General features: G+C 67.8%; 49 protein-coding genes (2 of these 49 cut by a window edge). 34 read left to right on the top strand and 15 right to left on the bottom strand.

Annotated elements, in window-relative coordinates; all coding sequences use genetic code 11:
- Positions 1-1,104, bottom strand: the 5' portion of a protein-coding gene (locus tag EL337_RS28230) for a serine hydrolase domain-containing protein (protein WP_083443017.1). It extends 405 nt beyond the left edge of the window; 1,104 of the gene's 1,509 nt are visible here — the first part of the coding sequence; the start codon lies at positions 1,102-1,104; its stop codon lies beyond the left edge, outside the window.
- A gap of 167 nt (positions 1,105-1,271) precedes the next feature.
- On the opposite strand from EL337_RS28230, the gene EL337_RS28225 reads away from it, so the two are divergent.
- Entirely contained in the window at positions 1,272-1,592 is a 321-nt protein-coding gene (locus EL337_RS28225) for an EthD family reductase (protein WP_048631461.1), read from the top strand.
- Positions 1,593-1,755: 163 nt separating this feature from the next.
- Positions 1,756-3,144: an oxygenase MpaB family protein gene (locus EL337_RS28220; RefSeq protein WP_048631460.1), complete on the top strand. Its 1,389-nt coding sequence runs from the start codon at positions 1,756-1,758 to the stop codon at positions 3,142-3,144.
- Between the two features lie 35 nt (positions 3,145-3,179).
- On the opposite strand, the gene EL337_RS28215 is transcribed toward EL337_RS28220, so the two are convergent.
- The 6 genes from EL337_RS28215 to EL337_RS28190 all read right to left on the bottom strand — a co-directional run bounded on the left by EL337_RS28215 (position 3,180) and on the right by EL337_RS28190 (position 11,893).
- Entirely contained in the window at positions 3,180-5,318 is a 2,139-nt protein-coding gene (locus EL337_RS28215; protein ID WP_048631579.1) for a DNA gyrase subunit A, read from the bottom strand.
- An 11-nt stretch (positions 5,319-5,329) separates the two neighbouring features.
- The gene (locus tag EL337_RS28210) at positions 5,330-7,363 is read right to left on the bottom strand and encodes a toprim domain-containing protein (protein ID WP_048631459.1); all 2,034 of its coding nucleotides are present in this window, start codon (positions 7,361-7,363) and stop codon (positions 5,330-5,332) included.
- Between the two features lie 152 nt (positions 7,364-7,515).
- Positions 7,516-8,499, bottom strand: coding sequence for a cation transporter (locus EL337_RS28205; protein WP_048631458.1), 984 nt, complete (start codon positions 8,497-8,499; stop codon positions 7,516-7,518).
- Between the two features lie 102 nt (positions 8,500-8,601).
- Positions 8,602-9,522, bottom strand: a complete 921-nt coding sequence (locus EL337_RS28200) for a serine hydrolase (protein WP_048631457.1) — start codon at positions 9,520-9,522, stop codon at positions 8,602-8,604.
- A 74-nt stretch (positions 9,523-9,596) separates the two neighbouring features.
- Positions 9,597-10,667, bottom strand: a complete 1,071-nt coding sequence (locus EL337_RS28195; RefSeq protein WP_048631456.1) for a tartrate dehydrogenase — start codon at positions 10,665-10,667, stop codon at positions 9,597-9,599.
- A complete protein-coding gene (locus tag EL337_RS28190) occupies positions 10,664-11,893 on the bottom strand; it encodes a lycopene cyclase family protein (RefSeq protein ID WP_048631455.1) in 1,230 nt (409 codons plus the stop codon). The genes EL337_RS28195 and EL337_RS28190 overlap by 4 nt, the downstream gene beginning before the upstream one ends.
- 182 nt (positions 11,894-12,075) lie before the next feature.
- On the opposite strand from EL337_RS28190, the gene EL337_RS28185 reads away from it, so the two are divergent.
- Genes EL337_RS28185 through fbaA form a run of 7 tightly spaced genes read left to right on the top strand, consistent with a single transcriptional unit; the run spans position 12,076 to position 18,454 of the window.
- A complete protein-coding gene (locus EL337_RS28185; protein WP_048631454.1) occupies positions 12,076-13,077 on the top strand; it encodes a substrate-binding domain-containing protein in 1,002 nt (333 codons plus the stop codon).
- Between the two features lie 8 nt (positions 13,078-13,085).
- Positions 13,086-14,081 (top strand): ABC transporter permease, encoded by a 996-nt coding sequence (locus EL337_RS28180; protein WP_048631453.1) that lies wholly within the window; start codon positions 13,086-13,088, stop codon positions 14,079-14,081.
- Entirely contained in the window at positions 14,078-14,872 is a 795-nt protein-coding gene (locus EL337_RS28175; RefSeq protein ID WP_048631452.1) for an ATP-binding cassette domain-containing protein, read from the top strand. The genes EL337_RS28180 and EL337_RS28175 overlap by 4 nt, the downstream gene beginning before the upstream one ends.
- A complete protein-coding gene (locus EL337_RS28170; RefSeq protein WP_048631451.1) occupies positions 14,850-15,770 on the top strand; it encodes a PfkB family carbohydrate kinase in 921 nt (306 codons plus the stop codon). The genes EL337_RS28175 and EL337_RS28170 overlap by 23 nt, the downstream gene beginning before the upstream one ends.
- On the top strand, positions 15,767-16,417 hold the full coding sequence (locus tag EL337_RS28165; protein WP_048631450.1) for a nucleoside/nucleotide kinase family protein: 651 nt from the start codon (positions 15,767-15,769) through the stop codon (positions 16,415-16,417). Before EL337_RS28170 ends, EL337_RS28165 begins: the two co-directional genes overlap by 4 nt.
- 5 nt (positions 16,418-16,422) lie before the next feature.
- Complete coding sequence (locus EL337_RS28160; protein WP_232786752.1) at positions 16,423-17,424, top strand: LacI family DNA-binding transcriptional regulator; 1,002 nt, start codon at positions 16,423-16,425, stop codon at positions 17,422-17,424.
- 7 nt (positions 17,425-17,431) lie between these two features.
- Positions 17,432-18,454 (top strand): class II fructose-bisphosphate aldolase, encoded by a 1,023-nt coding sequence (gene fbaA / locus EL337_RS28155; protein ID WP_048631448.1) that lies wholly within the window; start codon positions 17,432-17,434, stop codon positions 18,452-18,454.
- Here the strand turns inward: fbaA and EL337_RS28150 are convergent.
- Positions 18,451-19,116, bottom strand: coding sequence for an NADPH-dependent F420 reductase (locus EL337_RS28150; protein WP_048631447.1), 666 nt, complete (start codon positions 19,114-19,116; stop codon positions 18,451-18,453). The genes fbaA and EL337_RS28150 overlap by 4 nt on opposite strands.
- 111 nt (positions 19,117-19,227) lie before the next feature.
- On the opposite strand from EL337_RS28150, the gene EL337_RS28145 reads away from it, so the two are divergent.
- Positions 19,228-19,851 (top strand): flavin reductase family protein, encoded by a 624-nt coding sequence (locus EL337_RS28145; protein ID WP_048631446.1) that lies wholly within the window; start codon positions 19,228-19,230, stop codon positions 19,849-19,851.
- 121 nt (positions 19,852-19,972) lie between these two features.
- Positions 19,973-20,407: a hypothetical protein gene (locus tag EL337_RS28140; RefSeq protein WP_048631445.1), complete on the top strand. Its 435-nt coding sequence runs from the start codon at positions 19,973-19,975 to the stop codon at positions 20,405-20,407.
- A gap of 76 nt (positions 20,408-20,483) precedes the next feature.
- Here EL337_RS28140 and EL337_RS28135 read toward each other — a convergent pair whose 3' ends face one another.
- Positions 20,484-21,875, bottom strand: coding sequence for a PucR family transcriptional regulator (locus tag EL337_RS28135; RefSeq protein WP_197724158.1), 1,392 nt, complete (start codon positions 21,873-21,875; stop codon positions 20,484-20,486).
- Positions 21,876-22,045: 170 nt separating this feature from the next.
- On the opposite strand from EL337_RS28135, the gene EL337_RS28130 reads away from it, so the two are divergent.
- From EL337_RS28130 to EL337_RS28090, 9 genes are all read left to right on the top strand, one after another.
- The gene (locus EL337_RS28130; RefSeq protein WP_048631444.1) at positions 22,046-23,512 is read left to right on the top strand and encodes an APC family permease; all 1,467 of its coding nucleotides are present in this window, start codon (positions 22,046-22,048) and stop codon (positions 23,510-23,512) included.
- A complete protein-coding gene (locus EL337_RS28125) occupies positions 23,509-24,207 on the top strand; it encodes an SDR family NAD(P)-dependent oxidoreductase (RefSeq protein WP_048631443.1) in 699 nt (232 codons plus the stop codon). The genes EL337_RS28130 and EL337_RS28125 overlap by 4 nt, the downstream gene beginning before the upstream one ends.
- Positions 24,204-24,968, top strand: a complete 765-nt coding sequence (locus tag EL337_RS28120; RefSeq protein WP_048631442.1) for an SDR family NAD(P)-dependent oxidoreductase — start codon at positions 24,204-24,206, stop codon at positions 24,966-24,968. Before EL337_RS28125 ends, EL337_RS28120 begins: the two co-directional genes overlap by 4 nt.
- A gap of 17 nt (positions 24,969-24,985) precedes the next feature.
- Positions 24,986-25,954 (top strand): agmatinase, encoded by a 969-nt coding sequence (gene speB, locus EL337_RS28115; protein ID WP_048631441.1) that lies wholly within the window; start codon positions 24,986-24,988, stop codon positions 25,952-25,954.
- Positions 25,951-26,826, top strand: coding sequence for a polysaccharide deacetylase family protein (locus EL337_RS28110; protein ID WP_048631440.1), 876 nt, complete (start codon positions 25,951-25,953; stop codon positions 26,824-26,826). The genes speB and EL337_RS28110 overlap by 4 nt, the downstream gene beginning before the upstream one ends.
- A 201-nt stretch (positions 26,827-27,027) precedes the next feature.
- Positions 27,028-29,679 carry a two-component system response regulator gene (locus tag EL337_RS28105; RefSeq protein WP_232786751.1) on the top strand — a complete coding sequence of 884 codons (2,652 nt, stop codon included), beginning with the start codon at positions 27,028-27,030 and terminating at the stop codon, positions 29,677-29,679.
- Positions 29,680-29,685: 6 nt separating this feature from the next.
- The gene (locus tag EL337_RS28100; protein ID WP_048631439.1) at positions 29,686-33,189 is read left to right on the top strand and encodes a response regulator; all 3,504 of its coding nucleotides are present in this window, start codon (positions 29,686-29,688) and stop codon (positions 33,187-33,189) included.
- Positions 33,189-34,049, top strand: a complete 861-nt coding sequence (locus EL337_RS28095; protein ID WP_048631438.1) for a CheR family methyltransferase — start codon at positions 33,189-33,191, stop codon at positions 34,047-34,049. The genes EL337_RS28100 and EL337_RS28095 overlap by 1 nt, the downstream gene beginning before the upstream one ends.
- Positions 34,036-34,665, top strand: a complete 630-nt coding sequence (locus tag EL337_RS28090; RefSeq protein WP_048631437.1) for a chemotaxis protein CheB — start codon at positions 34,036-34,038, stop codon at positions 34,663-34,665. Before EL337_RS28095 ends, EL337_RS28090 begins: the two co-directional genes overlap by 14 nt.
- A gap of 9 nt (positions 34,666-34,674) precedes the next feature.
- Here the strand turns inward: EL337_RS28090 and EL337_RS28085 are convergent, their stop codons facing one another.
- From EL337_RS28085 to EL337_RS28070, 4 genes are all read right to left on the bottom strand, one after another.
- Positions 34,675-35,706, bottom strand: coding sequence for a fused (3R)-hydroxyacyl-ACP dehydratase subunits HadA/HadB (locus EL337_RS28085; RefSeq protein ID WP_048631436.1), 1,032 nt, complete (start codon positions 35,704-35,706; stop codon positions 34,675-34,677).
- Between the two features lie 70 nt (positions 35,707-35,776).
- Entirely contained in the window at positions 35,777-36,199 is a 423-nt protein-coding gene (locus EL337_RS28080) for a nitroreductase family deazaflavin-dependent oxidoreductase (protein WP_306316160.1), read from the bottom strand.
- A 122-nt stretch (positions 36,200-36,321) separates the two neighbouring features.
- On the bottom strand, positions 36,322-37,524 hold the full coding sequence (locus EL337_RS28075; RefSeq protein ID WP_048631434.1) for an FAD-dependent monooxygenase: 1,203 nt from the start codon (positions 37,522-37,524) through the stop codon (positions 36,322-36,324).
- Between the two features lie 65 nt (positions 37,525-37,589).
- Positions 37,590-38,276, bottom strand: a complete 687-nt coding sequence (locus EL337_RS28070) for a TetR/AcrR family transcriptional regulator (protein ID WP_048631433.1) — start codon at positions 38,274-38,276, stop codon at positions 37,590-37,592.
- Positions 38,277-38,400: 124 nt separating this feature from the next.
- On the opposite strand from EL337_RS28070, the gene EL337_RS28065 reads away from it, so the two are divergent.
- Complete coding sequence (locus EL337_RS28065) at positions 38,401-39,348, top strand: AraC family transcriptional regulator (RefSeq protein ID WP_048631432.1); 948 nt, start codon at positions 38,401-38,403, stop codon at positions 39,346-39,348.
- A gap of 12 nt (positions 39,349-39,360) precedes the next feature.
- Here the strand turns inward: EL337_RS28065 and EL337_RS28060 are convergent, their stop codons facing one another.
- Positions 39,361-40,239, bottom strand: a complete 879-nt coding sequence (locus EL337_RS28060; protein ID WP_048631576.1) for an alpha/beta fold hydrolase — start codon at positions 40,237-40,239, stop codon at positions 39,361-39,363.
- Positions 40,240-40,411: 172 nt separating this feature from the next.
- Between EL337_RS28060 and EL337_RS28055 the strand changes: the two genes are divergently transcribed.
- The 13 genes from EL337_RS28055 to EL337_RS27995 all read left to right on the top strand — a co-directional run bounded on the left by EL337_RS28055 (position 40,412) and on the right by EL337_RS27995 (position 57,463).
- Positions 40,412-41,047 carry a pyridoxamine 5'-phosphate oxidase family protein gene (locus tag EL337_RS28055; protein ID WP_048631431.1) on the top strand — a complete coding sequence of 212 codons (636 nt, stop codon included), beginning with the start codon at positions 40,412-40,414 and terminating at the stop codon, positions 41,045-41,047.
- Positions 41,048-41,105: 58 nt separating this feature from the next.
- On the top strand, positions 41,106-42,704 hold the full coding sequence (locus EL337_RS28050) for a threonine/serine exporter family protein (protein ID WP_048631430.1): 1,599 nt from the start codon (positions 41,106-41,108) through the stop codon (positions 42,702-42,704).
- A 197-nt stretch (positions 42,705-42,901) separates the two neighbouring features.
- Positions 42,902-44,278, top strand: a complete 1,377-nt coding sequence (locus EL337_RS28045) for an MFS transporter (RefSeq protein ID WP_048631575.1) — start codon at positions 42,902-42,904, stop codon at positions 44,276-44,278.
- Positions 44,279-44,368: 90 nt separating this feature from the next.
- Positions 44,369-45,361: a glycoside hydrolase family 6 protein gene (locus EL337_RS28040; protein ID WP_048631429.1), complete on the top strand. Its 993-nt coding sequence runs from the start codon at positions 44,369-44,371 to the stop codon at positions 45,359-45,361.
- A 50-nt stretch (positions 45,362-45,411) separates the two neighbouring features.
- Positions 45,412-47,076: an ABC-F family ATP-binding cassette domain-containing protein gene (locus EL337_RS28035; RefSeq protein ID WP_048631428.1), complete on the top strand. Its 1,665-nt coding sequence runs from the start codon at positions 45,412-45,414 to the stop codon at positions 47,074-47,076.
- A 25-nt stretch (positions 47,077-47,101) separates the two neighbouring features.
- The gene (locus tag EL337_RS28030) at positions 47,102-48,859 is read left to right on the top strand and encodes an MOSC and FAD-binding oxidoreductase domain-containing protein (protein WP_048631574.1); all 1,758 of its coding nucleotides are present in this window, start codon (positions 47,102-47,104) and stop codon (positions 48,857-48,859) included.
- Positions 48,856-50,409: a phospholipase D-like domain-containing protein gene (locus EL337_RS28025; RefSeq protein ID WP_048631427.1), complete on the top strand. Its 1,554-nt coding sequence runs from the start codon at positions 48,856-48,858 to the stop codon at positions 50,407-50,409. Before EL337_RS28030 ends, EL337_RS28025 begins: the two co-directional genes overlap by 4 nt.
- A gap of 109 nt (positions 50,410-50,518) precedes the next feature.
- The gene (locus EL337_RS28020) at positions 50,519-51,736 is read left to right on the top strand and encodes a glycosyltransferase (RefSeq protein ID WP_048631573.1); all 1,218 of its coding nucleotides are present in this window, start codon (positions 50,519-50,521) and stop codon (positions 51,734-51,736) included.
- Between the two features lie 82 nt (positions 51,737-51,818).
- Complete coding sequence (locus EL337_RS28015) at positions 51,819-53,948, top strand: MMPL family transporter (RefSeq protein ID WP_232786750.1); 2,130 nt, start codon at positions 51,819-51,821, stop codon at positions 53,946-53,948.
- 9 nt (positions 53,949-53,957) lie between these two features.
- Positions 53,958-54,164, top strand: a complete 207-nt coding sequence (locus tag EL337_RS28010; protein ID WP_048631426.1) for a zinc-ribbon domain-containing protein — start codon at positions 53,958-53,960, stop codon at positions 54,162-54,164.
- 90 nt (positions 54,165-54,254) lie between these two features.
- On the top strand, positions 54,255-55,202 hold the full coding sequence (locus EL337_RS28005; protein ID WP_048631425.1) for an alpha/beta hydrolase: 948 nt from the start codon (positions 54,255-54,257) through the stop codon (positions 55,200-55,202).
- A complete protein-coding gene (locus EL337_RS28000) occupies positions 55,199-55,942 on the top strand; it encodes an SDR family oxidoreductase (protein WP_048631424.1) in 744 nt (247 codons plus the stop codon). Before EL337_RS28005 ends, EL337_RS28000 begins: the two co-directional genes overlap by 4 nt.
- 12 nt (positions 55,943-55,954) lie before the next feature.
- Positions 55,955-57,463 carry an ATP-binding protein gene (locus tag EL337_RS27995; protein ID WP_048631423.1) on the top strand — a complete coding sequence of 503 codons (1,509 nt, stop codon included), beginning with the start codon at positions 55,955-55,957 and terminating at the stop codon, positions 57,461-57,463.
- On the opposite strand, the gene EL337_RS27990 is transcribed toward EL337_RS27995, so the two are convergent.
- Positions 57,460-57,671 carry the end of a TetR/AcrR family transcriptional regulator gene (locus tag EL337_RS27990; RefSeq protein WP_048631422.1) on the bottom strand. It continues 370 nt past the right edge of the window, so the window shows 212 of its 582 coding nt (coding positions 371-582); its start codon lies beyond the right edge, outside the window; its stop codon occupies positions 57,460-57,462. The two genes, EL337_RS27995 and EL337_RS27990, sit on opposite strands and share 4 nt — an antisense overlap.

Below are 57,671 nucleotides of genomic sequence, written 5' to 3'. Positions count from 1 at the left end.
GCTGGGCCGGTTGGCAAGACGATCGAGAAGAGCCTGCGCGAAAAGCCCCATGTCGTGCACGGTGGTGAACACCCCTGCGCTGCCGGCCACCCCACCCATGCGGCGAGCCGTGGGATCGTGCACGGTGCCACGCAGCGGGTGGCCGAAGTCGGGGTTGAGGCCCGGCGTGTCCTCGTCGAGAGCCGTCGGGGCGATGCGCTCCAGTAGATCGGTGCTCCACGAGCCCGCTGGGCAGGTGCCGGTCGTTGGGCTCTGAGGATCGAGGGCTATCGCGGTTCCCCGAATCGTGTGTGGACCACAGGCTTTGACGGCCGGAAGGTAGCGAGTGTCCGACATCCCCAGTGGCGCAAACACGGTGCGCTGTACGTACACGTCTTCGGGCTCGCCCGTGAGCTTCTCCAGCAGCGCGCCGAGGATGATGAAGTTGATGTCGGAGTAGTGAAACCCTTGTCCGGGAGGGAACACCACCCACGCGGCCAATGCCCGGTGGATGCCCTCGGGTTTGTCGGCCCTGTCCAACCCCCAGGGACCGTCCAGGCTCAGATCTCCCGCGATGCCCGAGGTGTGGGTGAGCAGCATGCGCACAGTTACCTCTGCGCGGCGCGGATCGTCGGCCGGGTTGAAGTCGGGCAGGTAAGTCTGCACCGGTTCGTCGATGCGTAGCCTGCCTTGTTCGACGAGTGCCATGACGGCGGTCGCGGTCGCCAGGCTCTTCGTCAGCGAGGCCACGTCGAAGATGGTGTCCTCGGTCATCGGCTCCGCCGGTGCGGGTGCGCCGTCCAGTCCCGGCTCGCCGGCAAGCTTGCGTGACCCGAAGGCCTGGCGGAAGACGACCTTGCCGGCGTGGCCGACCTGGACCACGGCGCCGGGAAGCCGGCGCGCCGCGACGGCGTCGTCGACGAGCCGGGCGACCGGGGAGAAGTCACCGGTCGGCGTCACCGGCACGACGACGGGCGCCGGTGAGGGGGCAGCAGTCGTGGCCGAGGTCGTGGTGGCCGGCGGCGGCGGAGGCACGGGATGCCCGCAGGCGGTTGCCGCGGTGAGGGCGCACACGATGGTGCCGACGGCATACAGCCGGGCACGGCGCGCACGTGACACGGTCACCACATCGACGGTAGCCGGGCACGGTACCGGTCGGATGACAACGCCCGGTCGTGCCGTTCCCACAACTCACCGAACCGCCGGCCGCGTGCCACAATCACAGCAACTTCGGTGGGGAACCAGCGCACCGCCGGCGTCACCGGGGACGACGACCGACATGAGGAGACCCAGTGTCCGAAACGAAGATCACCGTCATCTACGACAATCCCGCGAGCCCCGAGGAGTTCGAATCGAACTACGCGGAGCAGCAGCTGGAGGCCGCCAAGTCCATCCCCGGCCACATCAGGGTCGAAGCATCGAAGGTCTGGCCGAAGGAAGACGGCAGCGCCACCCCCGCCTACCGGATGATCGATCTGTACTACCCCGACTACGCCACCGCCAGTGAGGCGGTGACGACCCCAGAGGCGCAGCGCTTCTTCGAGGCAATGGCGCGGCTTGCCACCGGCGGCGTGCGCGTCCTGTTCTCGGACATCGAGGTGCCGCAGCAGTGACGCCAGGCCGCCACCGCTGAGCCTCCAGTCCGAGTAATCGAACGGTACTTTCATGGCTCTCACCTGTGAGGCGTCGACGTCAAGACCGAGAACCGCCATTCACTTCAGCAAGGTTGTGCGATAGCCTCGCACCAACCACGCACTTCGACGATCGGGTTGCTGCATGACCGTGACCGGCCAGCGTCCAGAGGTCCTCCTCGAGGACGTCGACTTCAACCGACGCAACCATCCCGATCGACCGCTGCGGCCCATCCCGCCCGGCCGTGACCACTTCGCCGACCAATGGCGTCACATGCGTGAGTTCATGTTCGGTGAGTGGATCGACATCGACAAAGAGGTCGAACCCAACGACATCACGCGCATGCGCGACGACTACTTCTGGCAGGCCGACGAACACATGATCGGCGCGGTCGATGCGTTCGAGCGCCTCGGCTATGAGCAGGGTCGAGCCCTGTTCGAGCAGGCTCTGACCAAAGGCGTTGACACGCTGGCGGATCCGCCGCAAGAGTTCGTCGACCTCTTCGAGCATCTGGACAATCTGCCGGGCCAGTTCGATCTCGCGGCCGCCGAACGCGGCCGCATGCTGGCCGTGTCGAGCACCAAGGCGGCCACCACGATCATCCAGGGATGGGCGTTCTACGAGACGGCGATGACCGGCGACATCTCGGCGGCCACCGGCGCCACCGGTCGTTTCGCGGATGACGGCCCGCGCCGCTTCATCGAGACTGCGCGGGTGTTCGCGGAGTTCACGTTGCCGGACATCTTCGATCGGCGCTCGGAAGCGTTCCAGGACGTGGTGCGGGTGCGGTTAATGCACGCGCTGGCCAGTCGGGGGTTACGGCGCACATGGGGCGACGACGTCTATCTCAAGTTCGGTGAGCCGATTCCGGTGACGTCGCTGCTCGGTTTCGGCAGCGGGATGCTGCTCGGACGTCTGGTCGACCATGCGTTCGGCCGCAAGCTGACCCCGCAGCAGCTCGAGGATCTGGCTGAATACTCGTCGTACTCAGGACGGTTGTGGGGTGCACCCGAGAGCCTGCACTCCGCCGGCGGTGTCGAGTTGATCAAATCGTTGAACTTCGTGCTGGCCAGGGGTGGCAACCCGTCGCCGTGGCGGGCCGAGCTCGTCAACGCCATCGCCGGTCCCGCCCATATCGAAACCCTGACGGAGACTCTTCCCGGCTGGGCCAGGACGTTGGTGGCCCGCTACGCCAACCAGATCACGGCAAGCATTGCGCTCGCCCCGGCCGGGGTGGTGTTCGGGTACAGGCAGATCGAAGCCATGGTCGCAGGCACGCTCTTCGAGCCGCTGGCCTACAACTTCGAGCGTCGGGTGTGGGTGGTCGAGCAGCTCACCAGGCTGAACGTCGCTGTCGCCAGGGTGGCGGACATGTTGCCGTGGTCCAATCCTGTTCGGGAGAGCCGGAATTCCAGCGGCGCACCCGCCCGCGAGCGGATCGCGATGCTGAACAAGATCGCCCGCGGCCGCAAGATCGCGCTCAACTACGACCACCACGACCGGTCCACGTCGGGCGAGGGTTTCACCGGCTAGACAGCGACACGGGGCCTGTCCGCTCGACGAATCACCTATCCAGCCGGTGTCACGTCACTCCCGGAGCCCTTGATGGACGACTTCGCGCGCTTCTCGGCCCGCACAGTCTTTCCCCCGCGCACGAACCCGGCCGCCGAGACCGCCGCGGCCAGCAGCGCGGCCTCGCCGCCCACGAACGGATGGAAGCCGACGCCGGCGCCGCCGCGGCCCTTCACCGGGATGTCGGCGACTTCGGTTACCTTCCAACCCTTTTCAGAGACGGACAGAATCGCCTCACCGTTCCCACACGTGAGCGGCAAGGCGGCGATCACCTCGTCGTCGTCACCCGCGAGCTTCACCCCGGCGACACCGTTGCCCGCCGCGCCCTGCGGGTTCACGGCTGCGGGATCGATGCGCAGAACCTTTCCGCGCCGCGTCACCAGAGCCAGGTGGGAGCCGGGCGCCAGCACACCGGACTGCAGCAATCCGGTGATGTCAGGGGCCACCGGGACGTCCCTGATCTTGTAGGGCAGACCGGCGCCGTGGGTGAACTTGACGCGGCCATCGGTCCACACCGCCCACCCCAGACCGGCGCTGAGCAGCTCACCACGACTGTCGGAGAGCACGCCGCGGTCGTCCAGGCGCCAGGAGGTGTTGACCTTTCGCTCGCGTGGACCGTCGTCATCGGCGCCGCCGGTAACGGGGGTGGCGTCGAAGTCCAGCACCGTGCGGCGGTCGAATTCGGCGTCCTTGAACAGCTTCGCGGTCTCGACCAGCTCCTTGTCGATCACCGTCCGGCGCGCATCAGGATTGGACACCAATTCGGTGAGCGCCAGGAACTCGGCATCCAGCTTCTCCGCTTCGGCCTGCAACTCGATGACGTCGAGCTTGGTCAGCCGGCGCAGCTGCAGGGCCAGAACATAATCGGCTTGTTCGGTGTCGATCCCGAACCGCTCCTGCAGGCCCTGGCGGGCGTCGTCGACGGTGTCGGAGCCCCGGATCACCGCGACGGCAGCATCGATGTCGAGGTGGATCGTCATCAGGCCGGCCACCAGGTGGCGCCGCGCGGCCACCTTCTCCAGCCGGTATTCGCTGCGGCGCAACACCACCGAGTCACGCAGGTGCAGGAACGCGGCGATCAGTTCCCGCACCGTCCACCAGCGCGGCACCCGGTCTTCGTCGAGGGCGACCAGGCTGGCGGCGAAGGTCGACTCCAGCGGTGTCAAGGCGAGCAGCTGGTCGCGGATGGTCTCGGCGCTGTGGCCGCGCTTGGCGGTCACCACGATACGCAGCCCGTTGCGGCGGTCGGTCAGATCGGACATGTCGGCCACACCGGACATCTCCCCGGACTCGACCAGTGCCCGGATCCGTTCCTGCACAGTGTTACTCGCCACTCCGGGTGGCAGTTCGGTGACGATGACGTTCTTGCCGTCGACCGACACCGTGCCGCGTACCGTCAGCTGCCCCCGTCCGGTGGTGATGTACTCCCGCAGCCCGGCCGTGCCCACCACGGTGGCGCCGCAGCCCCAGTCGGGACCGGGAATGAGTTTGAGCAACCTGTCGTCGGTCATGTTCGGGGTCTTCAGCAGCGCCCGGCAGGCGGCCATGATCTCGCGCGGATTGTGGGCGGGCACCTTGGTGGCCCATCCCTCGGCGATGCCGACCGCGCCGTTGCACAACAACACCGGCCACTGGGCGGGCAGCACCGTCGGTTCGATCCACTCCCCGTCGAATGTCGACACCATGGGCACGGCGTGATCGTTGAGTTCGGCGGTCAGCGCCGCACCGGGCGCCGACAGCCGCATCTCGGTGTAACGGTCGGCGGCGGGAATGTCACCTTGGATGCGTGGGAAAGCGCCTTGTCCGTCAATGACTTTCACGCGCTGGAACTCGGCGGCCATCAATGCTGCCGCGCCGTACATCGACGCGCCGCCGTGCGGGTGCAGGTTGCCGGTGACGGCCGAGCACACCTTCGAGGATTTCTGCGGCTTGTTGCCCGGCAGCAATCTGGAGTCGTGCATCTGATAGAGCAGTCGGCGCTGTCCGGGCTTGAGACCGTCGAACGCGGACGGGATGGCGCGGTCGCTGACGCTGTAGAGAGCGAAGGTCAGCTGGTAGTGGTTCCAGTAGTCGTCGGCGCTCTGGTCGAGCACCAGGTCGGGGTTCTGCTCAGGAACGTCCAGAGTGGCGGTCACAGTCATTCTCCCTAGGTGAGGTCGAGGGCGGCGGTGTCGACGCGGGCGGCCACGTCAGCCATCCACGTGCGCCGTCCCTCCGGCGGCCCGCCGAACAGCGTGTGGTGCAACTTCGGATCGCCGTCATCGAGGTGCACCCGAATGACGGTGCGCCGCTGCGGATCCAACACGGTGTTCCAGAAATCGTCGGCATCCATCTCGCCAAGACCCTTGTTGCGCTGCACCTCCACCTTGCGCTTGGAGGTGGCTTTGAGCTGGGCCACCGCGGCGTCACGCTCGGACTCGTCCTGGCAGTAGATGCGCTCCTGGCCGTCTTTGACCACGAATAGCGGTGGCAAGGTCACGTAGACCATGCCGGCCTTGACGAGGGGCCGGTAGAAATCGAGGAACATCGAGATCAGGCTCGAGTTGATGTTGCCACCGTCGGGATCGGCGTCGGAGGCGAACAGGATCCGGTCGTAGCGACAGGACTCCGGATCGCAGTTGTCGCGGACCCCGCAGCCCAGGATGCGTTCGATCGAATCGAACTCGTCCTTGATTCGGGCCTTGCTCACGGTGAAGCCGTAGACGTTGGGCGGCTTGCCTTTCAGCGGAAACGCGGCCTGGAACGTGGCGTCGCGCGCCGCTTTGATGGTGCCCAGCGCTGAATCGCCCTCGCACAGGAACAGCTCGGCGCCCGACCCGCGTCCGGTCTCCCGGCTGGGGAGCAACTTCGGCGGCAGCGACAGATTGGTCCCCAGACCCTTGGCCTTCGACGCGGCCCGGGACCGGGCTTTGGCGCCCTCGGCGCTGCGCCGCGCCCGCGCCGACTCCAAGGCCAACTTGGTCCACTGGGTGACGGCGTCCGCGTTGCCGGGGTTGGCCGCCCAGATGGTGACGCTGCGTGCCACGTCCGGGGCCATCGCCACGTTCAGCGACCGGGAGGACACCGCGGTCTTGGCCTGGGAATCCCACGACACATCGGGTGCCCGGGTGTCGACGGCCAGCGCGGTCACCGCGGCGAAATCCTGTGCCTCCGGGCCGTCTTCGCCTTTGGCCAGGCCCAGGTCGCGGATGCGCGAGGCGCGGTCGGCCAGGGCCTCGGACAGCCCCTTGACGGCAGCGGTGAGGTGAGATCCGCCACCGGGCGTGCGCACGGTGTTGCAGAACGCGGCCACGGTGGCCGGCTCGGCCGGGCCTGCGGTCAGCGACCAGCGGAACGGGGTTGGGCCGCGACCGGTGGTGTACTCGCCGCGTCCGTCGACCACGGCGCGCACTCCGGGTACGGGAGCGTCGGCAGCAACGCACATGAGATCCAGCAGGGTTTCCGTGCCCCAGGGACCGCCGAACGGCTCGAGCAGCTCGGGCCGGACCTCGTCGCCGGGCCAGCCTTCGTCGACGACGGTGAGGTGCACACCCGGGGACATCCGCGACGCGGCGTGTGCGCGGAGCAGCACCTCGTTGATGTCGACGCTTGAGTCCGGTACCACGGCGGGGTCGAACAGGATCCGCACCGTGGTGCCGTGTGCGTCCGGCTTGCGGTTGCCGACGCCGCGCAGCTTCTGCGTATCGGCGCGGGTGAACGGGGCGTCCGGGTCGAAATCCTTACCGTCGAACACCCCGGGGTAGCCGCCGCCGAAACTCTGCAGGTAGGTCTTCCCGGCCCGACGCACGGTCACGTCGGTCCGTGCGGAGATGAACACCGCGGCCGCGGCCCCGATGCCGTTCAGTCCGGCGCCAGTGCTCGCGGCGTCGGAATGCGCGGAGAACTTGCCACCCGCGCGTGCGGTACCCAGGGTCTTGACGATGCCGTTCTTGCCGTTCACCGGGTCGGAGTCGACGGGCAGGCCGCGGCCGTCGTCGGCGACGCTGACAGACCCGTCGGCGTGCAGGGTGATGGTCACGCGTGACCCGCCGTGGCTCGGCTCGGCGACCTCTTCGATCGCGTTGTCGACGATCTCGCGCAGCGCGGTGTTGAGCACGTCCAGGCCGAGGTTCACCGCCGGCCGCAGGCGTGTGTGCTGGACATCGTCGAGCTCGGTGATGTCGGCGGCGGTGTAACTCACTGCTCATCCTTTCGAGGCCAGGTACGGAGAGGAGAAACGCGACGGCCCTGGCGCGACCCACTCGGCAACTACACGTGTGTCGCAGGAATGGTAGACGGCCGATGGGACATCTTCGTGCAGCCGTGGCGGTGGGAGAGGCGCCCGGCGACCGTTCAGAGGGTCGGTGTCGCGTGAATGGGCAGTGCGCTGAACACCACTGTGAGGCGCAGGGGGCCGATCCGGTCACGGAGCTCGGCGTAGGTGTGCGCGCGCAGGTTGTCCTGCTCGGAGACCGACATCACGCCGTCGTAGGAGACCCGCAGGTCGACCTCGGTGGTCTTGCCCCGGCTGATGGCCAAGGAATCGATCAGGGTCAGTTGGTGGTCGAGTTCGTCGGCGTGCTCGGCGTTCACCGCGGCGATGGCGTCCCTGACGGCGGCGTCGAGAGCCGGGTCGGCCCGCCGTCCGGACAACCGCCCGAACTCCAGGCGGATCTGGCGGATCGGCTCGCCGACGAGCAGCACGCACAGGACGATCACGATGAGACTGTCGGCGATGTCCTTGATGTCGAAATCGGGCGAGGTGATGACGGTGCCCTCCGGGATCACCGTCACCAACACCAGCGACGCGCAGATGCCGCCGCTGATGATGGCTTCCATCTTCGCCGCGGTGGCTTCGACCCGCAGCAGCGCCGACGCCCCACCGACCGAACGGTTGTTGCGTTCGTGATTCCACTTGAGCGCCAGGCAGACCAGGACGCACACCGCGGTGTACACCGCAGCCACACCGAACTCCGGTTCACTGCCCTCGCCGGTGATGAGGTACTCCGCCACCTTGACGATGTTGATCACCAGGCCGACGATCACCACTCCGAGGATCATGAGCGAACGAAAGAGGGCGTAGAGATTCTCCAGGGCCAGGCGGCCGTACGGGTTGTCTTCGTCGGCAGGCTGTGACGCGGTGACCGCGAGGCGGGCGGCGATGAACGCGGCTGCCGCGTTGATCAGTGAGATCACGCCGTCGAGCTGGGTGGCCGACACGCGCGTGATGGCGTAGATCGCGAAGCCGAGGACCGCGAGGCCCAGCATCGTGACCATGTAGGTGCGCAGGCTGCGGCGCTCGGCCCGAAGCACCATCGACTCGGTCGCCAACGCCATGAGATCCCCCTGTGACGCATTCGGAAGGCGGGCGCCGGGCCCAAATATTGTGACCGTTAATTTAACCGGCCGAGGGGGAGAATGCGTCGCGGACCGGCTGTGTCAGATCTTGCCGCCCGGGAACATCGTCTTGACGGCCTGGGTCAGGTTGTCGCGGGCGGCGGCGGCGCCGGTGGGGTCCAGGGACCCGATCGCCATCACGTAGCGGCGGTCGGGTCCGATCACGCCCGTGGTCACGTGCAGTTGATTGCCACCGTTCCAGCAGCAGAACCAGCCCTGCTTGACGGCCACCGGCTCGGCGTACAGCCCGTCGGGAATCCCGAACCGCTGCGGGTACCCGTCGGTTCCCGTCGGGGTGGATTGTGCGAGGTCGCCGATGATGACGTTGGCCTGCTCAGGTGGCAGCCCTCCCGTACCGTCCAGCAGCATGTCGTAGTAGCGGACGAGATCGCTTGCGGTGCTTGTGGTCACGTCCCAGTGCCCGTTGGACGGTGCCGTCGTGCCCGCCAATCCGTACCGCGCCTTCACACGCGCGATGACGGCATTTCCGCCGCTCCGGTCCCAGAAGTTCTGCGCCGCGCTGTCATCGGAGGACCGCAGCATGGCATCGAGTGACCTACGGTCGGCCGCGGAGAGTTGCGTCTTGCCTTCTGACTCCTGCAGCAGCAGGTCGTCGGCGATGAACAGCTTCACCACGGAGGCGATCGGGAAGGGGTTGTCGCCGCCACCGGACACGGTCTGGCCGGTGTCGCGGTCCAGGACGACGGTCTCGATGTCGGCACCGGTGGCTGCTGCGTCGGCGGTGGCTTGCCGCACGCGGGCATCCAGTCCTGCGAAGGGCGCCTCCGGCGGAGCCGGCGGGGCTGCGGGTGGCGGGGCCTGCGGGGCGGCGACGGTGGCCTCCGGGATGTTCCCGGCGTCCGGCGGCGCACCGCTGACCTGGGCCTCGCAACCGTTCACCAGCAGGGCGACACAGACCACCGAGATCGTCGTCATCGCCCGTTTCGGCAGCCGCCAATGCATAAGTCTCCTCGACTCGGATTCGGTACCAGGGGAGCGGGTTGCCGCCGTGCTCACCGGCCACTCCAGCGTAACCGTCATGGCGCGCCGAGGGCGTCGACGACGGCGGCGCCCAGGGTCGCGGTGGTGGCGGTGCCGCCCATATCCGGGGTCAGCGCCTCGCCGCGCTCCAGCACGGTCTCGATGGCGGTGAGCACCGCTGCGGCAGCCTCGGTTTCACCGAGATGCTCGAGCATCATGGACCCGCACCAGATCTGTCCGATCGGGTTGGCGATGCCGCGGCCGGCGATGTCGGGCGCCGAACCGTGGACGGGCTCGAACAGGCTGGGGAACGTCCGCTCGGGGTTGATGTTGGCGCTGGGCGCTATCCCGATGGTGCCCGTGCAGGCGGGGCCCAGGTCGGACAGGATGTCGCCGAACAGGTTCGAGGCGACGACGACGTCGAACCAGTCCGGGTGCATGACGAAGTTCGCCGCGAGGATGTCGATGTGGTACTTGTCCACGTCCACCTCGGGATAGTGCGCGGCCATCGCCTGCACGCGTTCGTCCCAGTAGGGCATCGAGATGGAGATGCCGTTGCTCTTGGTCGCCGAGGTGAGGTGCCTCTTGGGACGAGACCGGGCAAGGTCGAAGGCGTACTTGAGAATTCGGTCGACACCGATCCGCGTCATGACCGTCTCCTGCATCACCACCTCGCGGTCGGTGCCTTCGAAGATCTTGCCGCCGACACTGGAGTACTCACCCTCGGTGTTCTCCCGCACGACGTAGAAGTCGACGTCGCCGGGCCGGCGACCCGCAAGCGGGCTGGGCACGCCCGGCATCAACCGGACCGGGCGCAGGTTCACGTACTGGTCGAAAGCGCGCCGGAACTGCAGCAGACTGCCCCACAACGACACGTGATCGGGCACCACCTCGGGCCACCCCACGGCACCGAAGAAGATCGCATCGAAGCCACGGAGCTCGTCGAACCAGTTGTCGGGCAGCATCTTTGCGTGCCTGCGGTAGTACTCGGCGCTGGAGTGGTCGAAATGCTCGACCTCGAGCCGGAAGTCGAACGCGGCCGCCGCGGCCTCCAACACGCGCAGTCCTTCGGGGACGACTTCGGTGCCGATGCCGTCGCCCGGGATGACGGCGATGCGGTGGGTCATTGCGAGACCTTTCGGTAGCGGCGCTGGCCCTCGGCTGAGACCGGTTCTTCGTTGGTACCCACCGGGGGAAGGACGGTGGGGGTGACGAGGCGGCGACGTAGCCGACCGTCGGCCCCGAGGAAGAGGCGGCCGAGTACGGCGGTCATCCCACGCAGATCGTCGCGCCCGGTGAGGTAGGTCCAGCGGTGGGACTCCGGTAGCGCGAAGAACTCTTCGAAGAAGCCCGGAACTTCCGTAGGCGGCATCCGCAGCAGCGCCTCCAAGCCGATCCGCCGGAGGCGGTGAACCACCTTCGCCTCGAAGGGCCATACGGTGCGGCGGGCCGCGGTCAGGGCGGTGCCCGGGTCGCCCGGTAGATGCGCGGCGAGGGCAGCGGCCACCTGCGGGGCCAGCGCCAGGGATGTGGCCAGGCTGAACCCCGTCGCCGGGTGAATGAACGGGGCGGCCGCGCCGAACCCGAGCACGCCGGGCCCGCGGTGGCGCCGGTGGTCGATCCGGAACGAGACCTTCTCGGACGCAGCATCTTTGGGAGGTTCGATGCCGTGGCGGGCCAGCCGGGCGGCCAGCCGCCGGCGCAGCGTGGCCAGTGGCAGCCCCGGGCGGCGCGCCAGGGAGGTCTCCTCCACCAGCACCTGCCCGCCGCCGAGCGGAACGACGTAGAGAAACGTCGGCCAGCCGGCCTCGCCGTGGTCGGCGCGCCAGTCCATGAACATCGCGTCGCCGGGGGCGATCAGCGGCGCGGCCGTCTCCTGATCGACGATCAATCCGTAGGCGGTCTGGGCAGCAGGCACCCGGCGTGAGGTGGTCGGGTCCAGTGGCCGTGCCTGGCCGCCGGCGTCGATGACCACCGAGGCCCGCAGGTGTGATCCATCCGCCAACGCCACGACGCCGACCTCCGGCGATCCGACGGCGCGCCCGGCGTGGATCTGCACCCCGGTCAGCCCGTCGGCGAGGTGTGCACGGAGCGCAGGCACGTCGAGGACGGCGTAGTCCCAGCCCAGCCGATGTTCCGTCAGCGCGATCGCCCGGCCCGCGGCACGAGCCGCGACGAGCGACGCCGGGAGATCAGCCGGAAGTTCCCGGCTCCACATCCCGTAGGTCGCCGTCCACGGCTTGTCGGGGGCGGAGTCCAGCAACCCGGTGGTCAGTCCCAGCCGGGTGCACGCCCCTGCCAGCGCCATTCCCGCGGGGCCGCCGCCCACCACCAGAACGTCCACACGTCCCATCGTGCCCGCTGCCGCTGATCCCCGTCGTATGGAGGGTGCGCGCGCAAGGATGACGACATAAACGGACATCGACGACAGCCGGGAATTTTTCGCGAAAGCGCATGCGCAAGCGCTTGCCTAGCCTCTAGGCTCCTGCAGAACACGGGGCGCGATCGGCGTCGCATCGGGACAAAGGAGTCCACATGTTCGGAAAGCGCAACAGGAGCACGCTCGCGGTCGGCGCGGTTCTCACGGCCGGCTCCCTCGTTCTCGGACTGACCGGCTGCAGCGGCGGGTCCGGTTCGGACGGCATCAAGATCGGGCTGATCACCAAGACCGATTCCAACCCGTTCTTCGTGAAGCTGCGGGAGGCTGCCCAGGCGCAGGCCGACAAGGACGGCGCCGAACTGGTGGCGCTTGCAGGAGCTTTTGACGGCGACAACGAGGGACAGGTGGCCGCCATCGAGAACATGGTCGGCCAGGGCGTCAAGGGCATCCTGATCACCCCGAACTCCTCCACCGGCGTGCTCGACGCGATCAAGAAGGCCCGCGACGCGGGTGTCGTCGTCATCGCCCTCGACACCGCCACCGATCCCGAAGACGCCGTCGACGCCACCTTCGCCACCGACAATCTGGCCGCGGGTGTCAGCCAGGGCAAATGGGTCAAAGCCGCGCTCGGCAACGTGCCGCCCCAGATCGTGATGCTGGACGGCACCCCGGGCGGCACCGTCGACACCTTCCGCCACGACGGATTCCTGCAGGGCTTCGGTATCTCCGAGGGTTCCCCGGAGATCGTCGGCCAGGAGAACACCAACGGCGACCAGACCAAGGCGCAGACGGCGATGGAGAACATCCTGCAGCGCGCCCCGGGTATCAACGCGCTCTACACCATCAACGAGCCGGCGGCCGCCGGTGCCTACCAGGCCATCCAGTCCGCCGGCCGGGCCGACCAGATCACCATCGGCTCGATCGACGGGAGCTGTACCGGCGTCGCGGACGTGAAGTCCGGAAAGATCGGCGCCACCGTCATGCAGTTCCCGGCCAAGATGGCCGAACAGGGTGTGCAGGCCGTGGTCAAGTTCGCCCAGGACGGCACCAAGCCCAGCGGATTCAACGACACCGGCTCCGAGCTCATCACCGACAAGCCGGTTCCCGGGCTCCCCTCCAAGGACACCGCCTGGGGCGAGCAGAACTGCTGGGGCTGAACCGTCCCATGAGCACCGACGCTCCGACCACAGCGAAGCCATCGGTATCGAGCCGGTTCAATGTGGACAGCATCCTGCGTGAACCGTTGCTCGGTCCGCTGGTGGCGCTCGTCCTCGCCATCATCATCTTCAGCTCGATCTCGAACTCGTTCCTCAACCCGCAGAACGTCTCGTTGATCCTGCAGCAATCGGTGGTCATCGGCATTCTGGCCGTAGGCCAGACCCTGATCATCCTCACCGCCGGTATCGACCTTTCGATCGGTGCGATCGCCGTCTTCGGCAGCATCGTGCTGGCCCAGAGTGCCGGTGCGAACGGTCCTTTCGTGGCGCTGGGGTCGACGCTGCTGGTCTGCGTGCTGTTCGGCGCCGTCAACGGCGGACTCGTCACGGCGCTGCGCCTACCGCCGTTCATCGTCACGCTGGGAACGTTCACCGCCATCCAGGCGGCGACCCGCCTGCTGGCGGGCTCCGAGACCTACCGCGTGGAGCAGGGGCCGCTCACGTTCCTGGGCACGTCCTTTCGCGTCGGATCCTTCTCGACCACGTACGGCGTGGTCGCGATGCTGCTGGTCTACCTCGCCGCCTGGTACGCCCTGAGCCAAACCGCTTGGGGTAAACATGTTTACGCGGTCGGCGGGAACCGGCAGGCCGCGGATCTCTCCGGCATCAAGTCCGGGCGGGTGCTGCTGTCGGTCTACATCACGACGGGCGTGATCGCGGCCATCGCCGCATGGGCCGCCCTCGGGCGCATCCCGAACGCCGACCCCAACGCGTACCAGAATGCCAATCTCGAATCGATCACCGCGGTGGTCATCGGTGGCACCAGCCTGTTCGGTGGGCGCGGCGGTGTCGGCGGAACGCTGGTGGGCACGTTGATCGTCGGTGTGCTCCGCAACGGCCTGACCCAGGCCGGCGTCGACAATCTGTATCAGAACATCGCGACCGGCATCCTGGTGATCGTCGCGGTGGCCGTCGATCAGTTCACGCGCAGGAGGTCACAGTGACCACGCAGACGACAGGCGTACCGGTTCTCGAGGCACGCGGACTCGTCAAGCGGTATGGGAGCGTGACGGCCATCAACGGAGCCGATTTCGCGCTGCGGGAAGGCGAAGTTCTTGCCGTCATCGGTGACAACGGTGCCGGGAAGTCCAGTCTGATCAAGGCGTTGGCCGGCGCGGTGGTGCCCGACTCGGGTCAGATCCTGATGAACGGGACTCCCGTGTCGTTCAAGAACACCCGAGACGCGCGCGCGGCGGGTATCGAGACGGTGTACCAGGATCTCGCGGTCGTGGCCGCACTCGACATCGCGTCCAACCTGTATCTCGGCCGCGAAGTACGTCGAAAGGGCATCGCGGGCAGTCTGTTCCGCCGGTTGGACATGCCGAAGATGCGGCAGGATGCGTCCCAGCACCTCGCCGATCTGAAGATCGGCATCAAGTCGGTGAACCAGGCCGTGGAGACGCTGTCCGGTGGGCAGCGTCAGGGTGTCGCGGTGGCGCGGGCTGCGGCGTTCGGCCGCGGCGTCATCATCATGGACGAGCCGACCGCTGCGCTCGGCGTTCGGGAGTCGGGCCAGGTGATCGATCTGATCCGGTCCATCCGTGACCGCGGTATCCCCGTGGTGCTCATCAGCCATGACATGCCGCACGTCTTCGAGGTGGCCGACCGGATTCACATCCACCGACTCGGGCAACGCGCCGGCGTCGTCGATCCGAAGAAGCGCTCGATGTCCGAGGTGGTTGCGCTCATGACCGGTGCAGAGGAGCCGAGCGATGAGGAACGCGCAGGTCTCTGAGAAGGCTCCGGTCGGGGTTTTCGTGGGGCTGGCGACACTCGACGTCATCCACCGCATCACGAAAGCGCCTGCGGAGAACCAGAAGATCACGTCGACGGCGCAGTTCGTCGCGGCGGGCGGACCGGCCGCGAACGCCGCCGTCACCTTCGCGGGACTGGGCGGCAGTGCCGTCCTCGTCACTGCGCTCGGCGACGATCCGGTCGCCGATCTGGTTCGGGCCGACCTCGCCGCCTTTGGCGTGCACGTCGTCGACGCGGCGGCAGGTACCCGCCGCGCGGTACCCGTCTCCGCGGTCTCGGTCATCGAATCCACCGGTGACCGGTCGGTCGTCTCACTCGACGCAGTGAACTCCGACGCCTCGCCACCGCCGGACCTCGCCGACCTGGTGGACGGTGCCGATGTGGTTCTCGTCGACGGACACCACCCCCTGATCGCCCGTGCTGCCGCTGGACTGGCGGCAGCACGGGCCACCACCCTCGTGGTCGACGCCGGCCGATGGAAACCGGTGATGAGCGACCTCGTCCCCGTCGCCACGGACATGGTGTGCTCCAACGATTTCCGGCTGCCGGGTACCGGCAGCCCCCAGGAAACCGCCGCTGCGCTGGTGCGCAGTGGCGTTCGCACCGTCGTCACCACCCACGGCGGTGGTCCCGTCGAGTGGTGGTCCGGTGGCGAGTCCGGGAGCGTGCCGGTAGAACCCGTGGTGGCCGTCGACACGCTGGGCGCCGGCGATGTCTTTCACGGCGCGTACGCGTACTTCTCGACCCAGAGCGAGAGCAGTATCACCGAGCGCATCGCGCGATCGGCCCGGGTGGCTGCACTACGGTGTTCGGTGGTCGGGCCGCGGGCGTGGCTGAGGAACCTCTCTGTCGCACAGAGTCGAAAGCGAGAACGGTGACCATCGACCAGGACGTGCAGGACGCCACCCTCGACGAGTTGGTCGGGTGGGCCGCGGCGCTCGTCGTCCCCGGCGAGCGCCGCATCATCGGTCTCACCGGTGCGCCTGGCGCCGGGAAGTCCACCGTCGCGGAGCAACTCGTCACGGCCCTGGGTCCGGACACCGCCGTGCTCGTCCCCATGGACGGTTTCCATCTGGCCAACCAGGTCCTCATCGACATGGGTATCCGGGAGCGCAAAGGGGCGCACGACACGTTCGACGACGGCGGGTACGCCCGGCTGATCGCGACGCTGCGTGCTCAGCGCGTCGATGACCCGATCGTGTACGCGCCCCGGTTCCGGCGGGAGATCGAAGACTCGATCAGCTCGTCCATCCCCGTCCTGCCCACGGTGCCGCTGGTGGTGACCGAAGGCAACTACCTCCTGCTGGAATCCGATGCCTGGCCCGCGGCCCGATCCTGCATCGACGAGGTGTGGTTCCTGGCCCCCGACACCGACGTTCGCCACGCACGTTTGGTGCGCCGACACGAGGCGTACGGAAAGTCGCCCGAGGAAGCGGCTTTCTGGGCGCTGGGGTCCGACGAGCGCAACGCCCAACTGATCGAGTCGACCGCAGGTCGCGCGGACCGCATCGTGCGTCTCCGGTGACCACGATGGGCGACGTCGCCCGCATCGCCGGCGTCTCCGCATCGACTGTCTCGCACGTGCTCAACGGCACGCGCAAGGTCGACAGCGCCACGCGCCTACGTGTCGAAGCGGCCATCGAGCAGACCGGCTACCGGCGCAACGTCGTCGCCCGCTCGCTCGCCGCAGGCCGCACGCACACGGTTGGACTCTCGATCTCGGCGCTGACGAACCCGTACTTCGGTAGCCTGGTGCACGCCGTGGAACGCGCACTCTCCGATGCCGGCTTCGTGCTGATCCTCGGTGACTCACACGATGACGTGGAGTCGGAGAAGCGGGTCACCGACTCGCTGCTGGAGCGGCAGGTCGACGGGATGATCGTCGCACCCGCGGCGGGTTCGGAGCGCGTCACCCTCCCCAAGATCACCCGGACCGGGACACCGCTGGTGCTGATCGACCGCGGCGTCGACATCGGCTGCGACCGGGTGGGCCCGGAGAACTTCTCGGCGTCGCAGTCGTTGACCGAGCATTTGCTCGACCTGGGACACCGGCGGATCGCCGTCGTCCGCGGGCTCGCCGGGATCTCCTCCACCACCGAGCGTTTCGACGGGTACTGCGCGGCACTCGCCTCGCGCGGCATGGCGGTCGACGCCGATCTCGTCATCGACGGACACTCCAGCACGGACGTGGCCGAACGCGAAGTTCGTCTGCTGATGTCGGCACGCGACCGACCCACCGCGCTGATCTCGCTGAACAACTCCATGACCATCGGAACGCTCAAAGCCGTTCGCGCCCTCGGCTTGTCGATACCGGCCGACGTGGCCTTCTCCTGTTTCGACGACTTCGAATGGTCGGACCTCTTCGAACCCCGGCTCACCGCGGCGGCGCAGGACGTCGAGACGATCGGCGCCACGGCGGCCGACTTACTGCTGCGCCGCATCCACGGACACGATGCGGCGCCACAACAGATTCGCGTGCCGACGACGATCCACCACCGCAATTCATGCGGATGCCCCGACGCAAACCGATAGGACGACCATGCCGATAGCTTCCCCCGATCACTATGTTGCGATGCTCGATCGCGCCAAGGACGGGGGATTCGCGTATCCGGCCATCAACGTCACCAGTTCCCAAACCCTCAACGCCGCGCTGCAGGGGTTCGCCGAGGCCGACAGTGACGGCATCATCCAGGTATCACTGGGAACGGCGCTGTATCTGTCCGGCAACTCCGTCGCGAACCGCTTCGCGGGTTCGAAGGCCCTGGCGCTCTACGCACACGAGGTCGCATCGCACTACCCGGTCACCGTGGCCCTGCACACCGATCACTGCCCTGCCGACAACCTCGACGACTGGGTGCGGCCGCTGATCGCCGACTCGAAGGAACGTCGCGCGCGTGGCCTCGACCCGCTGTACCAATCGCACATGTGGGACGGTTCGGCGGTCCCCCTCGCCGAGAATTTGCGCATCGCCGAGTCATTGCTGGCGGCATCGGTGGAGGCGAACACCCTTCTTGAGATCGAGGTCGGGGTGATCGGCGGTGAGGAGGACGGTGTCTCGCACGAGATCAACGAGCAGCTGTACTCCACCGTCGACGATGCGCGCGCCACCATCGCGGCACTGGGGACCGGGGAACGGGGCCGCTACCTGACCGCGTTGACCTTCGGCAACGTCCATGGCGTCTACCACCCGGATTCGGTGCATCTGCGCCCGGAGATCCTGGAGGAGATCCAGACCGTCATCGGCGGTGAAACCGGCAAGGCCAAGCCGTTCGACCTCGTCTTCCACGGCGGATCGGGATCGAGCGCCGAGGACATCGCCTCTGCTGTCGCCAGCGGCGTCGTCAAGATGAACATCGACACCGACACCCAGTACGCCTTCACCCGGTCCATCGCCGGCCACATGATCTCCCGCTACGACCAGGTGCTCAAGGTCGACGGCAGCTACGGCGACAAGAAGGCCTACGACCCGCGGTCGTGGGGCAAGCCGGCCGAGAACGCCATGGCGGGAAGGGTTGTCGAGGCCGCGCAGATGTTGGGGTCGGCCGGACGCGCGATGCGTTAGGTGCGCGCGCTCCACTCCGGAGTACGTGCGGGCGTCGCCTCGGCAAGCGCCTTGACGGTGTCGGCGACGTCGAAGTCCTTGCCGTACACCGGTGTTCCGGGCTGCTGGCGCCACGACTCGGAGATGGGTCCGGCCGCCACCGGGTCGAACCCGAGATCGTCGACCAGCGCATGCACCAGTGCACGGCCCGGACCGTCCTCGCCGGCGATCGGGAGCGCGATGCGTCCCGCCGCGCCGCTGGGCTTTCCACTCTCGAGCAGATGCTTCCACCAGATCCCGTTGAACACCTTGTACACCGGTGCACCGATCTGCTCCGCGACCCACGCGCTCTCGGCCTGACCATCCTCGATCGCCGGGATCTCACCGTCGCGCTGCTGGGGGTAGTAGTTGTTGGTCTCGATCACCGGTGCGCCCGGCTTGCGGGCATCGACGATGCCGTCGGCGAGGTCGGGGACGTTCTTCTGCGGGATGCTCACGATGACGAGGTCGGCGTCGGCGGCGGCGTCCTTCGCCCACACCGCCGTCGCACCGGTCTCCGCGGCAAGGTCGGCCAGCGTCTCGGGCGCGCGCGAGTTGGACACGGCCACGTCGTGACCGAGTACGCGCAGCCGGCGCGCGAGCGTGCCGCCGATGTGTCCCGCCCCGATGATCCCGATCTTCATGCCTGCCTCCGTACGCCGTTTCTCACTCGTCGGGGCAACGCCGGGCGCGGGAACCCTATTCCGCCGCGCACAATGGGCAGCACCTCATCACACGACTGGAGATACTCGGACATGGCCCGCCCTGACGCGCACTTCTACCGCCCCGCCGACGGCACCGGGCTGCCGCACGACCCTTTCAACGCCATCGTCGGCCCCCGGCCGATCGGATGGATCTCCACGCAGGACGCCGACGGCGTGCTCAACCTCGCCCCGTACAGCTTCTTCAACGGCTTCAACTACCACCCGCCCGTCATCGGATTCGCCTCGATCGGGTGGAAGGACAGCGTGGCCAACATCGACGCCACCGGCGAGTTCGTCTGGAACCTGGCGACCCGCGAGTTGGCGACAGCCATGAACGAAACGGCGGCCACGCTGCCGTCGCAGGAGGACGAGTTCGCCACGAGCGCCATGACCCCGGTGCCATCGGTGGCGGTGGGCGTTCCGCGGGTCCTGGAGAGCCCGGTCAACTTCGAATGCGTGCTGACCCAGCTCATTCAACTCAAGGACAGAAGTGGCCAGAACATTTCCACCTGGATGGTGCTCGGCGAGGTCGTCGCGGTGCACATCGATCGTCAGTGGCTGACCGACGGGGTGTACGACACCGCGGGCCCACGGCCCATACTGCGCGGCGGCGGCCCTGCCGACTATTCGGAGGTGCGACCGGACACGATGTTCAGGATGACCAGGCCGGCGTGACAAAGCGTTGATCATTTGTCACGGGACGTAGCGAACGGGACCACCGAAACCGCAGTGCATCGCCGGCGGGCGTGAGAGCATCACTGCGGTAAAAGTGCTCCCAATTCCTGCTGGAGGCGGCGTGAATCGTCTACCGAGCGCGGCTTCGGCGGCGCTGCTTGTCCTCGGCGCGATTCTGTGTGCGCCGTCAGCGGCCGCCGCTGAGGGGGACCAGACCATCCGAGTGCAGAACGGCGAGATCCGCTGCGTGCTCAGCGCCGACTACGAGGGCCGCGGGCGCCCCATGGCGATCTGCGGCAGGACGAACGGCGGCCCGTTCGCGGTGTCGCCGTCGCCGCTGAATCTTGCGGTGGTACAGGCTGCCGGCGAAATGTACTTCATGGCGGGAACCGTTCCCGGTCCCGAGACCGTCGACGTCGTGTTGGGACCAGGCCAGACCTATCGGGCGAACGGGTGGAATGTCAGAACCGAGGAATTGCGGACTCTGATCTGGAACGACGACGGCGGGCACGGGATACGGGTGAACCCCGTGGACGTCGCCGCCATCTGGATCTGACGCCGCCGAGACGGTAATGACGCAGCGAAAGTTCGAGTAGGGCCCTGCACGGATTCAGCCTCGGCGAGTTGTGAGGCTAGAGCTCAGGCGATCCACCGGCCCGGTCGACCGCGTGGAGGCCGATCGAGAACGCCATCTGATCGTCGTGGGACAGCGGGTCCCGGCCGGTGAGTTCGCGGATGCGCGCCAGTCGGTGCCGCACGGTGTTGGTGTGCAGGTACAGGTCTCGTGCGGTCTCGCTCAGCGATCCGCTGACGGCGAGGAATGTTCGCAGTGTGCGCACGTGCTGGGTCCCGCGCTGACGGTCCGTCTCGACCAGGGGGTCGATCAGCTGCTGCTTGAACGGAGCGAGCTGCGCGGACGGGAGTTGCTCGAGCAGGCTGTCGAGCGTGCTCAGCTGATCGGGTCCGACCCGGCGCCCGCGGCGCTGGGCCAACTCCAGCGCGATGCGTGCCTGCCCGATCGCCGACCCGATGTCGGTGAGCGGCAACGGTGCCGAGTGGCCCGACGGCAGTGACAGGTCGTCGGTCAGCTCGAGCGCGCCCGGAGTCAGCATGAGGCAGAGATCCGGGGCGTCGCCGACCAACGCCTCGGGGACCGCCATGGACAGCAATGCACCGGCGCCGGCCGGCCACGCCGAGCAGGTCAACGGTCCTGCGGCGGCGAATCCAGGCCAGTCCAGCAGTTGGCTCAGCGCATCGGGCAACAGCATGCGCCGCTCCACCAGCGAGAGCAGCTGGCCGACCCGCTCACGGGCGAGCGCGGCCTCGACATCCTGTTGCACCGTGGTTGCGCGCACGAAGCGGGCGATGAGATCGAGCAGCGCCGGCTCCGGTCGCTCGCCACTGCCCACCCAGCCGAGCGTCCCCACCCCGGGGACGTCGACCGTGACCACCGGCGACCCGGTGTCGGTCACGGCATCTGCTGTGCCGTGTTCCAGCAGGAAGTGACACTCCAGGATCTGGCCTGCGGTATCGAGCAGTCGGCGGGCCGAATCGTGGCGCCGTAGCGATGACAAGAGTGCCGGCACCAGCGCGTTGGTGGCGCGCGCGACAGCGATCTCCGCGCCGAGCCCGTATTCGGCGACGAAGCGGCTCACCGTGCTGAACGGCACGCTCGGCGGCGCGACGAGGACCGGCAGCCCGTGTCGACGGCACTGGGTCAGCAGGTCCGCCGGCACCACGTCGTGGCCGTCTCCGATGCCGAAGCACACGCCCGCCGCACCGGCGCCCGCCAGCGCATCGGCGAAAGTGCGGCAGTCCTGCGGCGTCTGCAGGCTGATGCCGACCGTGCAGACCAACTCGCCACCCCGGAGGTAGCGCGACGGATCCCGCATCTCGGTGGTGTGCGCCCAGCTGATCGTCCGCTCGAGATCCTGGGGGGCGTCGTCGGGCACTGCCACCCCCAGCCGGGGGGCCTCCAGCAGGTCGCGCAGCGTCGGGGCTCCGGTCTCGGCAGCGCCCGTCATTGGACGAGCGTAACGCCGCCGTCACACGCGCGGCGTCCCGCATTGTGCGATCGTCCAATACCCGGCCCCCGTGCGGTGCGATCGCCGCGTCTTCGTCGCAACGGCTGGCATGCCTGCCGACCTGGGGTGATAGTTCGAGCCAGTAGCGCACCGAACACGGGGAGCAGCACATGTCGTCACAGATCAGTTCCGAGCAGCAGCCGCACGTGCTCCGCAGGGAGTTCTCGCTGTGGTCGGCGTTCGCCTTCGCGTTCGCCTTCATCTCGCCCATCGTCGCCCTGTACGGCATCTTCGGTCTGGCGTTGTCGGCCGCGGGTCCCAGCTTCTGGTGGGGCTTCCTGCTGGTGTTCGCCGGCCAGTTCCTGGTCGCGCTGATTTTCGCGACCCTGGTGTCGCGGTGGCCGCTGGAAGGGTCGATCTACCAGTGGTCGCGGCGGCTGCTCGGCACCACCTACGGCTGGTTCGCGGGCTGGGTCTACATGTGGACGCTGGTGATCGCGATGGCCACCGTTGCTCTGGGTGCGGCCGGGTTCGTCGCCAACATCATCGGCATCCAGGAGCCCTCGGGAGGAACGCTTGCACTGATCGCCCTGGTGATTCTGTTGGCCGGCACTGCGGTCAACCTGATCGGGCGGGGTGCACTGAAGATCTTCATGATCGGCAGCATCATCGCCGAGGTGATCGGATCGGTGGTGCTGGGCACCTGGCTGCTGCTGTTCCACCGGCAGAATTCCATCTCCGTGCTGTTCACCGGCGGCGGCACCGACGTGGACATGCTGGCGTACCTGACCGGACCGTTCATGCTCGCCGTCGCCTTCATCGGCTGGTCCTTCGTCGGCTTCGAGAGCGCCGGCTCCATCGCCGAAGAGGTGCACGAGCCGCGCCGCGACCTTCCGAAGGCGGTCTTGTTCTCGCTGGCATTCATCGCCGTGGTGGTGGCCTACTCCAGCCTCGCGATCATCCTGGCGATCCCCGACCTGGGTGCGGTGGCCGAAGGCGCGGTCGCCGACCCGGTCTACGACACCCTGACCACGGCATTGGGCGCCGGAATCGCGGTACCGGTGGAGGTGCTGTTCGTCATCGGCTTCCTCGCCAGCTTCCTGGCGTTGCAGACCTCCGCGTCGCGGGTCATCTGGGCCTACGCCCGTGACGGCGGGCTGCCCGCGGCCGGCGCCCTGGTCCGGCTGCGCGGCAAGGCACGCATCCCGGTGGTGGCGATCCTGGTCACCACCGTGGTGGGTAGCGCGCTGTTCCTGCTCAGCATCGTCGCCGGGGACGTCTACTCGTTGATGGTGAACTTCACCGCGGGCGGTTTCTACCTCGCCTTCCTGTTCCCGCTGGTCGGCTTTCTCGTGGTGCTGTTGCGCCGGGCCTGGACCCCTGCCGCGTTCTCTCTGGGCCGCGCGACGCTGCCGGTGGCACTGGTCGCCGTCGTATGGGCGACCCTGCAGTTCCTCAACATCGCGTGGCCGCGGGTGGCCTTCGACCAGCGCTACCTGGACTGGTCGGTGTGGATCGGCGTCGTCGTGCTCGGCGTGCTCGGCGCCGCGCTCCTGGCCTCGGTGCGGTCCCGCATCACCGGCACGGATGCGGTCGACGACGCCGAAGCCCGCGATGAGCTGGCCGACCGTCGATGAGTGGACAACCCGTCGCGCTGGTCACCGGCGGCGCCAGCGGCATCGGTGCGGCCACTGTGGACATGCTCCTCCGGCGTGGGTTCACTGTCGGTTGCCTCGACCTCAAGGAATCGGTAGCCGGGGCTGAATACACTGTTGCCGCTGATGTTTCGGACGCCGACGCGGTGCGCGAGGCGGTTTCTGAGCTCCGCGACCAGCTGGGGCCGGTGTCCGCGGTCGTGACGTCCGCCGGCTACTACGAGATGGCCCCGGTCGCCGACATCACGGTCGACGCGTGGCGGCGGATGCTGCGCGTTCACCTCGGCGGCCTGGTCAACGTCGCGCGGGCGACACTGCCGGACCTCGTCGACGCGCGGGGCGCGCTGGTCGCGGTGGCCAGCGAACTGGCCGTCGGCGGTGGCGACGGGGACGCGCACTACGCGGCGGCGAAGGGCGCCATCCTCGGCTTCGTACGCAGCCTCGCCGCCGAGGTGGCCCCGCAGGGAGTGACGGTCAACTGCGTGGCCCCCGGTCCCACCGACACACCGCTGCTCGCGGCCGACTCCCCATGGCGCGCAAAGGAGTATCTGACCACGCTGCCGCTGCGGAAACTGGCCACGCCCCGGGAGGTGGCCCGCTGTATCGAATATCTGCTGTGTGACGCGACCTTCAGCGTGGGCGACGTCGTCAACGTCAACTCCGGAGCCGTCATATGAGTACCGATCTGACCGGGCGGGTCGCGCTCGTCACCGGCGCCGCCCAGGGCATGGGCAGCGCGCACGCTCGTCGCTTGGCCGCTGCCGGCGCCACGGTGGCGGTCAACGACATTCGTGACAGCCCCGCGCTGGCCGCCCTCGCCGATCAGATCGCCGGCGTGCGCGTCGCCGGTGACATCTGCGACCCGGCCGAGTGCGAGCGAGTCGTCGCCGACGTCGTGACGGCCACCGGCAGGCTCGACATCCTGGTGGCCAACCATGCCTACATGACCATGGCGCCACTGCTCGAGCACGACGACGCCGACTGGTGGAAGGTGGTGGACACCAATCTCGGTGGCACGTTCTTCCTCGTTCAGGCGGTCCTTCCGCACATGCGGGCGGCGGGCGCCGGACGCGTCGTGGTGATCACGAGTGAGTGGGGTGTCACCGGGTGGCCGGAGGCGACAGCGTATGCGGCCGCGAAGTCCGGGCTGATCTCCTTGGTCAAGACCCTGGGACGAGAACTGGCGCCCGAGCACATCATCGTGAACGCGGTTGCTCCCGGCGTCACCGACACGCCCCAGTTGCAGGTGGATGCCCGTGCGGCCGGCCTCGACCTGGGGACCGTGCACGAGCTCTACGCCGAATCGATTCCCTTGGCTCGCATCGGAGTCCCCGACGAGATCGCCGTCGCCGTCGAACTGCTGTCCGACTTCGAGTTGGAAGCGGTGGTCGGTCAGGTGATTTCGTGCAACGGCGGTTCCACCCGGTCGAGAGCGTGATGACGGAGGTAAAACGAATGCACAGCCAGCCCTATGTGGAGACCACGCCGGGCGTCTTCGGCCAGGTGGACGCACAGGCCGTCCCGCGTTACGCGGGCATCGCCACGTTCGCGCGGCTGCCGCAGCGCCACGAAGTCAGCGACTACGACATCGCGGTGGCGGGTGTGCCTTTCGACAGCGGGGTCACCTACCGTCCGGGCGCCAGGTTCGGGCCCGCGGCCATTCGCCAGGCCTCCCGGTTGCTGAAGCCCTACAACCCGGCCCTCGATGTGACACCGTTCGCCGCGGCGCAGGTGGTCGACGCTGGTGACATCGCCGCCAATCCGTTCGACATCACCGCCGCGGTCGACGAGATCCGCGCGGGCATAAGGGGATTGATCAGCAGACCCGAGCAGCGTGTCGTGCTGCTCGGCGGCGACCACACGATCGCGCTACCTGCCCTGCAGGCCGTCAATCAGGTGCACGGCCCGGTGGCGTTGGTGCATTTCGACGCCCACCTGGACACCTGGGACACCTACTTCGGGGCGCCCTGCACCCACGGCACACCGTTTCGGCGTGCCTCCGAGCAGGGTCTGCTCGTCAAGGACCGTTCCGCGCATGTGGGCATCCGGGGGTCGCTCTACGACCGTTCCGACCTTCTCGAAGACGCCGAACTCGGGTTCACCGTGGTGCACTGCCGCGACATCGACCGCATCGGGGTGGACGGAGTGATCGAACGCGTGCTCAATCGGGTCGGCGATCACCCGGTATACGTCTCGATCGACGTCGACGTACTGGATCCGGCGTTCGCGCCCGGGACAGGGACACCCGAGATCGGCGGGATGACGAGCCGCGAACTGGTGGCAGTACTGCGGGCCATGCGGGCGTTGACGGTCGTCGGCGCGGACGTGGTCGAGGTGGCTCCGGCCTACGACCATGCCGAGGTGACCGCCGTCGCCGGGGCGAACCTGGCCTACGAGCTGATCTCGCTTATGGTCGATGGATGAGTGAATTGCGCTGGCCCGACGGCAAAACGGCGGCAGCGGCGTTCACCTTCGATGTGGATGCCGAGTCGGCGGTGCTGTGGGGTCCCGAAGGCACCCTGGAGTCCGTCGGTGCCCGGATGAGCGTGATGAGCCATCAGGCGTACGGGCCGTTGGTCGGCATTCCCCGCATCCTGAACCTGCTCGAGCGTCACCAGGTCGCGTCGACGTTCTTCGTGCCGGGCCACACGGCGGACCGCTACCCGCAGGCGATCCGCAGCATCGTCGCCGCCGGACACGAGATCGCCCACCACGGCTACCTCCATGAACAGCCCACCGCGCTGACACTGGAGCAGGAGATCGACGCGCTCGACCGGGGGCTGGCCGCCCTGGCCGACGTCGCCGGGGTGCGGCCCACGGGTTACCGGGCCCCGATGTGGGACCTGTCCTGGCGCACGCCCGCGCTGCTGGCCGAGCGGGGCTTTCTGTACGACTCGTCTCTGATGGACGCCGACCACCCCTATGAGCTGGCGATCACGCCCGGTGCGGACCGGTCGCTGGTCGAGATCCCGATCCAGTGGGCCCTCGACGACTGGGAGCAGTACTGCTATCTGCCCGACATCTCCGGTAGCGGGCTGATCGAGAGTCCGCGCAAGGCGCGTGAACTGTGGCAGCTGGAGTTCGATGGGCTGCGCCGGGCCAGCGGCTGCTGGGTGCTCACCAATCACCCCTTCCTGACCGGGCGGACGTCGCGTGCCGCCGAACTCGACGATCTGATGCGCTATGTGCTCGACCACGACGACGTGTGGACCACGAACCTCGGCGCCATCGCCGACCATGTTCGGACACTGGGACTCTCACCACGGTCCATCACGCCGCCGGACTTGCTCCGCTGACCGGACCGACGACCTGCACCGACCACGGCTGACACCCGAGGCGAGTCGACACTCGCGTTAATTCCGGCCCGGAGCAGTGAATTTCGTCCGGTTCGCCCGTCTACCTCAGCTGATCCACCTATGATGTGAAACGCTGCGGACCCCGTCGAGACACTTTGCGGGGCGACGGGGGATTAGCGTGCGTATGGGAGATGTGGACGGGTGGAGTTCGAGGCACTCGTCCCGGACGTGGCGACGCCGGGACCGATGACCCTGTCACCTAACCTCTCGCGCGAGACCGCTGCGGTCGACGACACGCAGATGGTCCTCATCGTCGATGACGACGCGAGGCTGCGCGAGCTGTTGTGCACCGTGTTGACACCTTTGGACTGCGAGATCGCCCAGGCTGGCTCCGGCGAGGAGGCGCTCACCGCGCTCCTGCAACGCAAAGTCGCCGTGATCGTCCTGGACATCAACATGCCGGGGATGGACGGGTTCGAGACCGCGCAGTTGATCAGAGACGTCGAAGAGCTGGCGTCGACCCCGATCGTCTTCCTCACCGGTCAGGCAGACGACAGCGACCTGCATCGCGGCTACGACCTGGGAGCGGTCGACTTCCTGGTCAAGCCGGTTCCGCGACAGGTGTTCTACGCGAAGGTCAAAGCGCTGCTGGAACTCGATCGATCCTTCGCCCGGCTTCGCAGTGAAGCTGCGAGGCTGCACGAGCAGCAGATGCAGGACGCGCGCGCCGCCGAAGTCCGGCAACGGGACGAGCTGTCCTTCACCCGGCGCCGTGAGCGGCTGACCAACATCTTCGCCGAAGCCAGTATCGACCTGCCGTCTCTGGAACGGGCCATCGTCACCGAGTTGAGCCAGGTGTTCGCCGCCGAATGCGTGCTGCGCCTGCCGACTCCCGACCATGGTTGGCACGAGTCGCTGTCGCACACGGAGTCCGGTGGCACGTCGGAACTGTTGCAGGCGTTGCTCGTTGAGCCCGAGGCCGACCAGGTCACGACATCGACCACCTATGGGGCCGTCATGGTCGAGGAACTGACCGCCCGCAGCCAGCGTTTCGGCGTCGTCTGTGTGGGCCGACCCGACGGCCCCGACTTCACCGAGGCCGAAGTCGCGCTCTTCCGGGGTGCGTCCGCGGCGGCTGCGCTGGCCATCTCGAACGCCACGCTGTACCGGGTCCAGGCGGAGTACGCCGCGGTCATGCAGGCGACCGGCGACGCAATCCTGGCTGTCGACGTCTCCGGTGTCATCCGCAGCTGCAACAAGGCCGCCACGGCGCTGTTCGGCGGTGATGACGACACTCTGCTGGGTCGATCCATCGTGGAGCTCGCGGTTGCGGCGGATCGGCAGCGCCTGGAAGAACAGCTGGATGCCACACTGGCGACGCGGCAGGAGGTTTCGCTGGAAATGACGCTCGCTGCGCACGATGGGCGGCCGGTCGAGGTGATGATCACGTTGTCGCCGATCGGTGACTCGGTCGACCTGCTCGTCGCCGTCGTCGTCCACGATCTGACCGAGATCAAGCATGCGCAGACAGAGATCCGGCACCTCGCGAGCCACGACCCCCTGACCGACCTGGCGAATCGTCGCCAGCTCAACGAGAAGTTGGCCGTGCTCGCCCGCGAGCAGGACACCGCGCAGGGACTTGTCGCGCTGCTGTATGCCGATGTCAACCAGTTCAAGATCGTCAACGACACCTACGGGCATGACACCGGTGACGAACTACTGCTGGAGGTGGCGACGCGCCTGCGGGCCGCCGTGGGCGACGAGACACTGGTGTGCCGTGTCGGTGGGGACGAGTTCGTCGTGCTGTTGGAGGGCGTGCCGTCGCCCAATACGGCGGTGATCGTCGGAAATACGATCCTCGAGCAGGTTCAGGACGAGCTGGTGCGCTGCAGACACGCGACCTTGCGTCCGTCGCTGAGCATGGGCATCGCATGTCTGGGAGCGGGCGCCCGCACCCCCGAGGAGTTGCTGTCGCAGGCCGACATTGCCATGTTCGAGGCGAAAAAGAACCAGCTTCGCGAATGCGTGCTCTACACGGATGCGATCGGGTCGCGGCACCAGGGGAGGGCACATCTGCGCGCCGAAGTGTCCGATGCCATCACCCGATCGGAATTCCGCATGGTCTACCAGCCGATCGTGAACGCGGCATCCGGTGCCCTGTTCGGCATCGAGGCCCTCGTCCGTTGGCGGGTGGGCGATGAAGAGATCCCCGCGAGCGAGATCATCGCTCTGGCAGAGGATTCCGGGCAGGTACGGCCGCTGGGCCGCTGGATCCTGACACGCACTTTCGAAGACTATGTGGCTCTCGACAGGCGTGATCTGAAGCTGCACGTAAATCTCTCGCCCGACCAGGTGCTCGACAGCGAGTTCCTCGATCACCTGGTCAGCGCTCACCGCAACACCGGAGTCGCGCCGGAGAACGTGTGCCTGGAACTGACCGAGCGCGCGTTCGCCGGAGATCCCGCGCCCGCCCACGCCGCCCTCCGGCGTGCCCGGGACATCGGTTTCAGACTGGCGATGGATGATTTCGGGGTGGAGCACGCGAGCATGGCCAATCTGATGCACGTTCCCGTCGACTGGTTGAAGATCGACCGATCGTTCATCTCCGAGGTTCACGAGAACGAGCGTGTGCAGCGGCTGGTCCGCAGTCAGATCGCGGTGGCAGCCTGCATGCAGATCGACCTGATCGCCGAGGGTGTGGAGACGGAGGGTCAGGCCGATTGGCTTCGAGAAGCGGGTTGCGTTCTGCAGCAGGGCTTTCTGTACTCGCATCCGATAGAGGTAACCGACTTGGCCGCTTATGTCGGTAACCGGATGTCTGTCGGGTCCGATCAAGGTGCGGACGAGAGATAGGGCGACATGACGCTCACCAAACGACTTGCAATCCTCTGCGGATCAGCTCTGTTGGCGATCATCCTCGCGAACGCGCTGTATACGGTCCAGATCAACCGGATCTCATCCCTCTACGAGAAACGTGCCGAGGCCAGGAATTCGCAGGTGGCCGCGCTGGACACCGCGCGGGACCTCCAGAGTCTGCTGACCAAGTACAACCAGTTTCTGGTGGCCGACGATCCCGCGCGGCGTGCCGAGCTCTCCGACGAACTCGACAATCTGGACAGCGTCATCGACATGGACCTCCGCACGGCGGCCGCCGAGGAGACGAACAGCAGCATTCGGTTGCAGTACCAGCAGGCGCTGGCGACCTGGGCGACATTCCAGGACAACTATCGGGCCAGCATCGCGAACAACCAGGAGTCACGAGACGCGGCGACCTCCCGAGAACTCGACGATGAGGCGGCCGGCTTGGAGAACCAGCTGAGTCAGGTTGAGCAAGAGGCGGTACGAGCGGTGGATGACGCCAATCGCACTGCTGCGCAGGCGATCCGTTTCACCAAGGGCACACTGTGGATCTTCGCGAGCGCGATTGTTGCGGTGCTCGGTGCCCTGCTGCTCGTGACCAGCCGCAACATCCACCGCACGGTCACGGGCGCCGCGCTGCAGAATGAGAAAGCGCGGCGTGCCAAAGAGATTCAAGCGAACCTGATGACCGACGTGCAGGGAGCGGAAACCCTGGCTCAGGTGGGCGGGATCATCGTGTCGGGCACCGCGCACGCGGTGGGTGCCAAGCACGGTGCGCTGTATCTGCAGGACCCCGACGATCACAGCCGGTTCTCCCTCACTGCGTCGTATGCCTTCCACCGCCGCAAGGGATTACCGACCTCGTACGGCCTCGGTGACGGACTGATCGGTCAGTGTGCTCTTGAGGGGCAGCGCATCGAAGTCACCGGCGCCCCGGGTGACTACGTCGAGGTCGTGTCGGGGTTGGGCAAGACCGATCCGGTGTCGTTGATCCTGGTTCCCATCAAGTTCGAGTCCGAGGTACTCGGCGTGCTGGAGCTGGCAGGCCTGCGACTGTTCTCCGACGACGACATCGAACTTTTGGAGAGCATCGCCCTCGGCGCAGGGGTGGCCATCGGCGCCGTCGAGTCGGCGCAGAAGACACGCGAGCTGCTGCGGGTATCGCAGGCGCAGACCGAGGAACTGCAGACCCAGGAAGAAGAACTCCGAGCAGCCAACGAACAGTTGATTCAGCGCGAGGACCAGCTCTCGGCCCAGAACGCCGAGCTGGAGGAGACCACCGAGGAACTCCGCTCGCAGCGGGAGGAGCTGCGGGCCAGTTCGGAACGACTTGAATCGCAGGCCCAGTCGCTGGAGCAGAAGAACGAGGAGTTGCAGCGGCTCAGCGCTTCCCTGGAAGTCAAGGCCGAGGAACTGGCCGTCTCCTCGCGGTACAAGTCAGAGTTCTTGGCGAATATGTCGCATGAACTGCGTACCCCGCTGAACAGCATCCTGATCCTGGCTAGCCTGCTGACCGACTCGGACGAACTGAACGACAAGCAGCACGAGTTCGCGGAGACCATCCAGCAGTCGGGAAAGGATCTGCTCAACCTCATCGACGAAGTGCTGGACCTGGCGAAGGTCGAATCAGGGTCGTTGCACTTCGAGCGGGAATCGATCGATGTCGCGGAGCTGGTCCACTTCCTGCAGCGCACCTTCGGCCCCATCGCGCAGGACAAGGGTATCGCGTTCCGCATCGACGTCGAAGATACTGCGCCGCAACGTCTTACCAGCGACTACACCCGGATCAAACAGATCGCCAAGAACCTGGTGGCGAACGCGATCAAGTTCACCGACCAGGGATCGGTGACCGTCGTGCTGTCCGGGGCCTCCGACACGGCGGGCACCCCGGGCGAGGGGTACCTGGCTCTGGCTGTGGTCGATACCGGCATCGGTATCGACGAGGCGGACCACAACGTGATCTTCGAGTCGTTTCAGCAGGCAGGCCGGGGATCGGCCCGGCAGTACGGTGGCACCGGACTGGGGCTGGCGATCAGCCGCGAGCTGTCACGGCACCTGGGCGGCGACATCCTGCTGCGCAGCGTCCTGGGACAGGGATCCACCTTCACCTGCTACCTCCCCGTCGGTGGGAGCGCGACTCCCGAGAGTCGAAGCAACACAACACCATCGAGGCTCGACGTACCGGCGCCCGCGGCGCAGGCGCCGGGCTCGCCCGCGCCCGTGGAGGGCGGTGACGACGAAGCGGCGCGCTTCGGCGCAGTCGACACCTCGAGTGTCACCTGGCCCGCGGGCACCAAACCCGTTCTGCTGATCGTGGAGGACGACGCCACGTTTGCGAGGATGCTGGCCGAGCTTGCCACCGAGGCCGGCTTCGAATCTGTGGTGACCCCGAGCGGCCGAATGGCTCTGGCCCTGGCCAAAGAACGGCAACCTGCTGCCATCACGTTGGACATCGGGCTGCCGGACATGGCCGGCTGGGTGGTGCTGGACGTCCTCAAGCACGATCTCGCCACCCGCCACATTCCGGTCAATGTCGTCTCCGGGTCCAACGACGACGGCCGCGGCCGACGGATGGGCGCCATCCAGACGTTGAACAAGCCCGCCGAGATCTCCGATCTGCGTTCGATGTTCGCCGCCACGGCCGACTTCCTCAAGCCTGGACCCCGTCACGTCCTGGTTGCCGAGGATGACGCCAATCAGCGGCAGGTGGTCAAGCACATGATCGAGAGTGACGACATCTCGATCACCTGTGTGGGCACCGGTGAGCGGGTACTGGAGGAGCTGTCCGGACCCACGACCTACGACTGCCTCGTGCTCGATCTGGGCCTACCCGACATCGACGGCATCGACCTCATCGAGCGGATCAAGGACCAGCTCAAGGAGAAGAGCCTGCCCGTGATCGTGCACACGGGTAGAGAATTGACCGCGGCCGAAACCGGGCGCCTGGAGCACCTGGCCGCCGCCATCGTGCTCAAGAACGCCAGATCGCCGGAGCGACTGCTGGACGAGACAGCGCTGTTCCTGCATCGTGTGGCCGGTGACATGCCGGACTCGGCACGCGAGATCCTGGCGAACCCCCGACGCATCGATGAGTCGCTGGAAGGCAACACTGTCCTGCTCGTCGACGACGACGTCCGGAACGTCTTCTCACTCGGCAGCGCTCTAAAGCGGTACGGCATCACGGTGATACCGGCGAGCAACGGGCAGTTGGGGCTGGACAGCCTGGCCGAGCATCCCGAGATCGGACTGGTCCTGATGGACATCATGATGCCCGTCATGGACGGCTACGAGGCGATGCGCCGTATCCGGGCCGATTCGCGCTGGCGCAATCTCCCTATCGTCGCGCTCACTGCGAAAGCCATGAAAGGTGACCGGCAGAAGTGCCTCGATGCGGGCGCGTCGGACTACGTCACCAAACCCGTGGACATGGATCAGCTCACCTCGGTGCTGCGAGTGTGGCTGGCCGGCCGACCCCGGGCACAGCCTCAATCCGCAGAGACGTGATGTCCGCGGACAAGCCGGAGTCGGGCCGGGCGCGGGAGTTGGCCCAGATCGAGGCGGACGCGTTCTTCTACGCGGTGTACGAGCATCTGGGGTACGACTTCCGCCACTACAGTGACGCGTCGCGCAATCGACGGCTGGCCGCGTTCGTGCAGCGGCACTCCTTCCGCACCATCTCCGAAGCTCAGGGACAGGTGTTGCGCGATCCGGACCTGCTGGCCGCGCTTCTGGCGGGGATGACGGTGAACGTCACCGAGATGTTCCGGGATCCGAAGGTGTTCGCCAAACTCCGCGAGGAGGTGCTGCCGCGATTGGCGACCTATCCGCGGATCCGGATCTGGGTCGCGGGATGCGCCACAGGTGAGGAGGCCTATTCCATCGCCATCCTGCTCGCCGAGGAGGGACTGTTGGATCGGACCACCATCTACGCGACCGACATCGACAGCGACTCGCTGAGAGTCGCCACCACCGCGATCTATCCTGCCGACGCCATCGTCCGCGCCACGCGCAATTACCAGGCGAGTGGCGGGCAGCGTCCGTTCTCCGACTGGTACGTGGCGAAATACGATCGGTGCATCCTCAGCCCGGAACTGCGCTCGCGGCTGGAGTTCTTCTCGCACAATCTCGCCACCGACAGCACATTCGGGGAGTTCAACCTGATCATGTGCAGAAACGTCTTCATCTATTTTGAGGAGACGTTGCAGCGTCGGGTGGAGGGCATCTTCGAGGAAAGTCTGGCGCCCTTCGGCAATCTCGTCATCGGTCCGCGGGAAGGACTCACCGGTGACGGGGCCAAACTGTTCACGCCACTGGACCGTCGCCTGGGTATCTATGTGACCAAGAACCACCGTGTCTGGCCCTGACGTCGTCGTCTTCGGCGGCAGCGCCGGCGGCATGAAAGCCCTCCGCGGCATTTTCGAGACGCTCGACGACATCCGCGACACCGTGATCGGCGTTGTACTGCACCGCTCTCCAGACCCGTCGCCGCTGGCCGACGTGCTCCAGACCTATACCGCGATACCTGTTCACGAACCCGATGCCAGTCCATGGGTGTGTCCGCCAGGTGCAGTGACGGTGGCGCCCGCCGGCTACCACCTGGTGTTGGGTCAGGAGCGACGGCTGTCCACAGAGCAGGGCACCCCACTGTCCCTCTACCAGGCGGGCCCCGGGGTGCGGGCGCACCTGACGCTGGATGCGCCGGTCGCGCATTCGCGGCCATCGCTGGATGTCGTCTTCGCCAGCGCCGCCCACCTCACCAATTCGGTGACAGCGGTTCTTCTCTCGTGTGCCAACGACGACGGCGCGTCGGGCTGTGAAGCCGTCAAAGCGGCCGGCGGCAGGGTCGTGGTGCAAGATCCGGCCACCTGCGAGGCCCCGATCGCCGTCAACGCCGCGATGCGCAGGGTCGTTCCCGACCACGTCGCTGATCCGCGGGGGATCGGGAGATGGCTGTCGCAGACGCTGGCCTCGGGCCGGTGATGCGAGGGATCAGCGGAAACGCACATTCATGGTCGCGAGCCCGAAGATCTTCTTGCCCGCCGACTTCGCGCCGACGATCACCACACCGCTGCGGGTGTCCGGGTCCAGGGACCTGACCTTGCCGCTGAACTCGATGTCCGCACCCTCGGTGGCCGGCACGATCGCCGGCGCGGACAGCCGCACCGCGTACCGGGTGACCGCACCCGGATCGCCGGTCCAAGTGGAGGCGAAGCCGGCACCCAGCCCCATCGTGAGCATGCCGTGCGCGATCACATCGGGCAGGCCGGCCAGCTTGGCGACCTCCTCGTCCCAGTGAATGGGGTTCGCGTCACCGGCCACCCCGGCGTAGTTCACCAGGTCACCCCGTGACAGCCGGGTGTGGTGCACCGGGAGTTCGTCGCCCACCTTGACGTCGTCGAACGACGGCGTGCCCGGAGTCCGGGTGAGCCCGCCGTCGGACATCCTGATTTCCCCCTCGGGGCGCAGCTCTTTGTCGTAGGCGCCGTCCGATCCCGGAATGTCCAGGATGTTCATGTCGTGCATCATCACCTTCTGCACGGCCGTCTTCACACCCGCGTCGATGTCCTCGGCGGTGACGCCGACGACCGTGGTGTGCAGGGTGTGTACCCGCTCGCCCGCGGTGTCGGTGAAGGTGTTGGTGACCGTGATGAAGTCCCTGCCCGCGGTCCGGCGCACCGCCGTCAGTTCGACGTCGATCAGTAGCTCGTCCCCGGCCACGATCGGGCGGTGCTGCTCGAACACCTCCTCGGTCTGCAGGTAGGTGTCGTAGCCGACGACGATCTGTTCGAACATCCGGCGGTTGCACTGCATCCCCGGGGCAGAGGTGAATGTCAGCGGCGCGATGACGTCCGAATAACCGAGCTCGGCGGCGGCCGCGACGTTCCAGTGGGCGGGGTGATAGTCCTGCACGGCGCGGGCGTACTCGCGAACCTTCTCGCGGCCCACCAGGTAGGTGCCGTCCATCTGGTAGTAATGGCCGACGCGCGCCTCCATCGGCGACGCTTCTGCTGCTGCGGTCATGAGAGGCACACTAACCAACTCGCCCCGCCGCCCTTCACACCGATGCGCCGCACCGCGGCCGTGTGAGCTGCTATTCGACGAGGAAGACGGGGATCTGCCGCGAGGTCTTGGTCTGGTACTCCGCGTACGGCGGGTACGCCTCGACGGCAAGCTTCCACCAGTGCTCGCGCTCGTCGCCGTCGATCTCGCGTGCGGTGCCCTCCAGGACTTTGTCCCCGTCCTGCACGGTCACCGACGGGTTCGCCTTGACGTTGAAGTACCAGCTCGGATGCTTGGGATCGCCGCCCTTGGACGCGACCATCGCGTAGCGGCCGTCCTCCTCGACCCGCATGAGCGGCACGTACCGCTTCTTGCCGGACTGCGCACCGGTGGTGGTGAACAGGACGATCGGCCGGTCGAGTACCTCGACGCCGTCGGTCGTGCCCTGCTCCAGGATGCGCTGGGTCTGTTCCCGCACCCAGTCGGTGGGACTCAATTCTGCGTTCTCACTCACGTGCGTCTCCAACCGTGTTCGCCGCCGAGCCATTCCCGTCGGGCGATGCCCTCACAAATGTAGTCCGGCGTCATCGCCGCAGCCCCCGGGTGAATCTGCCCCGGCTGTCCCCTCGGTTGCCGTCAACCTGCGCGCGGGTAATCGGGCAGCGGCAGGCGGTCGGCCCCGAGGTTGACCACGCCCCTGCCCGCGATGCCGGCCACGGCCCTGCCGACGGGTCCGGCGGCGAGCGCGGCGCCGGCGTGGAGAACGCGAATCCCGTTGCGCGTCCGCGGATTCGCCAGACGTAGTACCCCGGCACGGACACGGGGAGCGGCGTCGGCAAAGGGCTGCATCACGCGTTGGTACCGCGACAGGGCCGACTCGACGTCGGCGGTGGCGGCGAGCTCACCCGCGAGGATGTAGGCGCCGATGAGCGCGAGGCTGGTTCCTGCGCCGCCGAACGTGGCGTTGCAGGACGCGGCGTCCCCCAGCAGGGTGATCCTGCCCTTGCTCCATTGCGGGGATCGCACCTGACCGGCGACGGAGAAGTACATCGGCGCACCGGCCTCCAGCGCTGCGAGCACGCGCGGGGCGGCACCGCCGACGTCGGCGAAAGTGCTTCGCAGGATGGTGATCTGGCTGTCCCGGTCCAGCTCGTCGAGGCCGCGGACGTCCGAGATGAAGGTCAGGATGGCACGGGTGGTCCCGAGGTTGTCCGGCCGCAGATGGACGGCGCGCGACCTGGTCGCATGCTGCCACTCCCACCAGAGGTCGTCCGATCCGTCGCGGGGGATCGTCGCGTAGGCGAAGTACATGCCCAGGTCGTTGACGTGGACGTCGGTGACCAGTCGGCGCGACCGCGAATGCAGGCCCTCGGCGATCACCAGCAGGTCGGCGTCGAGCGACGTTCCGTCAGCGAGCGCGACAGACACGCCGTCACCGTGCTCGGTGACGCCGGTGAGCTGCGTGTCGAACCGGTAGTCGGTGCCGTCGGCGGTGCGCTCGATGAGGATGCGGGACAGTTCGCCCCGCAGGATCTCCAACTCGGCGGTGGGACCGTCCGTGTCACCGGGGCTGCCGACCCGAAACGACGCGGCCGCCGACCCGTCTGCCCTGACGAAGCGGGTGCCCACCTCGCCGGTGCCGGCCGCACGGATGTCGGCGTCGACGCCCATCCGCCGTACCACCTCGCGCGCCGCGCCGCGGATGTCGACGTTCTGGCCTTCGTCACGGCGCTGCGGGTAGCGCTCGATCACGGTGGTTCGCCAGCCGCGCGCTGACAGTTGATGGGCCAGCGCCGGACCGCCGATGCCGGCACCGGAAATGATTGCATGCGGAGTCACACGCGCCAGAGTGTCACGACCGCAGGAAGTCGCAGTTCAGGCCGCTGGGTGGGCGCAGAGGAGCATCAGGAGCGAGGCGCCCCGCCCAGCTCGAACAGCGAGTGGGCGAATTGAGCGCTGAGAAAGTCGCGCGCCCGGTCTTCTGGCCAGCCCAGCACGGTCACGGTGAAATGAAAGCCGTTCTGCGGGCCGTAGTGGTACAGGGTGATGTCCGCGAAGTCGTCGTCGGAGAACGTGCCGTCGAAACCACCGAGGTGACGGACCTTGCGGGCGATCTCGTGCAGCGCGCTTCGGTGCCGAATTATCGCCTGGGACAACGACTCCGTCGCGTCGCCATCATGAGCGGCGGTCGCGGCGACGAGCTGGACGATGTCGTCGAACCGGCGCCAGAACTCGAGGTAGGAATCGGCGAGCACGCCGAGCGCCTCGTCGAGGCTCTCGGCCGCGTTGACCTGGTCGAGCGTCTGCTGAACGAGAGGTGCCGTGGTCCACATGTCCATCAACGTGCGCAGCAGGCCTTGCTTGCCACCGCATTGCTGGTACACCGTGCCCGCCGACACCCGGCTGGCCGCAGCGATGTCGTTGACGGTGGTCGCGAAGTACCCGCGCTCGGCGAACAGTGCCCTGGCGGCCTCGACCACGGCCTGACGAGTCTGTTCGGCGTATTCATCGCGCCGGGTACGACGCGGCGAAGATCCGGTGTCGTCCGGCGCCATCACCGGCAGGCCTGGCGCTTCATGGAACGCCAACATATCAGAAGGCCACAGCGACACTCAACCGACTAGACCTACAAGCTAGTTATTGCAGTGACCAAATTGTCACTGTAGTCTCACTACACTGAGTGGGTCGATCGACCCTCACTGAACGGGGGCGCCGATGGCTGCGACCAGTGCCATCGGCTATCAGCACCCATCGGCAGAACTCATCGCCGAATTGGCAACGCGGACAGAGGCCGACTCTGCCGCGGCGAGTGTGTGGCCCGGGTTGGCGTTCTACCGACTCGTCGACCCGTCCGACACGCGGTGGGCTCAGGCCAAAACTCTCTCGATAGGCATCTTCGGGCAGGCGAGACGAGAAGCCGGCGCGGACGGCGACCGTCACAGCGTCACGTGTGTGGTGATCGGCAATCATCGGTCAGGCGAATGCCGGCCCTTCGACGCGTCACCCGAGCGGCCGTGCCTCTGTTTCGTTCTGGAGGTCGACCCGCAGCTCATCATCAAGGTTTCAGCCGACATCCTGTTGTGCGACAGACCGTTTCCGTGCGGGGAGCAGAGCGACGAATGCCTGGTGTCAGCCGTCGACGACGTGCTGATGGGCAGCGTCGTGCGCTTTCTGCGCTCCTTGTCGAGCGTTCCCGATCGTCGGGTCCTGTCGCCGCTGTATCTGCAGGAGATGGTGTACCGCGTATTGCAGCGTGACCAGTACGCATTTCTGGTTCGCCTTGCGGCCCAACAGATGGCGGCCAACACCATCGCCGCGGCGCTGGACTACATCGCCGTCCATCTGGCGGACCCGTTGACCGTCACCGATCTCGCCCGGCAGGTCAACCTCAGTCCCTCGGCGTTCTCCCGGTTGTTCCGGGAGAGCACGGGGCGTTCGCCGTACCAGTTCGTGAAAGAGCAGCGGCTGACCCGGGCGCGGGAGTTGCTCGACGAGGGCCGGCTCGGCGTGACGGAGGTGGCGCGCAGAGTCGGGTACCCGAGTCTGTCCCACTTCATCAAAGCCTTCCGCAGTCGGTTCGGCGCCACGCCGGGCGAGTACCTGGCGTCGCAGACGTGGGCAGGCAGGGTCAGGGCGCACCGCGCCATGAGCATGCCTCGGTGAGACCTGTCGCGGTCATCTCCCGACCACGTCGTCGGTCAGGAATTCGCGGATGTATCCGCTGATCTCGTCGCCATGCGTCTCCAGCGCGAAGTGGCCGGTGTCGAGCAGGTGGTACTCGCCGTCGGGCAGGTCGCGGCGGAAGGCCTCGGCGCCGGCAACGCCGAAGATCTCGTCGTTGCGGCCCCACGTCACAAGAAGCGGCGGCTGATGCGTGCGGAAGTACTCCTGAAACGCCGGGTATCCGTCGAGGTTGAACTGATAGTCCCAGAACAGCTGCAACTGGATGGCGTCGTTGCCCTCGCGATCCAGTCCCAGTTGGTCGAGAAGCCATGCCTCAGGCGCGATCCGGTTCAGACGGTCCGCGGGAACCCCGTGGGTGTACTGCCAGTGGGTGGTCTTGAGGGTGAAGTACTCGCGCACCCCTTGCTCGTTGGCGGCGCGGTCCTTGGCGTGGGCGAACAGGATGTCCCAGAACGGGGTGAAGCCCTCCAGGTACGCGTTGCCACTCTGGCTGATGATCGCGGTGATGCGTTCGGGGCGACGGCTGGCGATCCGCAGACCGATCGGCGCGCCGTAGTCGTGGATGTAGATGGCGAAGCGCTGGAGTCCCAGCTGCTCGATCAGCGTTTCCGTCACCTCGGTCAGCCGGTCGAAGCTGTAGGTGAACTCGTCCACCGACGGCATCGCCGAACGCCCGAACCCGATGTGGTCGGGCGCGACGAGGTGGAACCGGTCGCTCAGCGAGGCGATGAGGTTGCGAAACATGTGGGAACTGGACGGAAACCCGTGCAGCAGAACAATTGTGGGGTTGGCGGGATCACCGGCCTCGCGGTAGAACACGTCCAGCCCGTCGACGGTGGCGGTGTGATAGCGGGTGGCAAAAGCAGTCATTCTTTCCTCGCGATGGTCGGGTCGTCTCGGCGCTTGCCGGCCGAAGATCTCGAAGCGACTGTAGGTCGCTGCGGCCCAGTGGAAATAGCGCATTCGCGCCCGGTAGGTGTCGATTCCGCGCACGTGATGTGATCGGCTGCCGACCCCCGGGGCCGCGTGCTTACATGAGCCGGTGAGCAAGCACTACGGCGCCATCGCGTTCACCGACGCCGTTCGCGACGTCCAGCACCGCTACGGCAGCGACGCCTTCTACGATCGCAAGCGCGTCCAGGGCAAGGCGGTTCCCGGCACTGATGCGCTCACCGACGACGAGAAGGACTATCTCGCCGAACGCGACAGCTTCTATCTGGCGACCGTCAGCGAGACGGGGTGGCCCTACGTCCAATTCCGAGGAGGGCCGGTCGGGTTTCTCCGAGTCGTCGACGACCGCACCATCGGCTGGGCCGACTTCCGCGGCAATCTGCAGTACATCAGCACCGGGAATCTGGGCAGCAACGACCGCGTCGCGCTGATCGCCATGGACTACGTGCACCGGCGCCGGCTGAAGATCTTCGGTCACGCGCGGGTGGTCACCGCCGAGGACGACAGCGCACTGATCGACACCTTCGCCGACCCCGGCTATGACGCGGTGGTCGAACGGGCTGTTCTCGTCACGGTGGAGGCCTTCGACTGGAACTGTCCGCAACACATCACCACGCGGTTCAGCGCCGCCGAACTGGAACCACATCTGGTACCGCTGCAGCGCGAGGTGGCCGCGCTGCGCGCCGAGAACGCGCAACTGCGCGCGCAACTCGACCAACCCGGATAGCCGGTCCGCCACCGGTCGACGATCAGGGTGGCCGGGGAGCGTCAGTATCCTTCTCGCAATGGGACCTGATCGACCGGAGGGAACGTCCCGTCGTGCGCGGCGACTGCGTATCGCGCTCCGCGGAAGCCACGACCCCGCGCCCGGCGCAGGCCAGCGCAGCAGGTTCGCCGGAGCCGGCCTGGACGACCGCTACACCCGCAAAGTGCTCGACCTCACCATCCGGCTCGCCGAGGTGATGTTGTCCGCCGGATCCGGCACCGCGGACGTCGTCGCGACGGCGCAGGACGTGGCCCAGGCCTACCAGCTCGACGACTGCGTGGTCGATGTGTTCGTCACCACCATCTTCGTCTCGGCCCCGCCCACCGCCGACAGGCCACCGGTGACGATCGTCCGGTCGGTGCGGGCCCGCTCCACCGACTACTCACGACTGGCGGAACTCGACAGCCTGGTGCGGCGGATCACCTCCGGCGGGGTGTCCGTCGATCAGGCGCACGACGCGATGGACGAGCTGTCCGAGCGGCCGCACCCGTACCCGCGCTGGGTGGCGACCGCCGGGTGGGCGGGGTTCGCCCTCGGTATCGCCGTGCTCTTCGGAGGTACCTGGCTGACCTGCCTGCTGGCCGCGGTCACGTCCGCGGTGATCGACCGGGTGGGTCGTCGGCTCAATCGGGCGGGCACCCCGTTCTTCTTCCAGCAGGCGGCCGGCGCCTTCATCGCGACCCTGGTGGCGGTGGCCGCGTACCGGTTCGCCGGGCAGGGGCCCACCCCGCTGGTGGCCACCGGCATCGTGATGCTGCTGGCGGGGATGACTCTGGTGGGTTCGGTGCAGGACGCGCTCACCGGCTACATGCTCACCGCGGCCGCCCGGCTCGGCGACGTGCTGTTCCTGACCGCGGGGATCGTGGTCGGCATTCTTGCCGGACTCCAGGTGTCGGCGTTCCTCGGGATCGAGATCGCGCTGCAGGTCGACTCCACCGAGATCTTCGTCCTGCCGAATCAGCCGATCCCGATCACGCTCGCCGTCCTCGGCGCCGCGATGGCCGGGGCATGCCTGACCATCGCGAGCTACGGGCGGCTGCGCTCGGTGGCCACCGCGGGCATCGCGGCCGGCCTCGCCGAGCTGGTGCTGATCGGTCTCGGTCTCAGCGGCTTCGGCTCGGTGGTCGCCACCGGTATCGCGGCGGCCGGCGTCGGCTTTCTCGCCACCCTGATCTCGATTCGCCGACAGGCCCCGGCTCTGGTGACGGCGACCGCAGGCATCACGCCGATGCTGCCGGGCCTCGCCGTCTTCCGTGCGGTGTTCTACTTCGCCGTGGACAAGAACTTCGCCGACGGCGTGGCCCAGGCGCTGGCGGCTGCCGCGACCGCGCTCGCCATCGGGGCCGGCGTGGTGATGGGCGAGCTAATCGGCTCACCGCTGCGGTATCGGGCCGGCCGGATCGGAGAGTTCCTGCGGGTCCAGGGGCCGCCGGGACTTCGCCGCGCCGTCGGCGAGGTGGTGCGGCTGCGTCCGGCCGAGAGCGACGGCTCGCCGCGCGTCGCCGCTCATCAGCGGCTGTGGAGCGTCGCATTGGAGCCGACGCCCACCCAGCGGCAGGACGCCGGGGCCGGTGGGAACCGGGCGGGGGCCGACGGCGGCCGAGGCGACGAGGAGTAACTTCGTCCCCGGCGTTTGCGGCTCATGCGCCCACGCCCAGTTCCCGTCGCGGGGTGCACCCGAACGACTTCGCCGGCACGCTTTCACGCTCTGTGCCCGGTTCGCCTCCGCAGCGGCATCTGTTTCTGTCATCAGAATCGACGCGGCGGCAGCCTTGTTTGGTGATCTCGCGGTCGATTCACTATGAGGGGAAGCCATTGGACTCCAGCAATACCAACCAGCCGACAGCCGGGCGTGAGCCGCCACCGGGCACCGTGAAGAAGGCCATCGCGGCGTCGGCGATCGGCAATGCGACGGAGTGGTTCGACTACGGCATCTACGCGTACGGCGTCACCTACATCTCCGCCGCGCTCTTCCCGGGGGATGCCGCGGAGGCGACGCTGCTGGCGTTGATGACGTTCGCCGTCTCCTTCCTGGTCAGGCCGCTCGGCGGGTTCGTCTGGGGACCGCTGGGCGACCGCCTCGGCCGGAAACAGGTATTGGCCATCACCATTCTGCTGATGGCCGGCGCCACGTTCTGCGTCGGACTGCTTCCTACCTATGCCGCGATCGGGCTGTGGGCGCCCTTCCTGCTGGTGCTGTTGCGGATGATCCAGGGCTTCTCGACCGGCGGCGAGTACGGCGGCGCGGCGACCTTCATGGCCGAGTACGCCCCCAATCGCAGGCGCGGCTTCCTCGGGAGCTTTCTCGAATTCGGCACGCTGGCGGGCTTCTCCTGCGGCGCCCTGCTGATGCTCGGCTTCTCGCTGGCCCTCGGTGAGGAAGACATGCAGGCGTGGGGTTGGCGACTGCCCTTCCTTGTGGCCGCGCCCCTCGGTCTGATCGGTGTGTATCTGCGATCGAGGCTGGAAGAGTCCCCGGTGTTCCGTGAGCTGGAGAACAAGGGCGAAACCACGCAGGAGACGTCGACCCAGTTCCGTGACCTGCTGGTCAAGTACTGGCGGCCCATCGTGCAGCTGGGCGGAATGGTCGTCGCCCTGAACGTGGTCAACTACACGCTGCTCAGCTACATGCCGACCTACCTGGAGAACGAGATCGGGCTGTCGGCCGACCAGTCGCTGATGGTGCCCATCATCGGCATGCTGTCGATGATGGTGTTCCTGCCGCTGGCCGGGCTGCTGTCCGACCGGGTGGGACGCAAACCGCTGTGGTGGTTCTCGCTCGCCGGCCTTTTCGTGGCCGCCGTGCCGATGTTCCTGCTGATCGGCACCAACCTCGCCGGGGCGGTCATCGGGTTCGCCGTCCTCGGCCTGTTGTACGTCCCGCAGCTGGCCACCATCTCCGCGACCTTCCCTGCCATGTTCCCGACGCAGGTGCGCTACGCCGGTTTCGCGATCGCCTACAACGTGTCGACGTCGATCTTCGGCGGCACCGCCCCAGCGGTGAACGAGTGGCTGGTCACCAGCACCGGCGACGGCCTGGTGCCGGCGTACTACATGATGGGGGCCTGCGTGCTCGGCGCCATCGCCCTCATCAAGGTTCCTGAGACCTCCCGCTGCCCCCTGAACGGCACTGTCACGCCCGGCACGGAGGACGCGCCTCCGCCGGTGGCCTACGACAAAAGTTCTGCGTGACCGAACGAGTCGACGCGGCGGCCCGGGGCAGTTGGCCGGGCCGCCGCTGATTTGGCGCTCGTTGCGCACCCGCACTACTTTTCAGGGGTGATGTCCTCAGCTGCTCACGCAGTCGCACGGTGGATCTCCCCTTTCCTGGCCTTCGCGGTCGTTGCCGGTGTGGGCCTCGCTGCCGCCCCGGTGCAGACCGGCCCCGCCCCGGCGGTGCGGCTGGCCAGCGACGCGAATCCCCTGATCGGCCGACCGTTCTACGTCAATCCGAACTCCAAGGGCACGCGTGCGCTGGCGGGCAATCCTGATCCCCTGCTGGCCGCCGTCGTGAACACACCGACCGCGTACTGGATGGATCACCTGTCCACGCCGTCGGTGGACGCGAAGTACATCGCGACCGCGCAGGCCGCAGGCACCATGCCGATCCTGGCGCTCTACGGGGTCCCCAATCGTGACTGCGGAAGCTACGCCGCGGGCGGGTTCGGGTCGGCGGGGTCCTACCGGGCATGGATCGACGGTGTCGCCGCCGCCATCGGTGGTGGGCCCGCCACGGTCATCCTCGAACCCGACGCCCTCGCCATGATCGACTGCCTGTCGCCGGGACAGCAGCAGGAGCGCCTCGACCTGATCCGCTACGGGGTCGAGACGCTGACCCGCAACCCCGGGACAGCCGTGTACGTCGACGCCGGGCACCCGCGCTGGGTGGCCGCCGACGTCATGGCGGGCAGGTTGAACCAGGTCGGCATCGACAAGGCGCGCGGCTTCAGCCTGAACACCGCGAACTTCTTCACCACCGAGGAGAACGTCGGCTACGGCGGCATCATCTCGGGGATGACGGGCGGCAAGCCCTTCGTCATCGACACGTCGCGCAACGGCGCAGGTCCGGTCGAGGGCGACGACCTGTACTGGTGCAACCCGAGCGGTCGTGCGCTGGGCGCCCGTCCCACCACCGACACCGGTAACCCGATGGTCGACGCCTTCCTGTGGGTCAAGCGACCCGGGGAGTCCGACGGATCGTGCCGCGGCGCGCCGAGTGCCGGCACGTTCGTCGCGCAGTACGCCATCGATCTGGCGCGCAACGCCGGCTGGTAGGCGCCCGCGGCCGACCTCGGGCTACTCAGTGGTGATGCGACGATAGAGCCATGACCGCAACGCTCGTCGCGAAGAACGTGGCCGGCGGGTTCGCCCATCGCACCCTGTTCGAGGGGCTCGACCTGACTGTGGCGCCGGGCGACGTCATCGGAGTCGTCGGCGCGAACGGCGCGGGCAAGAGCACGCTTCTGCGCATCCTGGCCTCGGACCTCGAGCCGCTCGCCGGGTCGGTGCACCTCGCACCGGCCGACGCATTCGTCGGGTGGCTGCCGCAGGAACACGAACGGGTGCCCGGCGAGACGGTCGCCGGCTACGTCGCGCGCCGGGCGGGATGCACCGACGCGACGCGGGTCATGGAGGACGCGGCCGCGGCCCTGGCAGATCCGGGCCGCAGTCCAGCGGGAGTGGATCCGTCCGACGCCTACGCCGCGGCGCTGGAGCACTGGCTGGTCACCGGCGCGGCGGACCTCGACGAACGGTTGCCGGCCGTGCTGGCGGACCTCGGGCTCGACTCCGTAACGATACGGCCGGACTCGACCCCGATGTCCGCACTGTCGGGAGGGCAGGCGGCACGGGTGGGGCTGGCGGCGCTGCTGGTGTCGCGATTCGACATCGTCCTGCTCGACGAACCGACCAACGATCTCGACCTGGAGGGCCTGACGCGGCTCGAGGACTTCGTCGGCGAACTCCGCGGCGGCGTGGTGCTTGTGAGCCATGATCGAGAGTTCTTGGCGCGCACCGTGACCCGTGTCCTGGAGCTGGATCTGGCGCAGAACACCACCACGGTCTTCGGTGGCGGATACGAAAGCTATCTGGACGAACGTGAGGTCGCCCGCCGGCACCGGCGGGCCCAGTACGACGATTTCGCCGAGCGCAAGGCCGACCTCGTGGCGCGCGCACGTATCCAGCGCGAGTGGTCGAGTCAGGGCGTCCGCAACGCCATGCGCAAAGCGCCCGACAACGACAAGAACCGCCGCCGCGCGGCCACCGAGTCCAGTGAGAAGCAGGCGCAGAAGGTCCGCCAGATGGAGAGCCGGATCGCCCGGCTGGAGGAAGTCGCCGAACCCCGCAAGGAATGGACGCTCGAATTCAGCATCGGCGCCGCACCGCGTTCGAGTTCGGTGGTGGCGACACTGGACAATGCCGTTGTGCGCCACGGCGACTTCGTCCTCGGCCCGCTGGCTCTGCAAGTCGACGCCGGCGAGCGCATCGGTATCACCGGACCCAACGGTGCGGGCAAGTCGACGCTGCTGCGGTTGCTGCTCGGTCGGCTACAGCCCGACGAGGGCCGCGCGAGCCTGGGGGCGAACGTGGCGATCGGCGAGATAGACCAGGCGCGTGCCGATTTCACCGGAACCGGACGGCTGGTCGATCGTTTCGAGCAGCGGGTGCCGACCTGGTCGACCGCCGACGTGCGCACGCTGCTTGCGAAATTCGGGCTGCGCGCCGACCACGTGGAGCGGCCGGTCGGTGAGCTGTCCCCCGGTGAGCGCACGCGCGCGGGACTCGCGCTGCTGCAGGCCTGCGGTACGAACGTGCTGGTGCTCGACGAGCCGACGAACCACCTCGATCTGCCCGCTATCGAGCAGCTCGAACAGGCGCTCGACACCTATGACGGCGCGCTGTTGTTGGTGACGCACGACCGCCGCATGCTGCAGAACGTGCGACTGGATTCGTCCTGGCTTGTCGACAACGGCCGTGTCACCGAGCTGTAGCCTGGATGCGGCGAAGGAGGCGGCAGTGGCCAAGCTGATCTCGGTGAACGTCGGTCTCCCGACGGACGTGAATTGGCGCGGCCGTACCGTTTTCACCGGAGCGTGGAAGTCGCCCGTGGCCGGCAGCCGAATGGTGCGGCAGCTCAACGTCGACGGCGACGGGCAGGGCGACCTCGGCGGCCACGGCGGTGAGAACCGTGCTGTGCTCGTCTACCAGCTCGAGTCCTACCGCCACTGGGCCGAGGAGTTCGGCCGCGACGATCTGGTGCCCGGGATGCTCGGGGAGAATTTGACGGTCGACGGCCTTCCCGACGACGAGGTGTGCATCGGGGATCGCTACCGCATCGGGGCGGCGGTCTTCGAGGTCACCCAGCCACGGGTGACGTGCTACCGCGCCGGCATGCGCATCGGAGTGCCCGAGATGGCCGCTCTCCTGGTTGCCCATCGGCGCCCCGGGTTCTACTGCCGGGTGCTCACCGAAGGTGAGATCGAGGCCGGTCAGGAGATCGTGAAGATCGCGAGCGGACCGGAGGCGGTGACGGTCGCCGAGATCGACGCGTTGCTCTACCTCCCGGGCCACCCGCGCGACGTTCTCGAACGGGCCCTTCGCATTCCGGCGTTGAGCCCAGGCTGGAAGACGTCCCTGCAGAACCTGGCCGCACAGGCCGACGGCGATTCACCGGCGACCGGCAACGCCGGGCTGACGGCGGCGGGCGGCCCGCCGCCGGGGTGGGCGGGGTTTCGCCCGATGGACGTCACGGCCGTCGCCGAGGAGAGCAGCACGGTGCGCTCGATCTCCCTGGCCGATCCCGACGGGGCGACGCTTCCGGAATGGCTTCCCGGTCAGTCGATCACAGTGCGTCTGCCCGGCGACGGCGATCGTCCCCTGATCCGCAACTACTCGTTGTCCAACGCGCCTGGCTCGGCTGTCTTCCGCATCAGCGTGAAACGTGAGAACCACGGACTGGCAAGCAGTTTCCTCCATTCGCAGGTGGAGCCCGGCGATCGGATCGATGTCGCAGCACCCCGTGGATCGTTCTTCCTCACCGATCGCGAAAACCCGGTCATCCTGCTGTCGGCTGGCGTGGGCATCACGCCCGTGCTCGCGATGCTGCATGTCCTCGCCGACGCGGGCTCTCGACGCCAGATCTGGTGGCTGCACGGCGCCCGCAACGGCTCCGAGCATCCCTTCCGCGCAGAGAGTGTCGAATTGCTGGACCGGCTGTCGCACAGCAGATCCCACATCTTCTACAGCCGCCCGAACCCGGATGATCGACCGGGGGTCGACTTCACGGATGCCGGCCGGCTGTCCATCGAGGCCATCCGTGCGCTCGGGGCGCCCCGGGATGCCGACGCCTATCTCTGCGGGCCCACTGCGCTGATGACCGAACTCGGTGCCGCGCTCGTCGACTACGGCCTTGACCCGTCCCGGGTTCACACCGAGATCTTCGGTGCGGCAGCGGCACTCACACCGGGGATCGCGGCTGCCTCGGTCCCGCCACATCTGCCCGCCGGACCGCCGGGGCCGGGCCCCGACGTCCAGTTCGCCCGCAGCGGCATCTCCGCGCCGTGGGGTCCGCCGAGCAACAGCCTGCTCGAGTTCGCGGAGACATGTGACGTACCGACCCGATGGTCGTGCCGAACCGGGGTGTGTCACAACTGCGAGACCGCCGTGCTGTCGGGCAGCGTCCGTTACGACCCGGAACCCCTGGAGGCTCCCGCGGTGGGAAACATCCTGATCTGCTGTGCGCAACCCGCCGAGGCCGTCGTGGTCGACCTGTGAACGAAGATCGTGAGCAGCGCCGGGAGCCGGCCGAGCGCCTGCTGGTACCTGGGCAGACCTGCTGGCAGGTGGGGCGTGCGGACAGGTACGCACCGGTCGTCGACGGAGCCGACTACCTGGCACTGGTCAAGGCGGCGATGCTGCGAGCCAAGCGACGGATCATGCTGATCGGTTGGGATCTGGACCACCGCACCACATTCGAGCCGGGCGGCGCCACGATGGCGGGCCCCAATCAGCTCGGTAACTTCATGCATTGGCTGCTGTGGGACTGCCGCGATCTGCGGGTGTATCTACTGAAGTCCAACCTGCGCCTGCTCCCGGCTTTCGACGGGCTGTGGTTCGGGGCCACCCCGGTCACGCTTCTCAACCGAATCACCTCGCGCAGAATGCATTTCGCGGTAGACGGCGTGCACCCCACCGGTGCGGTGCATCACCAGAAGATCGTGGTGATCGACGACGCGGTGGCGTTCTGCGGCGGGATCGACCTCACGGTCGGTCGCTGGGACACCCGCGCGCACACCCCCGACGATCCGCGTCGCGAGACGGCGGGAGAGCCGTACGGCCCGCGCCACGAGGTGGCCGCCGTGGTGGACGGCGCCGCTGCCCGCATCCTCGCGGCGCAGGCGTGTGACCGGTGGCGCGCCGCGACGGGTCAGGTCCTGCCCGCGCTGGCACCCGGTGAGTCGGTGTGGCCGCACCGACTCGCGCCGGCGTTGCGGGATATCGAGATCGGGGTGGCCCGCACGTCGCCGAGACTGCCGCGGCGTCCCGAGGTGCGGGAGGTGGAGGCGCTGAACCTGGCGGCGATCGCCGCGGCCCGCCACGTCATCTACCTGGAGAACCAGTACCTGGCCGCGCGAAGCCTGGCGGAGGCGCTGGCGGCGCGGCTCGGCGAGCCCGACGGGCCGGAGGTCGTGATCGTGCTGCCGCGCAGCTCCGAGAGTCGCCTGGAGCAGACGTCCATGGACAGCGCCCGCGAACGCCTTCTTCGACTGCTGTGGGCGGCCGATCGGCACGGCCGGTTGGGGGTCTACTGGCCGGCGGTCAAGGGCGGCACGTCGGTCTACGTGCATTCCAAGGTGCTGGTGGTCGACGACCGGTTGCTGCGCATCGGCTCGTCGAATCTCAACAACCGGTCGCTGGGCTTCGACAGCGAGTGCGACGTGGCGCTGGAAGCCCCGGCCGACGGGCGCGACGACGTGCGCCGCCACATCCGCGACACGCGCAACGGCTTGGTCGCCGAGCACCTCGGGGTATCGCCCGAGGTTTTCGCCGAGGCGGTCGAGACCCACGGGTCGTTCCTGCAGGCGGTCGAGGCGCACCGCGGCACGGGTCGCTCTCTGCGCAAGTTCACCCGGTTCATGGTCGAGGCCGACGTGAGCCCCCTGGCCGAGAACGATCTGATGGATCCCGACCATGTCCCCCCGTCGGTGGCGCGGAGCGTCGCGAATCTGGTGACCGGGGTCGCCATGTGGCCCTTGAACCGGGCCGCGCCAGGGTTGGCGTCCTTTGTCCGGGCCGTCACCGACGTCGACCGAAACGGAAATTGACGGACCCGACCAATCCGATCTGTCGGCCGCTCCGAATCGATCGTGTGCCGTCGAAATGTGGGGCAGCGACCAGGCCGCAGGCGTGCCGCGCTATGCGTCGGGAGGTCCGATGGCGGTAGTGCTGGCGTACACCTCGCCGGCCATCGGCCACCTCTTCCCGTTCTGCGCGCTGCTGACGGAACTGGCCTCCCGCGGCCACGTGGTGCACGTCCGCACGCTGGCCTCGGGTGTCGACCTGTGCCGCCGGCTGGGTTTCGTGGCCGAGGCTGTCGACCCGCGCCTCGAGCAACTCCAGAGCGCGGAGTCGCACGGGTGCGTGCTGCAGTCCGCGCGGGACACCGTCGGGGTGCTGAGCCGGCGAGCCGTGTGGGAGGTCGACGACTTCCTCGGCGCGGTGGATCAGGTGGATCCCGACGTGACCGTGGTGGACACGAACTGCTGGGGTGCGATCTCGGCGGCCGAGGCACATTCACGGCCGTGGCTGGTGTTCTCCCCGTTCACCCCGTACCTCCGCTCGCCCGGGTCGCCGCCGTTCGGGGCCGGGGCGGCACCGTTGCGCGGTGTCGTCGGCGGGGTCCGCGACTGGGGCATCGGCATGGTCACCCGCGCCGTCTTCGACCGGCCGTTCAGCGCTGGGATGCGGCCGGTTCGCGCCTCGCTCGGCCTGCCGGCGGTCCACTCGGCGGAGCAGCTGTTGCGGCGCGCGCCCCGGGTCCTGGTGGCGTCGGGCAAGCCGTTCGAATACGTCCACACCGACTGGGGCTCATCGGTGGACCTGATCGGACCCGCAGTCTTCGACCCGCCGGCCGAACCGCCCGCGTGGCTCGAGGAGATCGACCGACCCGTCGTGCTGGTCACGACGTCGTCGGTGCGTCAGGCCGACCAGACGCTGGTGAACGCTGCCGTGGACGCGCTCAAGGACGAGCCCGTCCACGTCGTGGCGACCGATCCGAACGGCGCCGGCGGCAGCTCGTCCACCCGTGACGGCGTCACGATGGCAGATTTCGTCCCGCATTCGCTGATTCTCGACCGGGCGGTGTGTGTGGTCACCCACGGCGGCATGGGAGTCACGCAGAAGGCGCTGAACCGAGGTATCCCCGTGTGCGCCGTGCCTTTCGGCCGCGACCAGTTCGAGGTGGCCCGCCGGGTCGAGGTCGCCGGGTGCGGCACCCGGCTGCCCGCCCGCAGGCTCACTGCGCCGAGATTGCGGTCGGCCGTCAGGTCGGCGATGGAGATGTCCGCCGGTGCCGCGACGATCGCCGACGGTTTCGCCGCCACCGGTGGTGTCGGCCGCGGCGCCGATCTGGTCGAGGCGCAGATGCGGTGAACGTGAACGTAGCCCGGACGCTCATGTGCTGACACTCCTCACGCGCTGCGCACTCACGGCTCCGAAGCGCATCGTGATCTTCGTGGCCCTGATTGCCATCGGTGCCGCGGTGTTCGGCGCCCCGGTGGCGAGCGTGCTGACGCCCGGTGGTTTCCAGGACCCGAACTCCGAGTCGGCGCGCACGACGGCACTGCTGGCCGACGTGTTCGGCAGGGGGGATGTCCAGCTGGCGCTGGTGGTCACCGATCCAAACGGGGTCCAGGCCGACGGGGCGCAAACCGTCGGGCGGCGGATCACCGAGAGGCTGCAGCAGAGCTCCGATGTACTCGGCGTGGAGTCGCCGTGGACCTCGCCGCCGCAGCGGGCGTCCGCGCTCTACAGCGCCGACGGCACCTCCCTGTTGATCGTCGCCGACCTCCGCGGCGGCGACAGCGAGGCACCCGGGTACGCCGGCCAACTCGTCGATGCCATCGCAGCCGACACCGCCGGATTCCCCGAAGTCGTGGTCGACGCCGGGGGCGCGGCGATGGTCTATCGGCAGATCACGCAGCAGACACTGCGCGACGTGCTGATCATGGAGTCGATCGCGATTCCGCTGAGTCTGCTGGTCCTGGTGTGGGTGTTCGGTGGTCTCGCAGCCGCGGTACTGCCGATCGTCGTCGCGGCGGCGTCCATCGTGGCGTCCATCGCGGTCCTGCGTGCCATCGCGCTGTGGACCGAGGTGTCGATCTTCGCCCTCAACCTCACCACGGCACTCGGACTGGCGCTCGCGATCGATTACACGCTGCTGATCCTCAGCCGGTTCCGCGACGAGGTCGCCGGCGGCGCCGAACGCACCGTCGCCCTGCGCACCACGATGGCGACTGCGGGGCGGACCATGGCGTTCTCCGGCCTCGTCGTCACGTTGTCGATGGCCACGATGCTGCTGTTTCCCGTGCCGTTCCTGCGGTCGTTCGCCTATGCCGGGGTGGCGACGGTGGTGTTGTGTGCGGCGGCGTCGCTGGTGCTCACTCCCGCGCTGATCGTGCTGCTCGGCCCTCGGCTCGACATCCGCCGGGGACGCCACCGGCGGGGCGGGCACCAACAGCCGATACAGCACAACCCGTGGTACCGCAGTACCGCGTTCGTCATCCGGCACGCGGTGCCCCTCGCAGTGGCAGGCACTGCGCTGCTGATCCTCGTGGGCGTGCCCTTTCTGCACGCGAAATGGGGATTCCCGGACGACCGCGTGCTGCCGCAGTCGGCTTCGGCCCATCAGGTCGGTGACCGGCTGCGTGCGCAGTTCCCTGGTCAGGCGGGCACGCAGCACATCGTGGCGGTACCCGATGCCCGCGGCCTGTCGTCCGGCGACTGGGCCGAGTACGCCGCCGCGGCGTCGCGGCTGGACGGGGTCGTCGCGGTCTTCGCGCCTCCGGGGACCTACGTCGACGGGCAGCTGACCGGGCCGTCGGCGGGAGGCGCCGCGGTGGCCGACGGCAGCGGCTACCTCACCGTCGTCGGCGACACCGAACTGTTCACACCGGGCGCCGAGAAGCAACTGGATGAGCTGAGGGCGCTACCGGGCCCCGGTGGGCGCGCGGTGGAGATGACGGGTGGGACCGCCATCAACCGGGACAGCGTGGATGCCGTCGCGTCGCGGCTGCCTCTGGTCCTCGCCGTCATCGTCGCGGTCATCTTCGTCGTGCTGTTCGCCCTCACGCGCAGCGTGGTCCTGCCGCTGAAAGCCCTTGTGCTCAATATGTTGTCGTTGACGGCCGCCTTCGGCGCGCTGGTCTGGATCTTTCAGGAGGGCCACCTCGGTGCGCTGGGTACCACGCCAACGGGCACCCTGGTGATCAACATTCCCGTGCTGCTGTTCTGCATCGCCTTCGGTCTGTCCATGGACTACGAGGTGTTCCTGTTGGCCCGGATCCGGGAGTTCTGGTTGCGCAGCGAACGAACCGCCGCGGACCAGGACCAGAGTGTGCTTCTCGGTGTGGCGTACACCGGACGGATCGTGACTGCCGCGGCGTTGATCATGTCGATCTCGTTCGCGGGCCTGATCGCGGCCCAGGTGTCGTTCATGCGGATGTTCGGCGTCGGTCTCGTGCTGGCGGTGCTGGTCGACGCGACGCTGGTGCGGATGGTGCTGCTGCCGGCGTACATGCATCTGCTCGGACGCTGGAATTGGTGGGCGCCAAGGATTCTCACGTCGTCGAAGGCCGACGCCTAGGCTGGTGCGATGTTGTTCTTCCTCTTCGGCTACGGCACCAAGCAGAAACCTCTCGGTTCGGGGGAGACCAGGACCTGCCCGCGCTGCCACAACACCACCCAGTGGACCCGGATGCGGGAGTTCAAGCAGTTCACGCTGTTCTTCGTTCCCGTGGCGCGCTGGAAGCGCAGGCAGTTCGAGATGTGCGGCATCTGCGGAGCCGCCGTGGCGGTCTGACCTGGGGCAGCCGTGCCGTGGGGACGGTCCGCGCGAAGACTACGAGGTTTGCGGGGTCCCGCAGCTCGCCGCAGGCGTCAGGCTGCACGTATGGCAGATCACGTGCTGGAGCCGGCCGCACAACAGTTCGCCGACGCGACGGCGCAGCCGCCGTTCCTCTACGAGCTCGGGCCGGAAGGCGCCCGCAAGGTTCTCGACGACGTGCAGGCCGCGCCCGTCGGCACCCTCGCCGCCGACGAACGGTGGGTCACCGTGCCGTGCGACCACGGCGACGTGGCCGTGCGCATCGTCACCCCGCCGGGGGTGACCGGACCCTTGCCGGTGGTGCTGTACATCCACGGCGGCGGATGGGTGCTCGGAAACGCGGGAACCCATGACCGCCTCGTGCGGGAGCTGGCGGTGGGGGCGGAAGCCGCCATCGCTTTCGTCGAGTACGACCGCGCACCGGAAGCGCAGTACCCCGTGGCCATCGAGCAGGCGTACGCCACGGCTCAATGGCTGACCCGCCACGGTGATGTCGAGGGCTTGGACGTCTCGCGCCTCGCCGTGGCGGGCGACTCGGTCGGGGGCAACATGACCGCCGCGGTGGCGATCCTGGCCAAGCAGCGCGGCGACGTCACCTTCATCCATCAGTCGATGTACTACCCGGTGACCGATGCGGGCCAGGACACCGACAGCTACCGGGAATTCGCCGACGGGCCGTTCCTGACCGCCAAGGCGATGGCGTGGTTCTGGGACTGCTACCTGCCCGACGCTGCTCGGCGCGGTGAGATCACCGCCTCGCCGCGCAGGGCCGGTCCCGAGGAGTTGCGGGGGCTGCCGCCTGCACTGGTCATCGTCGACGAGAACGATGTGCTCAGGGACGAGGGCGAAGCATACGCCCGACATCTCACGGCCGCGGGCGTGCGCACCACCAGCGTCCGGGTCAACGGCATCCTGCACGACTTCATGATGCTCAATCCGGTCCGCGAGACCGCTGCGGCAACAGCAGCGATCGAGCTGGCCATCCACACTCTACGAAAGGCGTTCGGGCAGTGAATATCACCGTAATCGGAGCCACCGGTCAGATCGGGTCACAGGTCGTCACCATCCTGCGTGCCGCCGGACACCACGTGGTGGGCGCGGCGCGCAGCACCGGCGCCGACGTCCTGACCGGGGCCGGGCTGGGGGAAGCGCTGGCCGGCGCGGAGGTGGTGGTCGACGTCACCAACTCCCCGTCGTTCGACGACGAGCCCGTGATGGAATTCTTCACCACCGCAACGGCCAACGTGGTGGCAGCCGCGAAAGCGGCGGGGGTGGGTCACTACGTCGCGCTGTCGATCGTCGGAGCCGACCAGCTGCCGGAGAGCGGGTACATGCGCGCGAAAGTGGTGCAGGAGAACACGATCGCCTTCTCCGGAATACCGTACACAATCGTGCGGGCGACCCAGTTCCACGAATTCGCGGAGATGATCGTGGGATCCCTGATCGTCGACGGGACCATCCATGCCCCCGACGCCAGAATCCAGCCGATCGCCGCGGCCGAGGTGGCCGCCGAGGTGGCCGACGCTGCGCTGGCCGCGCCGTCCAACGGGATCATCGACATCGGCGGACCCGAGAAGATCAGCTTCGCCCGACTGGCCGGCATCCTCACCGAGGCGCGAGGTGACGACACCCCGGTTGTCGTGGATCCTGCGGCCACCTACTTCGGAACCCCCGTCGGCCAGGACAGCCTGGTCACGGGCCAGGGTGCCGCCATCGCCGACACCAGGTTCGGCGACTGGCTGGCCACTCGGTGACGGAGTCCGTCGATGACGAGGGAGCGCTGCCGGGCAGCGGAGCTGCGCACGCTCCCACTCTTCGCGAGTCTCACTGAGGCCCAGCTGGATTCACTGTGTGCTGATGGGCGGGTGCTGAGCCTTCCGGCGGGCCCGCTCTGCGCGGAGGGCGAACCGGCGACGGAGTTCTTCGTGCTCATCGACGGTGAAGCGGTGACGTCGAAGCGCTCCGCAGGGGTGGACGTCGACATCGTGCGGACCTCACGCCGCGGCGAGTTCTTCGGGGTGTGGGCGGCGCGGAGCGCGGTGCACGAACACCACTACGACGCCTCGGTTCGCTTGGCGAGGGCGTCGCGGGTGTTCGTGATCGGCACCGGGTCCTTTGTCCGGTTTCTGCGGGCACACCTGCCCTTGGCGCTGGACCTGCGGGCGGGGCACCTGCACGATCATCAGCAACAGCGCGAGTCGCTGAGCCGGCGGGACATGCTTCTCGCACTCGGTGCCCTGACCGCCGGGCTGACCGACCAGCTGCACACTGCCGCCGCCGCACTGGACCGCTCGATCAACGGTCTGCGCGCGGGGATGGGCGAAGCGCGCTGCAAGCTCCCCGATCAGGTCGAGGCGACGTTCACCCCCGAAGCCCTGCGCGTGCTGTTCAGCATCGAGGACGAGGTCGCCGCGCAGGTGGCGAAGTACAGCCAACAGTTGAGACCGGTTGCCGGACAGGCATATGTCGCGCCCCTGACGGCCGACGAGGCCGCCCACCGACGCCGAGGCGTGGGCGAGTGGTTGCAGCAGCACGGCATACCGGCCGACAGGGCGAGCCCGGCGACGTTCGTCGACGGAGGCGTCGGCGTGGACCGGCTGGAGTGTGTCGCGGCGTCGGTCGCCGACATCGGCGCCTCCGGATCGCTGCCGGGCGTCGTCGACCGGCTGCAGCAGACGATCGGCACCGAACTGCACATCGGTGAGATCGCGGCCGCGTGCGAACGCATTTCGGCGTTGCTGACCGGAGTGAAACAGTATTCGCAGATGGACAGGGGCGTCTATCAGAGCGTCGACGTCCACGACCTCCTCCGCAGCACGGGGGTGATGTTCGGTGACCGCGTCGCCATGCCCGGGAAAGGCGCGCCCGTCACCCTGGTGAAGGAGACCGACCTTTCGCTACCTGAATTACTCTGCTACCCAGGTGATCTCAATCAGGTCTGGACGCAGCTCTTCGACAACGCACTGCAGGCGATGGGTGGCCGCGGCACACTGACGGTACGGACCATGCGCGACGGCGAATCCATGATCAGGGTCGAGATCTGTGACGACGGTCCCGGTATCGCCCCGGACATCATCGACCGGGTCTTCACTGCCTTCTTCACCACGAGGCCTGGCTCCGCGGCCGGGCTCGGGTTGGATCTGGTTCGGCGCATCGTCGTGGAGAAGCACCTCGGGACCGTCGCGGTGCAGTCCACGCCCGGCGACACACGGTTCATCGTGTGCCTTCCGCTGCGGGCGCCGGCTCCCACGGTGCGCGGCCTCGAGGGTGACTAAAGGAGTCGGTCGAGCGGGCGGGTGGCTTCCGCCACCCCACGCAGCACGTCGGTGACGATGTCGTCGAACGACGCCTGCTGTCCCGCACTGATCCAGCGGCCGAATGTGATCCCGAAAGCCATGACGATAGTGCGCGCCACCACCTCCGCGGTGTGGCCGTCGGCCCCTGTGCCGCGCAGCGCGTCGGCGAGTGTGGCCCCGAGGACCG

Source organism: Mycolicibacterium aurum (assembly GCF_900637195.1).
Taxonomy (GTDB): domain Bacteria; phylum Actinomycetota; class Actinomycetes; order Mycobacteriales; family Mycobacteriaceae; genus Mycobacterium; species Mycobacterium aurum.
The sequence above is the reverse complement of the archived record's forward strand: the minus strand, read 5'-3'. Positions and strand labels throughout refer to the sequence as shown.

What these genes read in the sequence shown, in the direction of transcription:
- EL337_RS28220 (WP_048631460.1), top strand. Translation starts at nt 1,756, where the DNA reads ATGACCGTGACCGGCCAGCGTCCAGAGGTCCTCCTCGAGGACGTCGAC.
- EL337_RS28205 (WP_048631458.1), bottom strand. Translation starts at nt 8,499, where the DNA reads ATGGCGTTGGCGACCGAGTCGATGGTGCTTCGGGCCGAGCGCCGCAGC.
- EL337_RS28200 (WP_048631457.1), bottom strand. Translation starts at nt 9,522, where the DNA reads ATGCATTGGCGGCTGCCGAAACGGGCGATGACGACGATCTCGGTGGTC.
- EL337_RS28195 (WP_048631456.1), bottom strand. Translation starts at nt 10,667, where the DNA reads ATGACCCACCGCATCGCCGTCATCCCGGGCGACGGCATCGGCACCGAA.
- EL337_RS28190 (WP_048631455.1), bottom strand. Translation starts at nt 11,893, where the DNA reads ATGGGACGTGTGGACGTTCTGGTGGTGGGCGGCGGCCCCGCGGGAATG.
- EL337_RS28185 (WP_048631454.1), top strand. Translation starts at nt 12,076, where the DNA reads ATGTTCGGAAAGCGCAACAGGAGCACGCTCGCGGTCGGCGCGGTTCTC.
- EL337_RS28180 (WP_048631453.1), top strand. Translation starts at nt 13,086, where the DNA reads ATGAGCACCGACGCTCCGACCACAGCGAAGCCATCGGTATCGAGCCGG.
- EL337_RS28170 (WP_048631451.1), top strand. Translation starts at nt 14,850, where the DNA reads ATGAGGAACGCGCAGGTCTCTGAGAAGGCTCCGGTCGGGGTTTTCGTG.
- EL337_RS28160 (WP_232786752.1), top strand. Translation starts at nt 16,423, where the DNA reads ATGGGCGACGTCGCCCGCATCGCCGGCGTCTCCGCATCGACTGTCTCG.
- fbaA (WP_048631448.1), top strand. Translation starts at nt 17,432, where the DNA reads ATGCCGATAGCTTCCCCCGATCACTATGTTGCGATGCTCGATCGCGCC.
- EL337_RS28150 (WP_048631447.1), bottom strand. Translation starts at nt 19,116, where the DNA reads ATGAAGATCGGGATCATCGGGGCGGGACACATCGGCGGCACGCTCGCG.
- EL337_RS28145 (WP_048631446.1), top strand. Translation starts at nt 19,228, where the DNA reads ATGGCCCGCCCTGACGCGCACTTCTACCGCCCCGCCGACGGCACCGGG.
- EL337_RS28135 (WP_197724158.1), bottom strand. Translation starts at nt 21,875, where the DNA reads ATGACGGGCGCTGCCGAGACCGGAGCCCCGACGCTGCGCGACCTGCTG.
- EL337_RS28130 (WP_048631444.1), top strand. Translation starts at nt 22,046, where the DNA reads ATGTCGTCACAGATCAGTTCCGAGCAGCAGCCGCACGTGCTCCGCAGG.
- EL337_RS28125 (WP_048631443.1), top strand. Translation starts at nt 23,509, where the DNA reads ATGAGTGGACAACCCGTCGCGCTGGTCACCGGCGGCGCCAGCGGCATC.
- EL337_RS28120 (WP_048631442.1), top strand. Translation starts at nt 24,204, where the DNA reads ATGAGTACCGATCTGACCGGGCGGGTCGCGCTCGTCACCGGCGCCGCC.
- speB (WP_048631441.1), top strand. Translation starts at nt 24,986, where the DNA reads ATGCACAGCCAGCCCTATGTGGAGACCACGCCGGGCGTCTTCGGCCAG.
- EL337_RS28110 (WP_048631440.1), top strand. Translation starts at nt 25,951, where the DNA reads ATGAGTGAATTGCGCTGGCCCGACGGCAAAACGGCGGCAGCGGCGTTC.
- EL337_RS28100 (WP_048631439.1), top strand. Translation starts at nt 29,686, where the DNA reads ATGACGCTCACCAAACGACTTGCAATCCTCTGCGGATCAGCTCTGTTG.
- EL337_RS28095 (WP_048631438.1), top strand. Translation starts at nt 33,189, where the DNA reads ATGTCCGCGGACAAGCCGGAGTCGGGCCGGGCGCGGGAGTTGGCCCAG.
- EL337_RS28085 (WP_048631436.1), bottom strand. Translation starts at nt 35,706, where the DNA reads ATGACCGCAGCAGCAGAAGCGTCGCCGATGGAGGCGCGCGTCGGCCAT.
- EL337_RS28070 (WP_048631433.1), bottom strand. Translation starts at nt 38,276, where the DNA reads ATGTTGGCGTTCCATGAAGCGCCAGGCCTGCCGGTGATGGCGCCGGAC.
- EL337_RS28065 (WP_048631432.1), top strand. Translation starts at nt 38,401, where the DNA reads ATGGCTGCGACCAGTGCCATCGGCTATCAGCACCCATCGGCAGAACTC.
- EL337_RS28060 (WP_048631576.1), bottom strand. Translation starts at nt 40,239, where the DNA reads ATGACTGCTTTTGCCACCCGCTATCACACCGCCACCGTCGACGGGCTG.
- EL337_RS28050 (WP_048631430.1), top strand. Translation starts at nt 41,106, where the DNA reads ATGGGACCTGATCGACCGGAGGGAACGTCCCGTCGTGCGCGGCGACTG.
- EL337_RS28040 (WP_048631429.1), top strand. Translation starts at nt 44,369, where the DNA reads ATGTCCTCAGCTGCTCACGCAGTCGCACGGTGGATCTCCCCTTTCCTG.
- EL337_RS28035 (WP_048631428.1), top strand. Translation starts at nt 45,412, where the DNA reads ATGACCGCAACGCTCGTCGCGAAGAACGTGGCCGGCGGGTTCGCCCAT.
- EL337_RS28020 (WP_048631573.1), top strand. Translation starts at nt 50,519, where the DNA reads ATGGCGGTAGTGCTGGCGTACACCTCGCCGGCCATCGGCCACCTCTTC.
- EL337_RS28010 (WP_048631426.1), top strand. Translation starts at nt 53,958, where the DNA reads ATGTTGTTCTTCCTCTTCGGCTACGGCACCAAGCAGAAACCTCTCGGT.
- EL337_RS28005 (WP_048631425.1), top strand. Translation starts at nt 54,255, where the DNA reads ATGGCAGATCACGTGCTGGAGCCGGCCGCACAACAGTTCGCCGACGCG.
- EL337_RS27995 (WP_048631423.1), top strand. Translation starts at nt 55,955, where the DNA reads ATGACGAGGGAGCGCTGCCGGGCAGCGGAGCTGCGCACGCTCCCACTC.